This window comes from Sphingobacteriia bacterium (genome assembly GCA_017304685.1).
GTDB lineage: Bacteria > Pseudomonadota > Alphaproteobacteria > Rickettsiales > 33-17 > JAFKLR01.
Genome location: JAFKLR010000007.1, coordinates 1 through 54,506 on the forward strand (window position 1 = coordinate 1; position 54,506 = coordinate 54,506).

A 54,506-nucleotide genomic window follows, 5' to 3' on the forward strand; every position below is an offset into this window, starting at 1 on the left:
GGTTCTATATCAGAATATCAAAAGAACCTTAAAAATGTAGAGAAAGAAATATCCTCTAAAGATCTTAAAACCCAATTGAAGAATATTTTGTTTATAAGAGAAATGTTACCTCATGTTCTAGATGAGAAAAAGCTCGCTACTATTGATATTTATAAATATAAGAACCTCAAGAAGCTTGAAAGCTTGTCTTTATCTGAAGATATTAAACCTGATAAAGCTGTGTCATTTGAGGAATTAAAGGCTTTAATAATAAACTTTAAGAAAATAAAATCATCTTATAATGATATTCAGTATTTCAATAATGAGTTATCTAAAGCTAATGCTAATATTTCTAATATAAATGATAAATATGAAGAAAGTACTCAAATTAGAGATTCAATAATTAATGAATTTAAAGAAACTTTACCAGAACTATTTATAAAAGATCCCTACGCATTAGAGCTTTTAATAAAACATGATAAATACACTAAAACTATAGATAAAATTAAATCTAAGGCAAATAAAGTCTATAATCCTTTATTAAAACGTATATTTAAAATTGGTGATAAAACCGTAGATAGTAAATTAAAGGAATTAAATAAGAAATTTAATGAATTAGCTAGGGTTAACGATATTATTGCGATAACACCAAAAAGACTTGAAACGCAAAATAACGATAAATCTATAGCTGAAGATAAACTGAAAGAAGCTAATGTAATTTGCAGGAATATTGATATTTCTAAAGAAGAGAAAAGAGTAATTGCCGTAATTAATAAAGCTGATATTTCAGAAGATCAAAAGAAAGAACTTGATACTCTTTTTAAAGATATTACAGGAAGATCTGTTTCAAAAAAGTTTGAAAACCCAGAAGATACCGGTTATAAGCCTAACGGGTCTGGGTTTAAGTTTTAATTAACTATAGGAAAATTATGAAAATAAAAAAGATTATTCAAAGTATTATACTAACAATAATTATTTCTTTAAATGCAATTAGTATTACAAACGCATATACAAATGATTCAAAATTTGATGAATTAAACTTTATAAAACATTCTAAAAAACAACCTAATTTGTTAGATAGAATAAATAACTTTTTGGATAGTGCTCTTCTTATAAGTTTATTACTTATAATTTTACTCGTATGTATTTATGTTTTATATATTAGCTTACCTCGTAATCAATTTATATTCAGCACTATATTTCTAAGTATTGGATTTATAATTTATATTTTAACTTTTCTGTAATTTTATAGAATTTAAGCTTCTAGATTTTAACCATCTGAAATTTATAATTAAAAGTTAATATATTATAAAATAACCAATTATTTTATTGATTTGGTTTCTTTTAAGAGTTATATTAATAATTCCTTAAATTATATGATACTTTTAATGGTTATATTATATGCTTAAAATTTCATTTTTAATTCTTACACTTGTATTAGTTGGAAATTGTTCGGATAATTCTACAAAACGTATTAATGAAAAAATATTAGAAAAAACAGTAGATTTAGGTAAGATGACTAAGAAAGATATAGAAATGTTGTTTGGCAAACCTAATGAGATTAATCGAGATACTAAAGAAAACATAGAATATTGGAATTATCAAGTTCAAGATAATAACTCAAGCTTATTTGATTTTAACAAACAAGCTGAAAATTTTCATAAAATCATTCAATTCTCATTTAATAACGATAGCTTGGTAATGAATTATACTATTTTAAAAGCTATTAAAGACGAAAAGTGGAGTAAACCACCTTCAGGGTCTTTATTTAAATACAGATTCAAAAACTAACTGGTAATTTAAAAAATTGCATAATTTACATGTATAACTATATATTAAGCAAAATACATAGCTTTAATTAAAACAATTTGTATTTTATCAGTTATAAATAATGTCATCAGTTGATTTTGAATTAGAATACTGGAGATTAATTTATCTAATAAGCGCTTAATTTCAGGTGTTTCAAGCGATAGTTTTCCATAAGATAAATTATAGGATCTTTATTTTGATAATTTCTCTTTCACTTTTATTTAGCTTATTTATCCAATATCTATAAAATTATTGTTCCCCACGAAAGAACTTAATGATAATTTATTGATTAAAATCTTTTAGAAAGGTTTTTTTCTATTGAATAATTATGAAAGTATCGATTTCTATTAGGAAAGTCTTGGGCATTTATATTGATAGATTTTGATTTAACATTTTTATATCGATGAAAAAGATGTTCATCTTGAAGACTTATAAGTCGATCTAATTCTTCAAAACCTTTTAAATTATAACTACTTTTTGGAATTATTGAAATAGATATACAAAGAATTTTACAAATTATTTCATTAGGTAAAGTATATGAATTGAAATGCGATATTAAGCAGTTTAATCCTTTTTTTGATAATGATTTTATATAATAAGAATAATCCTTCAAAGGTTTAAGATATTTATCTTTAATAAAGCAATATTTTAATATCATTGACTTGATAAGGAAAGAATCAAAAATCTGGATGAAAACTGGGTTACTAGAGGACGTATCAAACTTTATCATCAAAAATTCAATAGGGCCATTATTCTCAATATATTCTTTAATTTCAAATACTTTCTCCATCAGTTTTCCAACCTTTTTGAGAGTGAAAGTTTTATCAAAATCCTTTGTAATATAGTTTTTAAACCAATCTTCGTATAAAGTTTCTGATTTAATATGAAGTCCATTATTTATTGTAAAAAATAATTTTAATAAAAAAGATTTAATAATAATTTTATTAATATTAAAATCATCATTTCGTAATATCGAAAATAAAAGAGGCTTAAAATCGGAAATTCTTATGTTATAAGATTTATATATCTCAAGTAATATATTTCCTAACTCATAATTGTGATTATCTATAATTATTTGTAAACTATAATGTCTGTTTTTATTAAATATTAGGTTAAGATTTATTCCTTGTCTGTTAGCTGTTTCTATAAAACCATAAAGTTGTTCGACTTTATTATCTTTAATAATATATATAAATTTTGATTCAAATAATTCATCTTCAGTTGCAAGAAATTTATTAATATATGAACCTGCAGCTTCTAATAACTTATTTATCATTTTTACCTTCATTTAAATACGGAGTACATATACAATAATTTATTACGGTAAAATATTATAATACAAATAATTATAGTGTACTTCTAATTATAATAATTTATAATTTTAACATTTGTTTAGCTTCTTCTATTTGTTGGAAATTATTAGTTAAAAGTTCTGAATTTTGCCCAGAATAAATAAAACATACTCCTTTAAAATTCATCCCTAAATATCGACAAATTTCTTGAAATATTGCTTCAAGGTTTTTTGGAGGAGATGTGCCAAAACAAGCTAGAACAAATAAATTTTTACCTCTTAATTTTTTACCTAAATCTTGTCTTATTTTTAAAAGGTCTGTGAAGCGATCAAGAAAAACTTTCATTTGACCACTCATAGTGTACCAATATATTGGGGTTGCTAGAATAAAAGTATCATAATTCATTATCTCTTCCATTAAAGTAAGGAAATCATCATGCTTATTCTTATGTTCGTAATCAAAGGGTAAAATATTATAATCATTTAAATCTATTAAACGAATTTTTTCTTCATATACCGTTTGTATTGCCTGCCATGTATTACCTCTGCTCCTTGAACTGCCTAATATTATGATAGGATTATTCATAATATAACCTCATTTAATATTGTTCTAATTAATTTATAATAGTAATTTTAAGTTTTTTAAATATAAATTTAATAATATATTAGTATTCTACGTAGTAGAAAGTATAAATTATATCTTTAACATAATTACTAATTGAAATTACTTTTAATTTAATTAAAATAATATTAGTATTTAATTGTTTATAAATTAAATACTAATATTATGTTAGAAAAAGTTTTAAAAAAATCAATTAAAGAAGGTAATATTGATTATATACGACATTATTATAAACTTTCTAAACTTAATTGTTTTAAATATAGAAACTATTATCCAAAAAAAGGATATACAACAGTACTTCACTTAGCAGCACGTTATAATCAAATTGAAGTTATCCGATTTTATTGCCAGGAAATGAATATTGATATTAATATTCTAGATTCAAACAAAGAAAATATGCTTGCTTCAGCAAAAAAGCTTTCACTAGTAAAAGAATTATATAATTTAGAAATTAACATTATAGCGCTAAATAAAGAGAATAAAGGAATAATTGAAACATCTTTATGTCAAAAAAATTATAGGAAAGCAATGTTTGTAACCACTATATTTTATTTAGTACATAATGTAAATTTACCTTACTTAAAAAATCTCTGGGATCAGCATTTTCGAAAGATAAATTTTGATGAACAAAAGAATCATACAATATTATTTTATCAAAAATTTTTCTTAAATTTAGAAATAGTGCATAGATTAAATTTTAATAAAACAACTAAAGAGCTTATTTCACTAAATTTTAATGAAATAATGAAAATTGCAGGTAAATGTTACAGAAATAATATTGAGAAGGCAGTTAAAATTTTTATAGCTAATAGATATTTAGGGAATTTAATGTTATTGTGTTCAAAAGATATTTATCTAAAATGTTTTTCAAAATCTATGGAGATTGAATTACCAAATGAAATTGTATGGACTATAGCTTCTTATTTAACTTCTTATTCAATTTCTTGGACAGAGTTGAATAGATCATATGTAGAAGCTCGTAAATCATCTAAAATTTTTAAAAATAATAATATAGGATTGAAATGAGTATTTGTGCGATTAAAGGTATAGGTATAGCTACATCATATGGCTTAGGTTTTGAAAAGCTTAAAGATGGATTATTAAATAATTACTCTACTATTAAATATTCAAATTTATATAATAAATTTGTAGCTGAAATTCCTATAAAAAATAATTTTAAAATAAGCACCTATTCATTATTAGAATATGTTATTAATGAAGCTCTAGATAATGCAAATTTAAGCAAAGAAAAATTAAAAGATAAGAATGTATTAGCTATAATATGTACAAGGTCAGGTAAAGTACCACAAAAACTTATTGACTTAACCGTAGAAAGTGAGTGGTTAAAAGATAAAGAATTCTTGATAAAGAAAATATTAAATTTAAAAAATATATATTTTGCTTCTATAAGCGCTGCTTGTGCCACAGTGAATTTTGCAATAAATCAGGCCATTAATTTATTAAAGGATCAGTCTTTATTTGATTATGCTATAATATTAGGTAGTGAATTATTAAATAAATATGAAATAGCTGGAATGGAAGCTACTAAAGCTTTAGGACAATTTCCTGCAAAACCATTCGACAAAGAACGCGCTGGTATTAACTTAGGTGAAGGTGGTGGTGCAATAATAATAGAAAATTACAAAGGGGAAGATAATGCAAAGGCAATTATAAAAGGAGTTTCTACAAGAGTATCTGTTAAAAGCCCTACTCAAACGGACATATTAGCGTTTTCAAATGTTATAAAGGATGTTTTAAAGAACTCGAAAACTAATAGAATAGATATGATCAATGCACATGCAACAGGAACAATAGAAGGTGATTCTGCAGAATGTAAGGCTTTAAATTTATGTGAATTATTAAATGGTGTGCCCGTGACTTCTATAAAGGGCGCCATTGGGCATTTACTTTACTCAGCTGGTTTTCCTTCAATTGTATCAAGTATTATTTTCATGCAAAATAATATAATACCTCCTACAATTGGGTTAGAGAATATCGATACTGAATGTAATATTTCAGCTGTTAATAAAAACCCTATTAATAAAAAAATAAAAAATATACTTATTAATAGCGCAGGATTTTATGGAAACTATTCTAGTATGATATTAAGTTCTCCTGTGTAGAGGAATAACACTGAGACGCTAAATTCTTCAGAGCTATTCTATCGATTTTACCATTCGAGTGATAGGGTAATGATTCAATTATAAAATAATACTTAGGAAATAATTCCTGGTGTAATTTCTCTAAACTCCATTTTTTAATATCTTCGATTATATTAGTATCCTTTGAATTAAGCTTTACAAGAGCAGTTAATTTCTTATGGCCAAGGTCATTCATATCAATATAAGTTACACCGACTTCTTCTATATTTTTATGATTAAGCAATGTTTGTTCAATAGTTTCTGGATTGATATTATATCCATTTACAATTATAATATTTTTTTTTCTTCCTATTATTTTAATATATCCTTCTTCATCTATATTAACAATATCACCAGTGTAAAGCGTTTTATCTGCTATGTTAAAAGTATAATCTCCATTTTCAAATACCCAATATCCTTCCATGATACTTGGGCTTTCAACAACTAATTCACCATCTTTTTCTACCCAAGTCTGTATATTTTTTAAACATTTACCTACACTACCAAACCGAAAATTTTCTAATGTATTAATGGAAATATTAGGGCCCGCCTCAACTTGACCATATCCATCTAATATTGGTTTACCGGTAAGGTTATACCAAAGTTTTGCTAGTTTAAGTGGTAAAATATCCCCTCCACATCCCCAAATTCTAATAGAAGAAATTTTAGAAACATAATTTGGATTTTTTACTAAAAAATTATATAAAAAAGAATAAAATACAGGTGTACTATCATATGCAGAAGATTTAGTTATATTAATAATTTCACATAAATGTTTAGGATTTAAAGTATCTGCTAAAATTAAATCCATTTTATATTTTTCCCACATATGTAAAATACTCAAACCATAAGCACACCATAAGGGTAAGGATATTAAAAGTTTATCATCTGTCAGGTAGTTTAAATGATTAAAAGTGGCTGTTGATTGAAAGTTTATGCCATTATGATTCCAAGCAATAAGTTTAGGCATACCAGTAGTACCAGAGGATCGACAGATAACAGCAACATTATTCAATTCTTTATTATTTAAAAATTTTTTGGATGAAATCTTTATATACTCTAGTTTATTTTCTGTTTCTTTAATAAGTAAAGAAGCTCCAAATTTTTTAGCTTCTTCTTTTGCTTCAAGAGTTTTGTATATTATTAAAGGTATTAGATTTAATTCTCTACACGCTAAATAAACCTTTAAAAATTCTAAATTAGATTTGAAATTAAGGCCTATAACTTCTTTATCATTTACACCTAATGATTTCAATTTATATATTTGATGTTGTACTTCTTGTTGGAAAAAGGGATATAATTGCTCATTCAAATAAACCTTCCCATATCTTTTAAAGCTCATGTCTCACCTCTTCTCCTAAATAATTTTCTTTAATACCTATTGGTATGTCTTGAACGTTTATTTGTAGCTCAATAATTGAAATATTATTATTAAGTGAATTAGTTAACGCTGATTCAATACATTTATTTAATGATTCTAAATCGCTAGGGGAAAAATAAAATGCATCGAGTTGTTTAGCTAATGACTCAAGATTATCTTCTTTTTCGAATTTACATCCTATGGAAATATTTTGGGATTTTTGCGTCAATGCTGGCCATCCGAAACCCTTATTATTGAGAATTATATAAATTATACCTAGTTTTTTTTCAGCTGCCGTAAATAAAGCTGCTCTTCCAAAAGAAAAGGATCCATCACCTGTAACTGAGATTACAATTCGTTCTTTATTACTAATTTTAACCCCTACTGCAACACCTATAGGTAAACCTAATCCTGTATGTTCCCCAGGTGAGAAAAATTTATCGTGTTCACCATTTATGTGAACTGGATAAAAATAAGGCCACATATCGTTTAATCCATTATCAGAAACTAAAGTAAAACCGTTTGGAATTTTTTCCTTTAATAATTTGAATAAAAACCTTACTTTATTGCTTTCAAAATTAATATTATCGGTCAAATAAAATTTTTGTTTATTTTTAACTTTTTGAATTTCCCTTAGCCAATCCTCATTATTGCTTTTATTTAATAATTTAAATTCCTGTATTAATAATTTTAGTGTTTCTTTAGCATCTCCTATAAGTTTATAATCTGCTTTTATGGATTTACCTATATCTTCGGGACAGATGTTAAGTTGTATTATTTTCTTTGATTCAAGTAATGATTTTATCCCTATTAAAACAGTTTCTTCAATCTGACTTCCAATAAAGAAAATTACATCCGAGGTATTTAATAATATTTTAGAAGGAAGAGAAGTATACAATCCAATTAAACCACAGCTTTGATTATGTGTTTCATTAATACTCCCTCGTCCAGAAGCGGTAGTAAAAGCTGCTGCAGAAAGAATTTCAGTGATTGAAGTAAATTCTTCCTTTGCAGAAGAAATCATACATCCTCCCCCTGCAATTAATAAAGGTTTTTGAGCGTCACTTAAGATCTTTGCTATAGTTTTAATATCTTGTATTATAGGAGAATATACATATTTCTTAGTATCTAGCGAAATATGTCCTTCATAATTTGTAAAAATTAAATCATCAGGTATTTCTATATAAACGGGCCCTGGTTTACCGTTTATAGCTATATTACATGCTTTTTGTAAAATGGGTTTTATCATATCGTAAGATTCAACTCGGTAAGCGAATTTTGTTATTGCTGACATGAATCCTACAGAGTTAAATTCTTGAAAAGCTCCAGTATTTTTAAGTGACCTAGACACTCCATTAGAAATAATAATCATAGGTATACATTGAGAATAGGCCTCCAAAATACCCATTGAAGCATTCGCTAAACCTGGCCCTGGATTACATGAAACAAAAACACATTTATTACTTTCTTGGGAAAATCCAATAGCGGCTGCTATAGCCACCCTTTGATCTCTAAATGTATAAGTTTTAAAACCTATTATTTTTGCAGTTGCTTCTAAAAGACCTATACCGTCTCCTACCATTCCAAATAAAGTATTTATACCTGATTCTTTTAATGAATTAGCATATAAATCCCATACATTATCATATGATCTCATTTCAATTTCTCCTTAAAATATTTTTATTACTTAAGATGGTTTAATAGACAAATTTTTTTTTCTTTAATTAAATAAACTCTATCATAATTAATTAATTTCGAATGTTTATGGGTAATTGTAATTACCGTAGAATTAGAAAAATGCTCTTTTATAATATTATCTAGAAGTTTGGAATTTATCATATCTAAAGATGAATCTGGTTCATCTAATAAAATTAATGGTTTAGGGTTTAATATTGCTCTGCAAAAACTCAACAACTGTTGCTCACCTTTACTTAAAACCTGTTTTTCATTAGAGATTTGTATCTCTAAAGGATTGTTATTTATACTTTTAAGTTTTTTTAGTAAATTAACTTGTTCTAATGCCTTGAGAATTATCTCTTCTTCATGTTGATTATAAGGATCAATATTGTTTCTTATATTTGTAGGATATATAATTGGTTTTTGAGGGATCCAGGTAATTAAAGATTCTAATTGAAGTTTATTATATTTCTTAAGTTCTAAATTATTTAGTTTAATTGAGCCCTTATATTCTTTTATAAAACCCATAAGTGTCATAAATAATGTAGTTTTACCTACACCGCTTCTTCCAATTACAGCTATTTTTTCTCCAGAATTAATTGAAATATTTATCTCTTCTAATAAAATTTCAGAATTAGGATACTTTAAACTTACATTATTAAAAGTGAGATTTAATTTAAAATTAGGATAAGTGATTACTCTATTTTCATAATTATTATAATTTATTTTTCCATCTATATTACTATTAAAATTATCTATTCTTTCAAAGCTTCCTATATCATATTTTAATCTAATTATTTCAAGAATGCTTAAAGATAGATGTTGAGTAATCATGAAGGAAGTTGATATTAAAAAACTTGATAAATTTTGTGAATTAGGTGTTTTAAAAAAGATTATAAATAAAATTAATAGACTAATAGTAATAATCCCAGCTAACTCGAGCATAAGCCAATAATAACTATAAGTTCCATTTTTAGTATAAGAAATATTAAGTATATTTATTAACTCATTTATAAATTTTTTATTAAAATAATTTGCAGCGGGTGTATTTCTTATTTGGGAGATATTAATTGAAGATTCATTAATATTTCCTAAAAGTGTGGAGATAGATTTTGCATTGTGATCAGATAAATAGGTAATTTTATATAAATATTTTTTTGCAGATTTATTAATAAACAAAAATGCTAATATATATATAATACTCATTTTAGGTTGATGCAAAATCACATAACCAACTGAACATACTAAAGAAGAAAATATATTCAAAGTAAAAGAATATTGAGAAGGTAGGTCGCAATCTAATTTATTTGTATCATAGGATAATCTATTTATTAAATCACCAGACTTTATTATGGTTTTACTATATAAATCACATTGTAAAAATTTATTTATAATAGAATTAAAAAAATAAGAAGATAGCTTAATAGAATTAAAATATATTTTTTTTCTGATTAAGATATAAATAGTAACTGCGGATATATTTAATACAAAATAAATCAATAAAGCTGGAGTATTACCATAAATGAATTTATTATCATAATAGTAAGACAGCCAATTATTTGAAAATAATTGTAAAATTGAAGGTAATAATATAAGACCTATTAATATTTTATTTGAAAAGATTTTATAAGTATACTGTATTAAAGAAGAAATAAGATTTGAAGAAGATTGGAAATCTTTAATATTCACTACTTCATCAATTTTTACATTCGTATCAGAAATATTTGCTGTTGAAATTGAATTTAAAGCTAGATTAGATTTAATAGAGGTAATAGGATATTTTTTACAAGCCTCAAGGGGGTCCTCGTAAACTTTAAATTCGTTAGAACTTAAAATTATTATTTTGGAAATTCCTTCAATATTATCAATTTGTGAAGTTATGATAATTCTAGTTTTATTCTTAAGGAATTCTTTCATTAACTTATTATATATAATAGAAACGCTATTAGGATCCTGAGAACAGAAAGGATCATCAAATATATAAATATCTGATTCTTTATAACATATTCTGGCAATATTTATTCTTTGTTTTTGTCCCTCAGAAAGATTAATACCATTTTCTTGAATTATTGTTAAATCCCTAAAAGGTAAAAAATCTATATCGTCAACTAAATTTGCTTTTTCTATAACTTCCCTATATCTTTTTTCATCAAATTGCTCAAAAAAAATTATATTATTCTTTATTGAATCATTTATAATTAAGGGTTCTTGACCACAAAGAGCAACTTTACCATTAATCAATACACAATTTGATGAATTATTTACTAATGTATTTATAAAAGTAGTTTTACCTATACCAGTTTCCCCCCAAACAAGTACACACTCTCCAGGATTGATAATTCCTGTCAAATCGTCAGGTAATTTGTAATTAGAATTTGTGGTATACAAGTTCAAGTTAAAATGTTTGACAGAAATACTACCTTTATCAAGATCATAATTTTGATTTTGGTGCTTAATTATTTCATTCGTCAGCCATTCTGAAATAAAAAGGGTTATTCTTTGTGTTGCTACTTTAGAAATATTAAATTCAATAAAACTTCTAGCAAAAAAGTATAAATGATAACGTATTAAAGTTAAAATAGTAATACTAGTAAAAATTTTTGAAATTTGAGCTTCTTTTACTTGTAATAAATATAAAGATACGACAATACATGGAATAATTATAGAAATTGAATTTTGAAGAAAATCCAAAAGAAGTAAAAGTTTAGAACTTTTTTTTATAACATTTTCTTCATTTTCCCTAATGCTTTTAAAATACCTATATGTAAAATGTTCAAATGAACAAATTTTTATTTCTTTAAAAAAATTTTTTAACCAGGTAAGGCAGTTAATTTTACTATCAAGAATGTCTTGAACTTCATTTTGTATTTTTTCAAATTTTTTTTCAGTATTTAAGTTTAAAAATATAAAAATTATTATTATTATTAATGCTACTAATGAAATCCAGTCTACCAAATAATATAATAGCAAGGTGAAAAAGGATATAAAGATAGGACTTATGAACATAATCCCTTTAGACCATTTACCCCCAATATTTTCGCAATCCTTTGCTATAATATTTATTATAGAAATTGAAGCTGGTAATTTAGAAATCTTAAGAGAAATATCATAAATCAATCCTCTAGTAAGTGCAGTTGTTCTACACTGTAATAAAGTAAAATGAAATTTATAATGTACGTATAAAATAATAGTTAAGAGTGGAATTAACGTTAAATTTAATAAAATGACGACTTTATTATATAATGTGCCATAATAAATTAAGTTGATATTTTTTAGACTTATGAATAAGCTTAACGCCCCGCAAAATTCAAATAAACTATATAAAATGAATAAGAAAAGTACTTTTTTATAATCTCTTTTAAAAAAAGAGTTAATAGTATTTAAAAAACCATTTTCTTTAATATTTAATAAAGCTTTTTTTATAGACTCTTCTAAATAAAGAGAAAAAGGGTCCTCATTTAAATGAAAGTTATTTTTAGTATGAAAAATACTATTTTTAGCCCAAAAAAAGAAAAAGTTATATTTTACTTGCATATTATAATAAATGTTTAATTATATATTATGTATTAAACTAATATTTATAAATATTATAATCTAATGAGTAAAGTTTTTTTAATAATATTATTCACTTTTCTAAATTTGTTATATTGTAGGGCTGAAATTATATATCTTCAGCAAATAAAAGATTTGCCATTGCCAAAACCATTAAGTAAAACTCTAGTAGTATTTGACATTGATGAAACTATTATTGTTAATACCTCTATGATTTCTAATGGAACATATAGTGCAAAAGTGTGGATGCAAAGCAAACTAAAACTTTCCAATGACAATTTTACTAAACTGTATTCACATCTTATTACTTCAAATATCTTACCTGAAGAAAAATTAAATATTTATACTCAAATTTGTGATATTGGCGATAAAAATAAAAAACTTGTTGAAAAACATACTCCTTTTATAATTAATAAATTACAGTCTATGGGTATACCTGTAATCGCATTAACATCACGAGTAAATGATGATCCTAATTTATGGTATACGCTAAATAAAATTCAAATAGACTTTTCAAAACCTAAATTATTAAATAATAATGATTTTTTGAAAAAGCTTAAGAAACCTGAAATATTAAAAGCTTCACCCTTTAAACCAAGTTATGAAAAAGGAATAATATTTACTGATCTTGCAAATAAAGCTGAAACTTTAACTCTATTTTTAGAAGCTCTCGATTTTAAGCCCGATTCTATAATATTTGTAGATAATTCCTTAGACCATTGTTTAAATATTGAAGAAACATTAAGTAATAAGTTCAAAACTCAAGTTTATTTTTATACAGCTTCTGAATTACAATTTGATGAAAAAATTGCTTTGATTCAATTTGAAACTTTTAAAAAAAATGGGGTTTTGTTAACTGATGAAACAGCTTATACACTATTATTAAAAAAATAAATTTTTTGGAGGAAACTATGCTTTTTAAAACTATCGCCTCTTCATTTTATAAAAAATATCTTTATAATTATAGTCGAGATTTTAGTGCACATTATTTTAGAGGTAAAAAACTTATGTCAACATTCTCATTAGGAAAATTGAATGAGGTCCCTTCTGATCAACCAGATATAAATCATATAATTGAAAACTTACCCTTCTTTAAAGATTCTTTATCAAATATAAAGGATATAAAGAAGCTTGATGGTTGGTCTAATCATAATTATTTAGTCTCTTTATCAAAAAATAATATTATAAAAAAATATGTTTTAAGAGTTCCTGGTAAGGATTCTGAAAAACACATTAATCGAAATCATGAAGAGCACAATACTAATGTGGTAAGTTCAAACTTAGGCATTTGCCCTAAAAATTTGTATTTTGAAGCTAAAAGTGGCATTCTTGTCAGAGATTTTTTAGAAGGAAATCCTCCTTTGGATGAAGAGGAAAACATTTCTAATGAAAATATAAAGAAAATGGCAGTTACATTAAATAGATTACATAATTTAAAATCACCATTTGCTAATAATATCAATAATCTTTTGATTATAAAACATTATGAAAATATAATTTATAACTTAAATGGACAATTGTCTAATAGATATAAGGATTTATTACAAGAGTTAAAACAATTACAAGAGATATTAAGTCATTACACTCTTCCACTTTCTCCAAGCCATAATGATCCAAATCCAAGGAATTTTCTAGAAACTAAAGATAAATTTATGTTATTAGATTGGGAATATTCTGGAAATACTGATCCTTGTTGGGATATAGCTTATTTATCTACGCACTCAGAGTTTGACGAAAACCAAAATATATTACTTTTAAATGAATATTTTGGAACTTCTGTAGATTTATTTTCTTTTTATAGATTTAATGCATATAAACCAGCTACTGAGTTTATCTTGAGCATATGGATTCGTATGCAAATTCTGGGGAACCATTATCCTGTACCGCTTGAAGAATTAGAAGAATGGGAAGTATTAGGATTAGATAAAACTGAAGAACATATTTCTAATCCTTTATATCAGGAGTCTATAAAGTTCTTAAAGGAAAATATATATAAACAAAAATCAAGTATAAGAGAAAAAATTTCAATCAACGAGATGGAAAAACTTTATACACCTGAAAGAGGAAGTAATTAAACTACAAAAGTAACTAGGAAAAGGCCTAAAATATAATTTAAATACATTCGGATTTTTATAATACTTTGCTAGTTTTTTAAAAGTTGAAGGGTTATCGTAAGGTAAATTAGGAATTCCTTTTCCTAAGGCTTTTAATAAAGCCTCATATTCTGTCCATTTTTGAAAAAAATACCTTTTATCAAATGGATTAAAAAATTGATTTATATCTTCTATAATATTTGGATCTTCTTTTTCTATATCTATTCCTAAAAATTTATTGTAAGAAAATGATATAGCTAAAATATTACCGGATTTACTTAAAGAAAAGTTTAATGTAGAAGCTTGTCCATTTATTTTGATTTCTTCTTTACCATTTTTATTGGAATTTATTTGAATTTCCATTAAATCTTTTTTTTCATATTTAGAAATAAGCAATTTTAAAAATTTCCTTCTATTTATAAAAAGTAATTTATTACACATTGAATTTAATTTCTTTATTCTATCCTCTTCTAGTGAATTGGGGAAATAATTAATTATACTAAACTCTTTACTGTTTAAATTTACAAACCATAAGTGAATTTCTTCTTTCTTAAGTTCAAGATTATGAATATTATGTATAAGATGTTTAAGGTTCATAAATTTAGGAAAGAAAAATATTATTGAGATCAGATAAATATTTAAGGCCCGACATAATTTTTTTATCTTCTAGGCCGAAATCAATTAAGCAAGCTATTTCATCAATACCGATTTTCTTTAACTGATTAACGTAAAATTTACAATTTTCAACAGTACCAAATAAGCCATTCTCAAAATATTTTTCAAAAGCAAAATCTAAAAGAATCTCTTCATCATCATTATCTATTAATTCATCTATTCCTTTTGCTCTTTTTTCTAATTCCATCGAATTCTTCAAATATTTTATTAAGGGTTTATAAGCTAAATCGCGTATTACATCACTATTTTCCCCTAAATAAGTATGAAGCATTAACGTTACATGACCTTTAAAATTATTTTCTTTACAAACCTTATGATATAATTCAATTTTGTCTTTTAATTGGTTTATATCATGATTTAATAAATGTGTAAGAATATTACACCCAATTCTACCCGCTTTCTCAAAATTTTCTATACTACCTGCTGCTGTTAACCATAAAGGGAGTTTTTTTTGAATGGGTTTAGGAAATATACTAAATTGAATAAGTTTATTATTACCATTATAAGCATCTACCTTCTGATCTTCCCAAAGCTTTTGAATTAATTCAATATTTTGATAAAGAATTTCATATCTTTTAGGGTAATTTTCAGGGTTTAGTATAAAATCATCGGGGTGCCAACCAGCGGCAGCAGATAATCCGATTCGACCATTTGTCAGGTTATCTAAACAAGCCCATTGTTCGGCAATTAAAATAGGGTTATTTAAAGGGAGTACAACACTTCCCGCTCTAATTTGTATTTCAGTCGTTAATGTCGATAATGCAGCACCAATTAATGCTGGATTAGGGAATAATCCGCCGAAATCATTAAAATGTCTCTCAGGAAGCCATACAGCCTTAAAATTATTTTTATCAGCAAATTTAGTAGCTTCTATTACTAAATTATATTTCTGACTTTCATTATATGAAAATAAGCTAGAAAAAAAGAATAAACTAAATTGCATACCGATTCTCTTCATTATAAATTATATCCTTTATTTTTATAAAAGGATTATCTGATACGTTTTTTACTAATAGTTTAAAATCATCAATAAAAGATTCAATAAACTCTTTGCTATAAAGCTCAGTAGAAAATTCTATTGCTCCTTCAATAGAATTTTGGGTGGTCCAAATATCCATAATAAAATAAAGGATTGAGGTTTTTGGATGTCTTTGCATTTTAAATGATTGGATTTCATTACCTAAATTAATATCGCTTGTAAGATTGTTTCGAAAGTTTAATTGAACCATCCCCAAATGTTTATATTTCATTAAATATTCTTTTTCTAACTCCTCTAATATATATTCGAATGGTATGTTTTGATTGTTTAAACTATCAATAACATTATTTTTTACTTGTTCTAGATGTTCCGTAAACCCTAATTCATTATTGATTTCTATCGGTATTAGTAAAGTATTCATTAACAACCCTACCGTAGTTTCGAACTCTTCTGTTACTCTATTAGCAACATTAGTGCTTATTATTATATTTTGATTATCCGTATTTCGTTTATATATTACCATAACAAAGATAGCGGTAAAAAAGGTAAAGATTGTAAGATTATAAGATTTACAAATATTATTAATATTTTCTATTATAATGGAATTTTCTAATTTGAAATATTTTATATCTCCTCTATAATCCTTTCTTTCATCAATATCTTCTTTAAGTATAAGAATATCATTATTTGATAGTATCTCTTTCCAATATTTTAACTGGGCTCTACCTTCATCAGAATGTATAAATTTATTTTCCCATTGAACAAATTCTTTGAATTGTACTACTTCCTTACTATTTTTATGAGTTTGATTTTTATAAAAATTACATACTTCATCCAAGATGATAGATTTTGACCAACCATCTACAATAATATGATGAAAATTTATCAAGAGTATATGCTCTAGTGGGGAGCTTTTAATTATGGAGACGTTAAATAAAGGCGGCTTAGTAAGGTCAATTATCAAATTTTCATTTTCAATAATATAATTTTCTATTTCTTTATATTTTAAAGAATCATTCAACTGAGAGATATCATGTATTATAATATCAAATTCAACATTACTATGGATGGACTGTTTAAGCTCGTTTTGTAAATGAATAAAACTAGATCTTAATGAATCATGTCTATTAATTACATATTTAAAAGCTTTTTTAAGTAATTCTATATCGAGTAATCCTTTAATATTCCAACTAGAAGGTAGTTTTAACGCTAACCCACCTCCTTCACTTACTTCTTTAAAATTAGTTAACTGAGCAAAAGTCACTGGAATGAGATTTTCAGAAAAAGTAGATAAATTACTTATTTGATAGGAAATTCCAATTTTCTTTTTTATTATTTTATTTAAATTGCCAAAAGTAATATTTTCAAGTATTTCTCTCATTGTTAATGAACAAGCAATTTCTTTTCTTATTTTCGACAGTAATCTTGCAGCCATTAATGAATGTCCCCCTAAATGAAAGAAGTTACTTGAATCATCTATCTGCTTAACTTTTAAAAGATCTTCCCAAATTGTTTTTAATTTGTTCGTAATATTGTCCTGATTTTCTACAATAGAATTCCGATCTTTTTCTGAAAGCGTTAATGATTTATTCTCTAACATTTCTTTTATATTTTTTCTGTCGATCTTACCATTTAAAGAAATTGGAATAGAAGAACAAAAATGATAATAGGTTGGACACATATAACTTGGTAGATACATTGAAATATGCTCCTTTATCTCGCTCTCATTTAAGGTACTTTCTTTTTTTATTATTACTGCATGTAAATGATCTTCTTCATTTAGTTTTAGAGGTAATACTATCGACACTTCAACTTTATCATGAAGATTAATAATTTTTTCAATTTCTCCTATCTCGATCCTGTAGCCTCTTAATTTAATTAGCGAGTCATTCCGCCCTACATAAATTAACCCTTTATCAACTCTTCTTACTATATCCCCAGTTTTATATAATCTTCCATATAAAGGGTGATTTATAAAACTTTTAGTCGTCAGGTTTTCATTTTTCCAATATGAATCTGCAACACTTGAACCTCCTATAAACAACTCTCCTTCAATTGTAGTATGCAAATTCTCATTTAAAATAAAATAAAAATAATTTTCTAAAGGATCTCCTAGATAGATTTCTTTTTCTCCTTTACCTACTAATGAACATGATGACCAAATAGTTGCTTCTGTTGGTCCATACATATTCCATAATTCGCAATTATCATTTATAATACTAAATATTTGGTTTGCTAAACTTGCGTCCCAATACTCACCACCACAAAGGACCTTCTTTAAATTATAAAATGTTTCATTTGAATTAATTAACATCCTTAAAGTAGAAGGAGTTGACTGAAAAATGGTAATTTGATTTGATGATAATTGTTGGGAAATATAGTCTATATCAGTCCTTAAATGGTTAGGACATATTATTACTTGAGCTTGGGAAATAAGGGTTAAATAAAATTCTAACCCAAATATATCAAAGGATACGGGTGTTAGAGAGAATAAAATATCGTTTTGATTAACTTTTATCTTTTTAGAAATAGAATATAAAAAATTAGTTAAATGTTTCCTTTTTATTACTACACCTTTAGGATGACCAGTTGAACCTGATGTATAAATTACATAAGCAATGTTATCAGGATTGTACGAAGTTTTATATGGCTCTTCATTAATATAAGTTAATAATTCTTTAATAGAAAATGGAATATTTGTTATTTTGAACTCTACGTCTAAATTTTTAAGAATATCTTCTTTTTGTGATATTAAAAGCTTACATTCTGCATCTTTTAAAATATATTTAGCACGTTCAATAGGATAATTTACATCTATAGGCACATAACCTGCTCCACATTTTAATATGCCTAATATTACTATACTTAATTCACAAGATGAAAATAATCTAACTCCAATTAAATCGTTATCTTTTACACCAAGCCTCCTTAATTTAATGCAGAATAAATCGCTTAGTTCATCTAATTCTTTATAAGATAAAGACCTTTTTTCATCCTTAATTGCAATTTTATCACTTTTGTATGTAATTAATTCCAATACATCTTTAGTAATCATGCCTTGCTCATTCTAAAGTTAATTAGTTATTTATTATATCAAATTTTAATAGTTGACAAATAGTTTATTATAAATAATTAATTAATAGTTGCGTTAATTAGTGTAAAAAAATATTAAATATTAAACCGTATTGAGGGAAGGTATAACATGGTAATTTCTGAATATAAAATTTTTGATCAATATGCAGAATTCATTGATCAAAATCGAAACGTTATATTTGAAATATTGACTGAAATTGCTACTTATAAAAGTATTGAAGATGAAATTGAAAGATCTATAAGAGTTTTAAAAAATGCAGCTAGTGAATTAATAAAGGAAAATCCACCTCAAATCAATAATATTGCAATTTATCATTCTTCTAATGCAATTTTATATACATTTGTGCTATACTGTCTTATTGCATCGGCCTATACTAAAAATATATATATAAGACCTTCGCATCAAGTTTCCTCACCTACTTCAAAAATAGTAGAATTATTTACTAACCATTTTAAAACTCCAATTAAACTATGTAATTTTGGACAAAGAACCTTTGCATATAATGTTGGTTTTTCTGATGTAATAATTTTTACAGGTAGATATGAAAATAGTTTGGAAGTAATATCAAGACATAAGCATCACTTATTTCTATTTTTCGGGTCTGGGACTAATGCAATGATCTTAGGAAATAATTTTGATTTAGAAGAATTTACTAATAAAAGCATAAGTTCCAGAATATTTAATTCTGGCCAAGATTGTATGTGTCCAAACATTATTTTTGTTCCCAATTCAATTGTTGATGATTATGCTACACTTTTGATAAAAAAGCTCGAGCTTTTAAAATATGGTCCAAGAAATAATCCTTCAGTAGACTACTCTGATATTTTTTATGAAGGGGTTGTGGAAGATGTTCAAAAATATCTTACTGAAAACCATAAATGGGTTATTTACAATAAAAATCGTGAAGAAGTAGAGAATAATAATTTACTGCATCCAATTGTATTGAAATCTTCTATAAAAAATATGGCAGGAATTATGGAATATTTTTCTCCTGTTTTCAATATTGTTGCTTATGATAATTTTGAAGAATTAAGTCAGTTTTTATCAAATGATCACTCTTTGGAACATGCAATGTTTCTTTCTGTTTTTGGAGAAGAAACCTTATCAGAATCATTACATAATTATTACTGTATATCTAAAAACCAGACTATATTTGAATTTGAAAATGGAAATTACCCTTTTGGAGGTTATGGTATAAAAGCAAATTTTGTAAAAAGTGAAAACATCTCTGTTGGTAAACCTATATTAATTTCAAAAGAAATAGCCAATCATTTTAATAAAATTAAAAATAATGAGTCTACTAATGATAATCAAGAATCGATTAAGTTGTCTGTATGAAAGTATGTATATTGCTCTCAAAATAATAAATTTCGATTATTATTTTGAAGCAATTACAAGTCCTTTAGGGTTTGCTATTGAAGCAAACATAAAATCAAGAGGTTGGATTTTATGTGGACAAAGCGATTTAGATTATTTTGAACCTAAATTTAATATGGGAATTAAAAGCGAATGGGAAATTATAAAATCTATTGATTTGAAAAAAATATTGAGAACTGAATTAAAATTAAAGCCTGTAATTATAGATACCGAACCATTATTTATCGATTATTATCATCATATCGGTGTGGGCATAGGTATGCCTCATACTATTACAATTTTAGATTATAATGAAACCCAAAATAGTGTCCTTATATATGATAAACTTTCTCCAAATACAATGGATAAAAATAAAGAGGGGTTTTTTTGGATTTCTTTAGAGGTTTTTAATAAAGCTTTTGAAAATAGATTATATTTTCTAAAATATCAGTTATCTTCAACAGATCTTAACTGGGAAAAGGAATTTTTCGAATTAATAAAACAGAGTTATATTAATATGCGAAAAACAGTTAGTCGTGAATTTATTAATATGCAAGCATTAGGTATCGAAGGAATTAAGACTTTTAGCGAAACAATTCGATATTTTGACCCAAATTACTATGATGATTCTTTAACTATTTGGTTATTTACTAATAGAATACCTATTTATATTGCTCAATCTGTACTAGGAAATAGATATATATTTACAAAAGCCTTTGAAAAAACATTTCACAATAGACAATTTAATTTTATAGATGAGACCATTCTTGCATTAAAAGAAGTAATGCAAAAATGGGTAAATTTAAGGAAAACATTTATTAAAACTGGTAACGGAGAATTAAATTTTGAAAATTTAGCGGATGAACTTTTAGAAATTGCGTATACCGAAGAAAAACTCAGTTTTACATTAGAAAATTTCTATATGAGTAATTGTAAATGAAACTAATGCATTTTCAAATGATACAATTTAATAAAAAAGTATTTTCTGATTATAGTCATTCAGAATTGAACAATAAAATCAACTTACTATACACTGAGAATTTAACACCTCAATTAATACAAACTATTGTCTTTCCTTTAATAAATGATTTTTATAACAAATATCCAGGATTAGATTGCAAAACTAACCTTATCATAAATTGTGAAAACATTATCAGTGCATATTTAGAAAATTTTACTACCCAAGTTAATAATAATGAACGGATTCGCCCTTCCTCTTCTTTAAATATTGAAGTAAGTGCTTTAGCTAATACGGTTGCCACTTTTCTTAATATTAATGGTCAAATCGAAACAATTTTGCTTGATTATAATTCTATTATTCCTTTAATAAGAACTTTAACCCCTTTAGAAGGGGAAATACATACATTCAATATATTGGTAAATATTAAGCTTGATCCAGACTCTTTTAAAATTGAAAAGATTTCCCTATTTACAGTATTGTTATCGCATGAGAATTATAATACAGAATTAAATTTTGAGTTAGTTAACTCCTTAAATAAAAACTCTGAATTAATAGAATCATTTGATAAATTAGTAATAAATTTATTTAATTCAAAAGATAATAACACATTTTACTACGGATTTAACAACAACTACATTAAATTTACCAAATTAACTTAAAGAGGTATAATAAATTTATGCTTACTAAAGATAACCAAGATCTTAAACATGATATTATTTTAACAGCACATGGTCTTTATAAATCAAGGTTATATAATGAAGCACTAACTATTTATGAACAAATTCTTAAAATAAAGCCTACTTTGTCAGAGGCTTGGAATGGAAAAGGAAATTGTTTATATTATTTAAAGAGATATGAGGAAGCTGAATCGTGTTTTGATAAAGTTCTTGAGAATGGAACAAATTCTATTAATGCTTTAAGCGGTAAGGGCATTATTTGTTTAAAAAAAAAAGAATATTCTAAATCTATTGAGTATTTTAATGAGGTTTTAAAACTAAACCCAAACAATGGAAAAATATGGTCTATAAGAGCTAAAATATTTATATTATACATTTATAGAGAGTTTACCAATACTCTAAATGAACAAGAAATATCTCATTTAAAAAAAATTAAACTAGCTTTTACACAAAATAATACTTATGCCTTAATTGAAAATTATTCCAAAGTACTTAACGAAAAAAATTATTTAGGAAGATTAATATGTTTTGAATATTTATCAGTGCTTTCTCCTACATCTGAAAAATATTCAAATGAATATTTAAAAAATTTGATTATTGTTGATCCTATATTAGCTAAACAAGTATGTCTAAAGTTTTTATCTAGTGATTCTTATATGTATAATGAAATTGCAGTATCTTATTTAAAAAAGTTTCTTTTAGAATCAAAAGGTAAACATGAAGTAAAATCTTTATTTCTAAGCTCGTTAACTTATATTTTGAATCATCATCATGCTTTAAATAATTTATTTCCAAATAAAATGACATTGTATGAAAAAGCCTTAATAGAAGGTGTATTTAATGGATTAATTATAAAAGAATTGTGTAACACGATAAATTTTCCCCAAAAAGATAGTATTAATATTAGAGCACAGAATTTAAAAGAATCAGGATATGGGCATAGGTGGTCCAATAATAGAATTTTATAATTAATAATATGCCACTTATTATATTTTCTAAGATTTTCTCTATTTTCTTTATATTTTTTAATTTCATTTTCAATAGTTTCGTCCATATAGATCTCCTAGTTTATGTAATCAAATTCTAAGTTATTTTCTTGATGAAAATATACACCTTCATCTAGTTTTGTAATATGAAAGTTTTGATATGTATAATCCGATTGACGATCAATTACCTCTGAATAAGTTTTGTTATATTTTTATTTCTAAATACATTGTTTTCTTTTTTGAAGTGGTTAAATAACTTGCCAGGATTAGGATTGTTAAAGGTAGACTCTATGATTTCATGCTGTTTATAAGAATTTTCATCGTTACTATATGTAACATGGGTGAACTTCCCTTTTATTTCTTCATTGATATACTTTAATGTATCTGAAGGGCCTGTTTTTTCAGGATAAGAATACTCTATAACAGTCGAAAATTACTATTATTTTCATCTGTAAAGGTTATATTTATATACTTTGGAACATATAAAGCCGTATCATAAAAACTTACAGTTTTAAGAGCCTGATGAATATTTACTTTGTAATGTTGTATCATAATCATTTCTCCGATTTAATTAAAAATATATTCATTTTCGTTTTCATAATTTTCTCCCTGAGCAACTTCTTCTTTGATAAAATGATAACTTTCTACGCTAATATTTTTCATATTAAATTCTTTATTTATCTCATACATTTTCGCTCCATTTTCCTTCAAAATTTCTTCAAATTTATTTTTATTTAAATAAGTAGCTCTAAATAGAGGAGTTTCTCCATCTATATCAGGCATATTCACATCAGCTCCTTTTTGTAATAAGAAACTTAAAATATTAGTATTACTAGGATGAGAATTTGAAATAAAATAATTTAAAGGAGTTTCACCTTGGTCATTTTGGATATTAATGTAGGAATCATTTTCAAAAAATCTATCTATCGCATGAAAATTATAACTATTAACAATATAGTGGTGTGGGGTATTACCATATTTATCTTTAATAGTTAAATCACCACCTAAATCTAAAAGTAAATCTATAACACTTGCAGGCATATCCCTACAAAAATGTAAAACTGTTTTTCCCTCCACATTTTGAATGTTCAGATTTATATCATAGTCAACCATAACTGCCATTGCACCTTTTTTATCGTGATAAAGTGCATATGAAAATGGGGTAAAGCCACAATTATTTTGTATATTTAAATTAAAGTTTTTCTTACAGAGTATCTCTATAAATTCTTTACCTTGATAATTTTTATCAATAGCTAAATGTATAGGTGCAGCACTATCACTGTTAGAAATATAAGGATTAGCTCCTCTATCTAATAAAAATTTCATTATTCCAGGATTGTTTTCATAGACAGCTATGTGTAGTGCAGTGTTACCGCTATCGTCTTGAATATTAATATCCGCACCTTTATCTAATAATAGCTTTATCACTTTCAAGTTGCCTTTTCTAATTGCAGTAAACAAAGGAATTTTCAATTGATAATCTATTTTAAAGGATTTTAATTCAACATTTTGACTAATTAATTCTTTTATTTTTCCTATATCATTCTTTTCAATAGAAATAATAAATTCTTTATTTAAATCACTCATATAATCCTCCAATTTAATTAAATGTATGAAAGTCTCTTAAAAACTTTCCTAAATAAACTTGTCCTAGCCTTTCTTCTTTAGAATGAAATGCGGCTACGGCTTTTTTCCAGTCTTTGAATTCTTTATAATTTGTACTCAAAAACTTAGCAGCATAAGTTACATTAATCTCAGGTTCAAACATTTCTTCTAAATTTGTAAAGTTTTTACCATGATATTTGAAATTTACTTGCATGCAGCCTATATCTATATTTTTATATCCTGCTTTAATTAGCTTATTAACATAATCAACCGCATATTCCTTAGTTTTGAAATAATATCCTTTACCTTTTACATTTATTGTCCATGGATGTTTTCTGGCTTCAATATGAGAGACAGTTTGAAGTACTCCATTTGGTATACCAAAATCACTTGAAGCTCTTTTAAAGTATGGTTTACAACTCTCTGCAAGCGTTATACTAGGGAAGAATAAGAATGTTAATAAAATTAATCTAACCATGAAACTAACCTTTGATTTGAATGCCAGTAAGGTACATTTGCTAAAATAGGACGGTTATAAGAGCCTTCTAAAAGAATTAAACATTTTTTATCTGAAAGGTTTAAAATCTCTTGCGCAGAGATTAAAGCTTTGTCTTGTTTAGAAGATGAAATAGATAATCTATTACCTTTACTTATAGTTTTTTTCTCAATAACTTTAGTACCAATCATATCACTTATAAGCTTTGAAGTTTCCAAATCATTTTGACCTAATACTATTTTATAAGCACAGTTGTTTAATAACACCCTAGTGGAGAGTTTACCATAAGTTTCTTCTATCTGTCCTATATCTTGGGCTACATACAAAGCATTAACTTTATAATGTCTTGATATTGTTGGTAATTTAACTAGTTTATTTAATTTACCCAGTAAGGGAAATTCATCGATCAAAAGTGTAACACTGTGATCAAGATCAGAAGGCATCTCAGCAATAAGATTATTTGCAAGACTATTGAATACTAGTGCTACAAGTTTACTTAACTTATCTTGGCTTGCAGGAGGAACAATTATATATACAGTAAGAGGTCTTTCAAGTTTTCGTAAGTTAGAAGGTATTATATCACTTTTACCATCAGTAGCATTTATTACATTAGGGCTTCTAAATACTTCAAGAGAGTTTGATAAAACCCCGGTAACTCCACTCCATTGTTCATGGCTATAAGTATCATTTAGGATATCATTACAATCTCTTTTAAGCCAATCTGGTGTACTTTCATCATTAAGGATAGCTTTAAAAATTACATCAGCCCTATCAGAGGTATATAACTCTCTTACTTTAGGTAATGAAGTTTCACCTTTTTTTATTATTTGATAACAAGTAAGTACATATAATGCGATCTTTGCTCTACTGTTGAAAAATTCAGTGTTTCCATATTCATTAGGCTTCCTTTCAATTAAAATCTCTATAGCTTGCGTTACATAATCTATTAACTTGCTTGTATCTTTGGGTAATAATTCTTTTGAAAAAACATTAAATACGCATGATTTTTCATCTTCAGGGCTAAAAACTAAAATATCTGAGAAGTTAGATCTTTGCTCCTGTGTTTTTTCAAATATTTCTCCTTTTGGATCATGACAAACAATTGAGTTTTTACATGTAAACATAATAGGTATAATAAAACCTGATGTTTTACCTTTTCCTGCAGGAGCAATTAACAAGCCTGATTTAGGGCTATCATTAAATAGAAATTTACTACCCCTCTTACCTAAAATAATGCCCTTATTGTAATCAATCTTTTTCTTGTATTTAAAATATAAAATGTCAAACCATGTAGCAAAGCGAGACTCTTTTTCAGGGTTTTCTAACCGAGCATTCAAATTATAGCCATAAGCTATAAATAACATACCAGCTATTATTGAGCAAACATATGGCATAGGTAAAAACAAACCATATTTTTTTAAAACATCTGCTAAAATGTATAAGGATAAACGATGGTGGCTATCTCCTAACCAAGTATTAGGTATTGCAGCAATAAAACTAGCATATAAAGAAAAACTAAGGATTATAAACCCTTTATGCAGCAAATTCATGAGCAAATTCCTTAGTTAAATGAAATCGTCTATTTACTTTACCGTCCCCACTATTTTCTAAATGAACAACCCCATAAATATTATCAATAAGAAGATCTTTTATATCTTGAGCACCATAATCACTCACGTCACCGTTATCTTTTAAATATCTAATAATTCTATCAATTGCAGCCATTGGGCTATTAGCATGAATAGTTGCAAGTGTTCCATTATGTCCATTATCTAAAGCTGATACAAAAGCACAGGCATTTTCCAATCTTATTTCGCCAATTATAACTCGATCCGGACGCATTCTTAGAGTTGTATTTAATAGTTCTTTTAATATATTTTTTTCTTTTAATCCGTATTTTTCAGGATAAAGTATCGAACACCAGTTAGGATGAGGTAAAATAAGTTCTTTAGTACCCTCTAAAGTTATAATTCTTTCATTTAGATTTATTTTTCTAGCTAAAGCATTTAAAAGGGTAGTTTTGCGAGTACCAGTAGCACCTGCTATTAAAATTGTTCTTTTAGATTCAACTGCCTTACTCAAAATATCTGAAAATGTAGAATCTTTTTCAAATTCAAGTAAGTTATTATATTCGCGAATAGAGTATGACGAATCATATATGTCATTAAAATTTAATTCGTTTTCTTCAAAAATTTTACCCCTATTAAGCCTTATAGCTGCTGCAAATCTATTCTTCGTATATTCGCCTGAAATCACCTGGATTCTGTTACCACTAAACTCAAGTGAGGTTACAGGGGTTTCATATGGATCATAAAAAATATCTTGAGCTGCTGCTAAGTGAAATATAAATCTATCTAAATTGTATAAACTTAAATTCTCATCTTCATGTCTTTCCCAATCTTTACTGATAGTCTCTAAAAACACTTCTCCTGGTTTATTAATAATAATTTCAGTCACATCTTCTCTTTCAAAGTATTTCTGTAAGTATTTATAAAAATCTCTTAAATAAATAGATTTATTAAGTAATTCCATTCTACTTACCTATTTCTTTTAAATATTTTTGCACCTCTGGGGTATTTAATTCATCTAATAAAGTTCCTGTACCACAGACCTTCTCCTTACCAATTAATTCCTGTTTATTTATGAATAATGAACCATCACCTCTTTTATAGGTTTTATATTTATTAAAAGTTACTAAATCACATTTAGGTTCTGTACAATCAAGCTTAAATATTGGTTGATTTTTTCTATCTTTAGTTCTACCAGTATTATATAATGAAACTTTCCAATACGGTAATTGATCACTTAGAATATCATTAACAACTGTTCCATTAGCTATCCAAGGTTTACTATTTCTAGGATTATCCATTAAACAATATTCATAAACATCAGTTATGTAAGGACTATAACCATGATCTCCGTTTGATAAACCATATGAGGCTTTCAATTCGCCAAAATTATATTTTTTTGCATGGTATTTAAATTTTGGATCTACTCTACTTATTAAGGTTCCGTAACCTTCATTTGTTTGAGGGAAATAATTTAAAATATCTCCAGCATAAATTAATGGATTATTCGTAGCTGCGTTAAAAATATTTTCATTTCTTAAATGAATTCTAGCCCCAGACTGGGTTTCTTCTTTTACATATGCAGCATTTGATAATAATGAATAAGGTATATCTAAGATAGTCTTACAACCTTCAACTAATATTTCCTTTTCTTGATCTTTAATATAGGTTGAAACTTTGAATTTTGATATTTTATCTAGGTCATTGTTATCATAACCACAATCTTTGTAAAAATGTTCTAAAGCATCGCCAGAAGGAGTACATCTTTCTCCTACATAAATTTTTTGACCATTTTCAATGTAAAAAGTGCTTTTATTTATTTTAGAATAACCACCATTTTCATTAGTTTTAATAAAATGTGTATAGCGGTCTTCACAATCTTCTGTATGGAAATTAGTATTATCTTCTGCATAACACCCAGGGGCTAATTCTTTCATTCTACCATTTAAAACGTAGTATCTTCTTTTATATACTAATGGACCCACATCAGTTTCAGTGACTTTACAGCCATCAGTTGTCTCTTCAATGCTTATAATTTGATCTAAATCATCTTTACACCCTTCTACAGGAATTACAGATCCGTTAGAATTATTAGTGTAATTTAACTTATATTGATTATATACCCTTCCCTCATCTATCTTAATGTTTACACCACATGAGTCATAATCCTTTACGATTGGAAAGATGGTGGTTGATTCTTTACAGTCATTTTGAGGTACACCATCAATTAATGTTTGCTCTTGAACAATCGCTTTCATAGAAGCTAAGTCTACTTTAATTTCACAGCCGTCAGTAGTTTTAAGTACTACAGGTTTTTGCTTTGCAGTAAAAATATCCTTAATTTCAGGAAGTGTCTTTTCTTTCTGTGCGTTACCATAACCCCCAACAAATGAGGGGTTAGTTGAATTATAATTAGGTTGTTTGATATTTTCTTTTTTGTCCTCTCTTATCTGTTGTTTTTTTAATGCTTCATATGCTTCAACGAGAACTTGAGGGTCGCCTATAGCATTTATTTTATCACCTACTTCTAAACCTTTTTCTTTTTTTACCGTAATATCACTTTCAAAAGTTTTAGAAAGAGGAATTGTTTTATCATTTAAAGTGGCACTATGCCATTGTATCTTATTCTTTTGATTGGTTCCGTTATCTTTAACATCACTTATATTACCTATAAGTTTCATATTATTAATACCATACTCAACGCCTTTATCTTTTACTTCACTAATCTTAGCAACTTGCTTTTCTTTAATATTTTCAACTGAAAGCCTTACAATTTTCTTATTTGGTTTATCCACTTCTGCACTAGCACTCCAAATAGCAAATGATATTAAAAACACGCTTAATATTAATCTTAGCATTATTTTCTCCCTTCAATTATTTGTCCCATTACGACCGCTTCATCAGGTTCAGGAAATATAATATTATCCTCAATAATTAACTGAGCGAGAGTAGCTTTAGGTACTCTTATAGTTGGATTAATATCTAAGTTTTTCTCTAAAGACTTAGCATTAACCTGATTAAATTCTCTCTGTATAGAATTTGCTACGGCTCTTCCTCGTTCATCATAAATTGGAATTGCTAACTGCGAACTTGCTGCAATTGTTGCAACAAGCAGCGCCATTCCATATTTTTCTTTTAATTTGTTATCTAATTCTCCTGCTAACCCTGATTTTCCTTCTTGATCTGAAAGCAAAGTTTCATTTGTAAATTTTATAAATCTGCCATCAGGAGTGATTATCTTTGTGATAATCATATTTAATCTATCATCCCCTACTTTGGATAAAGGCTTATAAGAGCCCATAATGCTTGACCCTCTTGGAATTAATATTTTATTACCATGAGAGGCATATATATTTTCTGATACCTGACCTAATATTTTACCCGATAAGGTAGATAGGGTTTCATTATAAAGCGTTACATCTATTATACTTCCTGCCACTAACGTTCTTTTTAAATTTATAGGAGCAGTAGTTGTTGCTATTGGTTCTTCAATATCACGAAGAAGTAAGTTAGATTGTTGGTTTTCTCTTAATATGAACTTATTATCATCTTTTGAATCAAGAAGAATATGTTGCCTAGCTCTTTCAGCATGTTTCAGTTTTATTAATTCTTCACGTTGCTTTCTAATTTTTATAGAATCATCATCTATTTCATTATATTTGAACAAATGCTCAGGCTTTGGCGCTTCTACTATTTCTTCTTTGACTTCTTCATTATGTTCTGGAAAAAAATCTTCAGGTAAATTACCTTCCTTCTGATTAGATTTATGAATAATAATATTTTTTGCATTATTATTATGTGAATCTACATTTCTTAAGTAAAGAAGGAGAGTTCCTAGACCAAATAATACAAAAACTATACTTGCGATAATCAGAGCTTTAGTCTTATCCATCATTTTCTCCTTTTAACGCAAACTACTTTATCACCATGTCGGATAGTAAAGTTTTCAAGAGAAATAGTTTTAACAATTACAAACCCGTCAGCATGTTCTCTATTAACGAGATTGTCATAACCATCACGTACAACATATATAACGGGATAGCGACCAGTAAAGAACGGTTTGCGGTAATCGAAATAAGTAAATTCACCATTATCATATACTGCGATAGGTGCAATATCTTCAGAGCCTGGAGAGGCTAAAATATCATATTTGGTATTTATTTTATCTGGGTCCACGCCAGTTTCTAAGAAATCATATCTTTTTTGAGCAATTTCAAATTTTTTTGAAAGATTTGGTTCTTCTAAATTACTACTATATAATTGAAAAATACCTAAAGGATCAATTACTCTATTATTTACATAAACAAGAAAATGAGGTTTTTCAGTTGAATTGGTATTTATACTTTTGATGTAAAAAACATATCTAGTTCCTGATTCACCATAAACTTTTATGTCAGTATCAACCCCTGAGGTTAAGGCTTTTAATACTAAATCAGTCTTATTATCAGGTACGATTTCTCCCCAAAACCCTACCCTATCACCTAAAATAAAGCTTTTAATTCTTTCTGGTAGAACTATTGTGGTAGTAGAGAATAACCTCAAAGTTAAGGGAATAGTTTTCTTACGATCGAAGTCTACTTCAATTATAGTTTCAGGATTTTTAGATTTAGCAAGTACATGCTGAATTGCGTCCATTTCTATAGATGTATTTAATAAATCTTTACTTTCTTCTTTTAATTTATCTTCTACAGCAGAAATTTCATCGCTCACCACTTCAGCTAAAGTGATATTTAATGATAATAATTGGAATGTTATAAGGAATGTACTTAATCCTAAATACTTAATCACTTTCTTTTTCATCATTTTTTGCCTCAATTGTGTAAGAAGTAATTAAAAGACCTATAGGATTACTATCTGCTCTTTCATGGGTAACAATTCTTTCACCCTGAAGTTCAAAACCTATTTCAGCTTTCCAAGATTTAGAAATCCTTTTCTCATTTGGTGAAACATCAATCGTATCAAAATCAATTACCGCAGTATTATTAGAAAGTAAGGTAGCAGATTTTATAACCACTTTCCTTTTGTAGTTACTTAGCTTATTGATGTAATCATTGTATTCTTTTGCCGCTGATTTAAGTAATTCTGGGTCAGAATAAGTTTTTAAAAACGCTACTCTTTGTATATCTTTATTAAAGCCTTCAATCCCGTGTCTATTTTGTACATATTTTCTTAGGAAATATTTTATAGTTAGATTTCTCTCATTATCTCCTTGTTCTTCAATACTAGGCATTACTTTAAAGGCTACGCTATCCGTATCCGACAGAATAACAAATAATGGTTTTGGTTTATAAGCAGCAATAACTAGCCCTAAAACTAATATGACTAAAAAAGCAAAACCTAAAAGCACAGTTAAGAGTTTATTATTTTTAGAAAGAATTTCATTTAAGCGCGCTTCTTTTATATAAGTTTGAAAAAGCGTGATTGAATTTTCTTTAGTATCATCAATTATCTGCATGATTTTTAAGCCTCTTCATGTTTTTACAGTCACCAGCGCAAGGACTTCTGTAATCGTAACTAGTATTTTTTTTAGGTCCCAATACGGAATTCGCTGATGAACTACACCCGCCTAGAATTAATAAACAAACAATCAAAAACTTTTTCATATCAGCTCTCTTACTTTTTAATTATAAAACTATGGTTGTTACCAAATTCCTTAGCCATCTCGGTACTAATATTTGAGATAGTACCTTTACTTTTTTGAGCAAGACCACCAAGAATCTTACCAGCTGAAGTACCTAAAAAACTACCTGTAGCGGTAGCAAGCATTGTGGCTGCACCTTGAAAACCTTGTGAAGTGCTTCCTGAAAGAATAGCATCGGATAATTCATAAGAACGCTTTATTAAAAATAAGGTTATTAAAGAATATCCTAATATTGAAAAAAGTAATTCCACCAGGTTATGTGGAGGTTCGTTTGAATTGAGTAAAGCATCTACTTCACTACCTATTTTTAATTTTATGACATTAATTGTAATTGCCACTATTAAGGTTGCAAATATTGGAGGTAAATTGTAATGAAAATACCCTTTAATCATTGCTTTAAAATATTTACGGCTTTCAGGAAATACTGCTAAAGGAATTGTTATAGGAGCCGTACAGAATAATACTATTCCAGCAATATTTCCTAATATAAATAAATACGCTATATAAAGAGATAAAATAAAGAATATAAATTCAATAATCCAAGCTAAAATAGTGATCTTCCAGCTCGTTAGTTTAAAACCTATTATTGAGGTTTCTGTATCGGCCGTAATTTTATCTGATAAATTATTAATTTTAACTGTCATGTTGTGAAATTCATCAAAGACATTACTTCCTTCATTAGAAATCAATGACAATATGAACTGAGGCATTTTAGTTATAAAATGATCTAAAGGCTTATAAATGGTATTGATAAAAAATGTGCTATTTGTTGCAATTGATAATGCGAAAGGAATACCTATTGTTATCATACAAAGATTAGTTAGGTCTAATTTTGAAGACCCAGCTCTTAATTGCATAAAATAATAAATATAAAAAACAGCTATTATTGCACCGTAAAATGACGCAAAGGATTGTCCTATACCATCATATAATACAGCTAATGTAATAGGTAAACCTTTAGTAAAATTTGCGGCAAATACAGCAATATTTATCATTTACAATACCCCATAGCTTTTAAAGCAGAAGTACATTCATCAAATTCAAGTTTTTTCTTTGGATTATTTAGATTTTTTCTCGAATTTTCTAAGATTTGCTCAGTGGTCGGTATTATACCTTTCCTTTTCTTAGTATTCTCACTTACTTCAGATTCTACACCAACATATTTAGAGGTTGCTTCAGCTACTGCTAATTTATCAAGAGTTCTTGATATTTTAAGTATAGCTACTAAAATTTCAGCTAAATATCTATTTTCTAAATCAGCTTTTTCAGCTAAATCTTTAGTTGTGTTGATTTCTTGAGCAAGCCTTTCAGCATTTTTTAAGGATCTTTCAGATTCACTTAAATTACTTTGAGAATTTATAATCAGATCTTTTAAAGCTCTTTGTCTCACTTCATTTCTTTGGTTTTCAAATAGGTAAGACATTTCTTTAGAAGAAGGAACAAAAGTATCATCTAATGCTTTACTTATTACTTCGTAATTACTGATATCTGAATTACTACTGTTTGCTATCAACTTATGAAATACAGGTATTTGATTTTTTATATTATTTCTAATTTTACTTATATCTTGGTCTAAACCTATACCTTTGTTGTAATTACCTTCTAAACCCGAGCGCATTTGCTTTATTTCACTAGTGTTTTGCTTCAAGTTAGTAATCATTTTATTTAAAGCTTCTAAATTAGCTTCAAATTTTCCATATGCCCCTGGGTCATTAACTACGTACGCACCTCCAGGTATTGGACCTAAGGCTTGAGTTGATTGATTTAATAGACAGGTACTTAAAACGGTTGTTATCATAAGGTTTTTAATCATTTTATTCATTTATTCCCCCAAATATTTTTCTATCCAATTATCTGGATATTGTTGTTTATATGATTTCATAGCTTCTACATTGTCTTTTTGAGAACTAAGTAATTTTAGGTTTTTACCTAAATGTGATAGGTTTACATCTAGTATTACTGATTTTCCACTTTCTTTCTTTTTAACAAGAACTTGATAAGGTTCAGTACAATTAACAATCCAGTTAAACTCACTTTCGTTTAAACCTAATGATTCTATGTAATATTTTTTTTGATCTTTAGCGCTACTATTAGGAAAGAAAATAGCTGTCGCCATATTATTTATAAATGATTGACCTGCTGGTGTTTCAATAACGGTTTTAACATCTTGAATAACACCTATAATAGCGCCAGTAACTTTACGCCATTCTCTTACTGCAATGTCTATAAATCTAGCAAATAAAGGGTGTGTTATAAATTTATGCAATTCATCGATAACGCACACAAATGGTACATTTTCTCTTTGCGTATAGTCCATAAAGGCATGAAAAATATATGTCGCAAGTGGTTCTATTATTTTTTCATCCTTTAATGCTTCGTCCATATCAAAGCATACTATTCTTTTCTGAAACGCAAGGTCATCTTCTTTATTATCAAAAAGGCTCGCAAAGACATTCGAGTCATTATGGGCCGTATATTCTTTTGTCCATTTACTTAATTTAGACTTTAAAGATGAAGAATCTTTCTCATTACTTATAAAAGAAACAAGAGCCTTTGAAAGAGTTATAACGTCAGAATGTTTAGCATTATAAAAATCGCTTACATTTTTCCTTATTACGTTTGCTTGCTGATCAGTAACATTTCCCGCTAAACTAACTAAGAAATTTTCTAAAAATGCTCTATTTTTCATCGAATCAGGTAACGAAAAGGGATTAAGCTTTATTTTATCATTTATCGGATCAGAATAAGCTCCATCAAATGCTTCAGTGAATATTTTCATACCACTTTTACTATCAAAACCAAGAATCCGTAAGTCTTTGTATTTAAGGCAATTCAATAAAAGATAAGTGATAAGAGTAGTTTTTCCACGTCCTGAAGAACCAAATATTAAGGTATGCCCTTTAACTTTTTCTTCATCACTATCATGAAATATAAACCCGTAATAACTATTACCTGGAGTTCTAAAATAAGCTACAGGTTCATTACCAAAATCACATTTAGTAAAACCATGATCAGACGCAATAAAATTTATAGACGAAGCAACATTCATTGAGGTTACTTCTCTTCCCCTGGCTTTTACAAGTGATTCATAAAAATCTGGATACACACCAAAGAAAGCTGCTTTAATATTTAAAGTTTCAAAAGTTATATCAATACCAAATTGATTGAATAACGCTCTTACTTGACTGTATGAATTATCAAGATCCTCTTGGCTTGAAGCTTTTATTCTTAAAGTGAAGGTTTGCTTAGGAATATTTAACTCATCAAAACTTACTTTTTCTCCTATTTCTTCAAGCTCCATTACACTTGTTTGAGCAAACCTCTTGATCATAGCAAGTTTACCTTGCCTACTTTCAATCTCTTTAAGGGTTTTTTCTTTATTAAGGCCTTTTACAATTTGATATAAATTATACTCAATTGGCATTTCATTTAGTTTTGTAAACATCCAAGAATAAATTTCTTTAGAAAGCTCCTTAATTACTACATATTTACAATATCTTTTTTCATTTTTATCTTTGTCTTCGTAAGTTATAACTCCAGTAAATGGGTCCATCTCTACATTTGTTAGACCTAATTTATAACCCAAATCTACTAAATTATTCTCCCTTTTAAGTGGATTTAGATAGTCACTTGAGCCATTAACGTAATCTTTCCAAAAGTTTAAAAGTTCATTATTTACGTTAAGTATTTTTGGCGCTATATAATTAAAATAATTTATAACTTCTGTTACCTTTTCATTTAAGGAAATAGTCGAGCGTTCTATATCAAGCAAGTTTATAGATTTACCTTTTCTAGCTAGAACACTAATAACTATATAATCCTGTTGAATATATACTTCACCTACCCTTTTTAATGATAAGTCCACTATTTCTTTTAAATAAGGATTTTCACTGTTGTTAGTAAGAGTAAGCTTTCCAGCCTTTTTTCTAATTGAATGAAAACAGTAACTAAAATTAGAATCTATTTTCTTAAGGAAGTTATGTCTCAAATTATAATGATTTATATTGTCTTCTTCTGTCAGGCAAGTATAGTCAATGCCACTTAATTTAATTACTTGTAGTAAATGCCCTTCTTTTGTGACAATAGTTTTTCCATCCTTTAAAACTTCTAATAAAGGAATTTCATCAGCATAAAAATAATAATCTGTTTTTTGCTTGGTTTCAGTAAAAGGCAGAATTTTAGCTAACATATTTTACCTTTTTATTTAATGATTTTAACAAAAATGGATTACTAATATTTGCAATTACTATTTTTACAAAAAATGGATCTTTTTTTTGTTGTTTACGGCAATAAATAACTAAAAAAGAAGATAAAAAAGCACCTACTAATATGCATAAGTTTATATCTATATCAAAAACCATAGGAAGGAAAAAAGCAGCAGCGGCAACTGCGCCTAAGCAAACATACCAAACTTCTATGCTTACTCCTAAAAATCTTATAGGTTCTGATAATGATTTATAAACTACAGACATTATTTGATCTAAAATGAAACTCCAAAAATACTTAGAAAACGCTTAAGATTTGCTATTATCAATGAAGCAATCGCTAAACTTACGGTAATTAAAGTTTCGGGTTTACCATTTTTAATCCAATTTAGTACGTATCCGCCCCATATAATTAGAAGCATTCCAGGTAAGACAAAACGCTGAAATGATTCATAGAGTTCATTTGAAACCCTATGAGCTTCTCCCCATGCATCTTTATTTCCTGCCGCTAAAGCTAAATCACTTTGTAATATAACTACCGTAATAGTTAGAAGTGTTGCTTTTATTATTTCTTTTTTGGTAAATTTAAAACTTGAAACCATTAATTTCTCCTCAGCTTTATTTATTAAATCAGCAATAGTTACATTTATATCTTTAACCAATTGAATTTGCTCATGTGTTAAGTCAAGATTTGTTTTAATTAATAACCCTAACCGATTTATTAATTCTGCTAATTTCGTTTCCATGTTTTTACCCTTAATTTCGCTCTTTCAAGCTGTGACCTTTCATTAATCTCATTTTCAAGAATGATTTTGAGATCATTTAGATCACAGCCATATTTTTTAAGCATAAAATTAATATCTTCTATCATTTTATTTATTTCTTTCTTAGAAAATTGAGTAATCTCTCTTAAACCATTTAATATTAGCTTAAACTGCAAAAAATCAGTTGGCTCTAATTTAAATGACATTTTTCCCTCTTCCTTCTCAACTATCTAAATTTTAAAATTTGATATAAAATATTAATTTTATAATTTTTATAAATACGAATATCTCGTATTATGTCGTAAGCCTTCAGTTTCTTCCTAAACCTATTCTTATATTAATAATAATTTGGTAGGTTGCAAGTAAAAAATACGAATGTTTCGTATTTTTTATATTTTTCTTTTTAACATATGAATTTACATAAGGAGTTATTGGAGATAAAAAGAAAGTATTAATTTTGTATGAAATATTATAATGAATGATAGAGAACGTATAAGGTTTCTAAGGCAAATGATAGGCATATCCAGAGAAACTATTGAAAAAAAATATGATTTAAGTTCCAGCACTCTTTTTTCATGGGAAAACGGTAGATTACCTCTCACCGATAAGGGTATTAAGCGTTGTTTAGAGATATTTAGGAAAGAGGGTATATCTGTTACTGAGGAATGGATAAGACATGGCACTGGCTATGAACCAATATTCACTAAAGAAAGTTCTTCTTTTTTAGTAATGCCTACTACTAAATCACTCCCTGCAAATTCGAAAATTGATACTTTAAAAGAAATAGAGATTATAAAGACTCTTTATTCAGACATCATAATTTATTTTATTGATACTCAAGAAATGAGCCCAAAGTTTAATGTTGGGGATTACGTTGCTGGCAAAGTTTGCCATAATGAAATATATGAACTACATAATATGAACTGTATTGTGCATTTAGAAACAGGTGAATATATTTTTCGCAGGATTATTGTTAATAATGATAATTCTTACACTTTGATATGTGATAACCCTTTATCAAGTCCAAATCCTGTAATATATAATCCACCAATAAAGAAAATAGCACCTGTTATGTTTCATAGAATTTCAAATATTGATAAGAATCTCAAATACTAATTTATTTCTGGAAATATTAATTTAAACTCTGTATACCTTCCCTCTTCAGATGCACAAATAATCTCTCCTCCAATCTTTCTCATTACAAGTTGACTAAAAGAAAGTCCTATGCCTGCCCCATATTCTGTTTTAGTAAAAAAACGCTCAAATATATAAGGTAAAATATCAGCAGCGATCCCTTTACCAGTATCTCTAAATACTAGAATATTCTTATTAACTTCTTTTTTACATTTTATCTCTATAAAACTTTTTTCAGTTGAAAAATGGAGAGCATTTTTTATTAAATTAAATAAAACATGTTTGATTAAAATTTCATCACCTTTAAATTCAAAATTATAATCCTGAATCCATTTAATTTTATGCTTTTCTGACCTACTAAAATGGTAATCTTTTAATGCATTTGATATACAATCCTGAATTTTAACTTTATTAAATTTTTTTTCTTCAAGTGTATCATTAAGTTTTACCCTAAATATCTCATTTATATTATTTATTTTCTTCAAAGTATTATTAACATTATTTATAGTTTTTATTAGGCTTTTATATTTTGTATCGCTAATTCTTTTAACGGGTATTCCCATTTCTTTTGCTTTTTCATAGGCATCTAAAAAAACAGGTAGATTTTCATCAATTGCATTATTTAATGCTTTTAATGAAGCTATAGGAGTATTTAATTCATGTGATAATATACTGCTAACAAATTTAAAGTGATTTATTTTCTCTTGTTCAATTAAATAACGGTTTCTTGAAAAGAAGGTCACTATTACAAAAGAGATTATATAACTATAAATAATAACAAAACATTGTTCAGTATATATCAAATCATGCACATTAATATTAAAGCCAATCTTGTTTAGATAAATTAATAAAGCTATAGAAAAACCCAGTACTAATAATATTATATAACTAAGCCAATCCGTTAAAATTGCTAACATAAACAAAGATAATGCATTCCCAATTATAGTATCAAGCTTAGCATTATAATTATATATTAAGTAAGTGGATAAAAATGGTAGACAATACAGAAGTGCAAAATACCAATATACGCAATGATATTTTTCTAATTTTTGAGGCCAAAGCTCTTCTTTAAAATACATCAAAAAATAAATAGTAAGCCCTAATAATGTGTATATATCACAACAATATTCAGCGCCTGTTATACATGCAAATACGTAACTTATTAAACCATAAACAGAGAATCCGTGAAATTGAGGCTTAATAACTTGTGTTTTAATATAACAAAAATTATATATATTTTTAAATATCTTATTCATTTTAATTATTACAAAGTTTTTTATTTCTATATGACTCAAAGAATGTGTGGTTTTGTAAGTCGATTCGCTTAATATTGTTTATAAAAGCATAGTAATATTTATTTTCTTCATCAAAACAATATATTGGATATAAGTTTTTAGTTAATTCTTTTCTATCATATTCAAGAAAGTCATAGCAAAATAACATTTTACGATAAAGTTTAAGTTCATTTACTATATTTTCAGGATATTCCTCTTCTTCCATAAATTTAATATCATGCTTAATTTCACTTTCATTCGTAATTAGTAAAGCACTACCATTACCTTTTGCATCAAATAATAATAGGCTTCCTTTATTATCAATAAGATAATATTCTACTATTTGTTCCTTATTTAATATTTCATCAGCAAGTTTTTTGTAGCAAGAATTGTAAAATATCTCTGCTAATGGAGTTTCATCCTGCCCAGGTAATTCTAAATTATAGTAAGATGAATTATATTGATCTATTAACTGAATTAACTTTTTAAGACCGTCCGTATCTTGTTTTTTAATGTAATTATCAATGAGACCTTCATTAAAAGCTTTATTTGCTATTACCTCATCAGCTACACCTGTTAATAAAACCTTCTTTAAATTTTTATTTTTGATTTTTTTTAGTAGCTCAAGACCATTCAAGGTTTTCATTTGATAGTCGATAACCAACATTGATATATTTGAGAATCTATCTGGATTAGATAATCTTTCAAAAACCTCTTCTTGATCTAAATACACAGCTTTTTCATCATTATATTTATTCAAGTATCCTTTAATATCTAATAACGAAATTTCTTTATTATTTATAAGATAATCAATTGCCTTTAAAGGATCACTAAATACGGTATAGTGATTTCTATTATCTGGTAACGCACTTAATAATGCTTCCAAAAACTCTTCATCATCATCTACTATTACTATATTAGTAGGGATGGAAAAATGTGTAGGTGAAAAATTATTCATAAAACTATTAAATTCAATCTATTAATATTTAAAACTAATTAATGAAGTGTATCTTACCATTTAATGGTTAACAATCCATTAATATTTGTTTAACTAATTTAAAATTTAATATTTTTCATATATATTCAGATACTTATTAAAAAAGTTTAGGAGTTAAAATAAAACTAGCAAAATCAAATAATATCATGGCTCCAAGTTTAAGCATCCAATTATTTATCCTACTTTCTTTATAACGCCTCAAGTTACGTTAAGAAAGTTAACATTGAGAGAGTTCAGAAAACAGACCCTCATATACATGTAATATTAATATAAAGAAATAAATAGGTAATACAGTATTAAGAAATTACGCAAATATAAGTTTTATACTTTAAAAAAATTACGACCATTTAAATACAGAATTACCAAGACGCTTAATAAGACTAAAGAAAATGAACTTTTAAAGAGTACAAATACTGACCTCTTATTTACATGTAATAAAGTAAATATAAATATTAATAACTACATAAAATTAAACTTTTAAACTCATTAAAAATGATAAAAAATACGGTTTTAATTTTTAAAAATTAATAATTGAGTAAAAAAAAGTATTGAGAAAGCCTTCTTGTTTTTAAATTATACGCAAGAAAGATTTAATTTTAATAATTGTTAAAAAGTTATTGACACCCTTAAATCAGTACAGTAGAGTAATGTATATTATTGTAAACTAATGTTTTTTATTGTAATTTACATAAAGTACATTATTTACATAAAAAATAAAAAGGCTTATTGATAGATAGGTAGTTAAAATGGCAAAAAAACGTAAACAAGAATTTGTAACTATAGATGATGAATCTTTAGAGTTTCTTGAAATATTAGCTCGTGATACTGGCTTTTCTAAATCACATCTTATAAGACATGCCGTATTTAGTTACGTTAAAAAAGCAAAAAGTATGTATGAATCATTAGGAGAAGAGAAGCAGTTAATATTATTTAAGATATAAAAAAAGCCCTCTTGGCGGAGGGCTGTTTTTTTAAGATTTGAACACTTTTAGTAAAATGCTAAAATGCTAAATCAATTTCCTAAACCTGATAATAGCATTCCTAAAAGGTCAAGTCAACACCTTAATATAAAAATTTTATGGGAATGTTATGACTAGCAACATTTGTCAGTACATTAACTTACGTTTCAATAACGTAACTGGTGATATATTGACACTCGAAGAAAGGGAGATCTTAAAAAAGATCAACTTTTATATAAATCATGCTAAAAAGTACAATAAAACCGAATGTTTTCATGATGGAAAATATTGGGCAGAATTATCTGCAAAAAAGTTTTTAGAACAAACAAAGCTTTTTAGTAGAACCACATTTTTTAAATATATAAAATCTCTTAGAGAGAAAGGAATACTTGAAACTAAAAGATTAAGAAGTAAAAGAGAAGACCAAACAAATTTCTTCATGCTTGCTTATGATAAGTTAATAAGATTAGGCGTTACGGTCATAAATTATAATCCAAGTAACAATTCAACCTATACTTTAAAGTTACAAGATTTAGTTTCAATTGATGAAACCCCTTCTTCTCAAGAAGTTAAAATTTCTAGAGATTATAGATATAGTCTACTAAAAGAAATATCTTTAACTTTTAAAATAGAAATCAAAAGGCTTGAAGAATTAACTGCTAATAGGCCTAATGAAATCTTATCAAAAAATATTCAATATATTAAATACAGATTAGCTAAAGGTAACATTACTAATCCTCGTGGATTCGTTGAAAAAGCTTTATCAGATAATTATCTATCTCAAGTGGATAAACTAGCTTTTGATTCGCAGAAGCAACTCAATGAAGTTATTCATGCTGTAGAAAATAATAATACTGATGATAAAACTATCAATGATATTGTAATCAATATACTAAATGATAAAGCAGAAGAATTGAATGAAACGTTAGAAATAAATCTAAAAGGCGTAACTATTAAAAATAATAAGATTCATGTTTTGTTTTATAATCAGGCTGAAAATATTAAACCTTTATATGAAAACCTAAAATATAAAATTCATGAGAAAACTAACTTAGAGGTGCATATTTCGTTTGTAACGCCCTCACCTCTTGAAATTTATAAATTATCAAAATACGTTCCTAATAAAGCTAAACTTGCTTCTTTAAATCATTTAATAAATTTAGTTAACCATAATCTTGGCAGTTTTGAAGAAATACTAAACAAAGTTAAGTGTATTCCTCTTGGTTATAATAATCATTATTATTTCGTAAATGATATAACCACCGCAAATGTACTTCATAACCTTAATATTAAAAATATCATATTAAGCAAATTTTCTTCGGAAGACTTAAAAGTATATTATAAAGATATAACTTTAGATTGTTATAATAATATAATTGCCGATAACAAAGCTATAAAAGATCAGAGAGCTTTCTATAATCATCTGGAAGTGTATTCAAATAGAATTGTCAACATACCTTACAATGATTTACAAAGTTACATAAGTTTGTTGCTAAAGGAATTTGGTTTTGAAAATAAAGTTAATGCAATATTATCTATACATCTGATAAATGGAATAGAATCTAATTCGTTTATTTTAAATACAAATGATTTAGAAATATTTACTTTCTTCAATAATCCTCTTTTTAGCCAGCTTATAACTTTTAAAGTTTCTAAGAGTTATATGATTAATACTGATATAAATGTTTATTATTCTGAACTATGTAATGAGGAAGTATAAACTTTAAAAACTTAAAAATGTAAAAAGTGAAAAACTGCAGTTTTGTAATTCTGATAAATTGCAGTTTTAACTTAAGATCTTGTTTTTCTTTGAAATCTATAATAATATCTAAAAATGAAGTTTTTAAAAACTTAAATATTGAATATTTGAAAAAGTGAAAAACTGCAGTTTTTAAAGTTTATAATTAGGAGTAAAAATGTTACCACATGTAATTACGTTAGCCACTTCAAAAGGTGGTACAGGAAAATCATCCTTAGCTAGAAGTATAGCTGGTTATTATTTTCAAAGAGGTTTTAAGGTAGCTGTCGTTGATGCAGATCCACAGGGAAGTATTATAAATAGACATTCAGAAGATGGTCCTCTTAAAGATTTATGTGTAGTGGCTGAACCTGAAGAGATAGTTGATTTAAAAATAGAAGAGCTTAAGGAAAACTACAATCCTATTATAGTAGATACGCCAGGTTTTAGTAATAAAACTACAGTAAAGGCATTAGTAGCAAGCGATTTAGTTATTGTTCCATTAAAACCATCAGCAGATGATTTGGTTGCAGCTATTGAAACAATTGATCTGATTAATGAGATTAATGAAACTAAAGAGAGAAAAGGTAACCCTATTATTTATAGACTTGTAATAACAATGTCTCAACAAGGTACAATTATTGCAAAACATGTTCGTAAAGAATTAGAAGTAAATGGTTATGGTGACTTTTTACTTCAAGCAGAAATGTATTTAAGAGTTGCCTACCCTGAGACTGGAATTAATGGATTGTCTCCTTGTGTAACAGATCCTAATGGTGCAGCTTCAAGAGATATAGCAGCAATAATGAAAGAAATTACAAAACTGAAAAAGTGACAAATTGAAAAACTGCAATTTTTCAATTCTGATAAAATGAAATTTTATATTGAGTAATTATATGTCAAAATCATTAAATAGCATATTAAGTAAGAGACCTTCCGCAACGCCAAATGTTTCTTACTCTGAACCTAAAAATGAAAGTGTATCAAATAATAATGAAAGTAAATTAAAAAAGGCTGATTCAGCTAATGATACAGATAAAAAAAATCTTCAAAAGGAAAATCAACAAGTTTCTAAATCATACGAAGGTAAAAAAGGTAGAATCGTTGCTGACGTTCCCTTTGATGTAAAAATTCAAATCAAAAGGTATTTAATAGATCATCCTGAAGATACTGAAAAAACTGTTATTTTAAAAGCATTAAAAGCCTTAGGCTTTATAATTAATGAAAATGATTTATTAGATCAAAGAGGAAAAACTAAATAATTTAAAAACTGAAAAAGTGAATAATTACAAAACTGCAGTTTTTCACTTTTTCAAAACTTAAACTTTGTAAATTAATCTTTTGAAATATCAGATAGTACTCTTTTTCTTAAATCATTGTTTTCAGTTGTAAATCTGAATATCTGGTTCATGGCGTATCTTTTAAGATAGTTATAAGAATATTGACTATCATTAAGTTTTTCCAAATCCGAATATGATTTGATGTTATCACCTTTATATGTTTGTGAGCCTAGTGGTAGAATACAAGTTGTAACTCTGTCTCTTTTTTCAATAGAGTTTGAAGACACAGCTAATGTATTTAGATTATCCAGTTCTTTTTCATAATTTTCCTTATCGAAATCAATCTTAGTTTCATCTATATAAGATTCTTTTATAAGTAAGTTTAAAACCTTTAAAATACACTTCACTGAAAATGCGCGTACATTAGTAAAGAAGAAATTAGAGGTTTTACTACCTACTTTTTTAAGTTCATTTACGAATAAAAAAGCAAAATCTTGGTTGTTTAAAAGATTACTAAACTTATTATTTCTAATATCTTCTCTTTTTTGTATTTCTAATTTAAGAATAGTATTTGCAAAAGGTGGTATAAGAGAAGAGAGAGAAGTTAAAACTTTGTTTTTCATTGAAAGTAAAAATATGTGAAAATCAAATTCATTGAAATGTTTTTTAATAATGAAATTCCTTATCATTGAATTTTCAACAAAGGTCTTTTTTAAATCTTTTAATGAAATGATTGTGTTTTCTAATGTATGTGTATTTTGAATATTACCATTATTACGTATGCATAAATAATTACGGGTAGGGGAGGGTGTATTAGTAGTTATACCTTCAAATTCTAAGAATATTTCATTACGAATATTACTTTCTAAAGTGTTACTTAAAAAAGATATTCCTGTAAGGATTTGTTTTACATTTTTAAAGTTGATTATACTAATCTCATATAATTCTAACTCTTTATTATACATAAGCTGAATTATACTTTTATCAATTAATTGTTGAATATAACTATAGTTTTTCTTTATTTCAGCTTTAGGAATATGAATCGTTTTAGAAGTAGAATTACTTTGTTCTAACTTCAGTAATTTTAATATTGTACCTTTAGTTAATAATACTAAATTTTCAATCTTTTCTAATTCTATGCGTTTTTCATATGAATTAGCGTAATTAATAGTACCTACCGTTTGTATTACTTGTATAATCAATTTATTTGATAATTCTTGTCCAACGTTCCTTATTTGTAAATTTTCATCTATTTTAAATTCTTCCTTTTCAGAATACTTAAAGTTATTACAAAGAACTTCTTTTGATAAATAAAGGCTTGTTAGATTTAAAATTAATTTATTTAAATCATTTATTTTAATTTTGAATTGAGTTTTAAATGAGCCTATTAAATACTTTTGTTCTATTATGCATAAGTTATTTATTGAAGAAATGACTTTCTGTAATGGAATACTGCATTTTTGAGGAACTTGAATACAAATTTCCTCTACATGTAAAATAGCAAATTCAGCATTAAAATTTCTTCTTAGGAATTTACTTAATTTAATTTCATTTGCCCAATTTGGGTCTGTTAAGATCTCTAAATTAATATTATCATTTAATAAATCTAATACATCATTAAGATTTCCATGTAAAAATTCCGTTGCAGGTTTTAAAGTTTTTGAAGCTAAAAACCCTAATCCTAGTTGTACAGGGATTACTTTATCTAAAAATACTTTATACGCTATATTAGGAGTCGCTAGCACAGCTGTACCTATAAAAGATACGGTTAAACTTCCTATTATGAATGTTTTATAATCTTCTTTATTGTCATGAAATTGAATTAAAGAATTCTTATCTTTTATTCTTACTAATTCTTGCTTTTCAGTGATAAATAAATTCTTTTTATTTGATAATTCATATCTATGAACAAAAGTATTAGTTGTAAATGGGCTTAAAACCTCATTATATTCAGGATTATTTCTTAGAAAGATAGAAAGTTTTTTAGTATTTAAGGGTAACACTAGGCTTACTTCTGAACTATGGAGGTGTGGAGCTGCGTCTACATAATTTTCTAAATAATTAGAATATCCACCCATATTTTTCAAAAAAGGGGCGTATTTTATAATTTTACTAAAGTTATTATATTTCTTTGTAGATACTTCATGGTCAATCCACGTAAAGATAGGAGGTAAGATATCTTCAATTTCTATATCGCTATAAATTACTTCTAAAATGATTCTTGATTGATTTAAAAAATCTTCGTTTATACTTTGTTCTTTGGAATATAAACTTCTACGAGCTTCTAAGGTATTATTATAATGAGTATCAAGATTGGCTATATAATTATCTATAAGATTCTGTCTTAACTCTTTTTCATATTGTTCAATTGTTATAAAGCTAAGTGGTAAAATCTCTATTATATTATCAGAAATTTTAAAGGTATTATCGGTTATTTCTTCAAAAAAGTTATTTATGCTAAGTCTTTGTAATAATCCTAAAGCTAATATATTTTTTTTGTTTATTTTAAATGTATATTCAAACAAATCTTTGTCTTTAACTCTTAGCTCTATGTTATTTTCTAATAAATAAAGCTCAAAGGATTTGATTGTAGTTTCTTTCATAACACTCTCTCAATTTGATTGCTTTGTTCTTTCTCTACTAATGCTCTCTGTTCTTTTTGATCATTAGCATCAAATGAAAATGCTGAATAAAGGGTAGTTGAAGGAGAAGGATCAGGTACATTAATTATATCTTTACCGCAAATTTTTTCTTTGATTTGAAAGTACTCTTTTTTAAGAGTTAATAATTCTTCTTTGAATTTTACTAGGACATACTTTATTTGATCGCTTAAGTATGAAGATAGGTCATATATAAATTTTAATGATGTACTTGTTATAATTCCTATTAAAACTGATTGAAGAGCACTGTAATAGGTTAAACTTAGACAAATAGAGGAGATTGCTAAAACTAAGAAAGCTAATTTTTTATATTCTTTAGAGGAATTATTATGTTTTGTATTATCTAATGGTAAAATTTGTTCATTATTTTCAGTATTAGATGTAATTAATTTATTAGGATTTGCAGATAATTGATATTCTTTTGGTATTGTTAGTTCTAAATCATATTCATTTTTAACTTGTGAAAGAAAATTCTCCATAATTTCTAAGTGAAAAGATTCTTCCTTAAAAGTTGTATCAAAATCAAAATTATAATTTGCGCTTATCTTCTTAAGGTTTTTTGATCTATTACTAATAAATGTATTTTTGAAAGCTTCTGATGACACATCTTGGAAATTGCAGTTAATAAAAATAGCACCCCTAAAATCAGTATTATAAAAGGTACAGTTTTTACCAAATTTTACATTAATAAATATTGTATTTTGAAATTTGCAGAAATCGAAATTGCTTTGAGAAAAAACTGTATCAAATATCAATACATTAGATAAGTCAGTGGCTAAGAAATTAGCTGTATAAACATTATTATAGTCCAACCCTTCAAAATCATATTCATTATGACCATGAAAGCATACGTAGTAAGGGTAATTATCCACCTCAAGTGCGGCATTATCAATGGCAATATTTCTATGAAAGTAATATTCTCTTAAGCTAGCATTTTGTTTATATGTACCTAAGACTATTTCTCTTAAAAAAGAAGGTTTTTCTTGATTCAATACTACATCATTGGCCTTAACAGTAATAAGGTCAACATCAGTATGGTAAAGATTATAGCGTACTCTAGACATACGAACTCCCGAAATAATGATTTCATTTCGAGAGATTATTTAAGAAGAGGGAGATCTTATATTTATTACAATCTTATTAATACTATGTCAATAGTTAACAAGAATTTAATTGTGTATTTATAACTGGCTTTGAATCATCATCAAAAATGTAAGCAATTTCTATATATCTTTTTTTATCAACAGGGATATCAATGGACCCATAGATTCTCCCACCTAATTTCTCATAAAAATTACAAGCCATTTTATTATTTTTTAAAGTCCAAAGTATAAAGGGATATAGATTCGTTTGTTCTAAAAATTTCGATGCTTGTCCAAAAAGTTTTTTCCCAATCCCCTGACGTTGAAATTTTTCAAGAATATACATCATATAAATTTCACCTGGTTTCGAGTAAATTTGCCTTTGATTAGAAATTTCAATATTTTCATGAACTCTAAATTTCCCTAAATCACAAAACCCAATTACTTTCTTTTCGTACACTGCAATAAATGTACATGCGTGTTTAAGAGATAAAAGTCTTCTTCTTCTGTTTATAATATCTTCCTTTTTAACGCTATTGACTAAATTTTCATCGAATAAATCTTTATAAGTTGTTATCCAAGAATTTAGGTAAACATCAGCTATTTCATGTTCTAAATCAAAATTCTGTATTTCAAATATTTCAATTTTCATTTTTATTATAAGGTAAAATAAATTTTATAATAGAACCCTCTGGATAATTATGTTCTGCCCAAATTTTTCCACCATGAGCTTCTATAATATTTTTGCTTATACTCAAAGATAAACCTCTACCCCCAGCATTTGATTTAGTACGAGAGCTTTCATAAAATGGTTCAAATATAACCTCTAATTCTTCTTTAGGAATACCAATACCTGTATCAGTAATTGCAAATAAAATATTGTTATCAATTAAATTTAATTCAATTTTAATTGAGCCATTTTCTTTATTAAATTTAATTGCATTATGAATTAAACTTAATATTATTTTTTCGATTTTTTCCTTATCTATTTTTAAGTTAATTTCTTCATAAAATACAGTTTCTATAGATAGGTTTTTATTTCTTGCGCTTTCTTTGATATTTAATAAAGTTTGTTCAACCAAATTATTCAAATTTTCATGTGTAATGAATAAATCAACCTTTCCTACAATGTATTTAGCCTTATCTAAAATATTTGAATGGTAACTTTCTAAGCGTGCTGCATCAGCCTTTAATGTACTTAATATTTTACTCTTGGCTTCTTGTGTAAGTTTTTCCCAATCATTATTAAGAAATTCTATAGCTGTTAAAATCCCCTGTACAGGTGTTTTAGTTTCATGGCTAAGATTATTTAAGAAACGAGTAGGAATAGAAAGGGCAGAAATAACTGCTTCATCTATACTTTCTCTTTTTCCTATTTCATACTTAATAGATTGTTCAAAAGGCTTTTCTTTATATCTTGTAAAGATTAACCCCATTAATATAGCGAATATTGAGATATAACTGATATTGAATATTTGCTCATTTGAAAGATGTATAGCTGCGTTATTATGTAGAGCTTTATACATTATAAAACCAAAATACGTACCAAATGATTGTAAAATTATAAAGCTAAGCCAATCTACTAAAATTGATAAAGCAAATAATGATAGAGCGAGATTTAGAATCCAAAAATTTGTGCAGTAATTTAAGAAAAAATATGTGGTAGAAACTGGAAAGCAGAACATTAAAGTTAAATGCCAATATGTTGGAAAAAACTTTTTAAGCTTTTCAGGCCAATAATCTTTCAATAATAAATTTATACATAATAAAGCTGATATAGTCCTTATTATTAAATCATAGGACTTATTAATATTTATAGCTTGAGGTGACCACATAAAGAATGGTATTGCGTAATTATAAACTGCGAATGCTCCAAATGAGATATAGTTTGCCCCATATATTTTCACTCTTTCATTAGAAAAATTAATAATGGATTTGATCGGTGAAAATATAAAACTAAGTACTGGATTGAATAATTTGATTAGTTTGTTTTGAAATTTTGACTGATTATTTTGTTTTTCATATTCAACAAACCCTAAATGCCTATCTATAAGAGTTAATATGGTGTAACTTATCATATTAGCAAATAATGCTGGTAAAACACTACCAATTGCATAATTACTTTCTAACTCTAAAACATTCCAGCTTATTGCGGTAAAACCTCCAATTATACCAGAGATAATAAAAGTACGTAATGTACCTTTAAAACCCCATACACCGCACATAAGAGGGAATGTAATGACTGGTAGCCAAAAGTTTTGAATTAATATGATTATTTCAAATAAACTTTTAGTAAAACTTGCTATATAAACTACCCCAAAACCAAGGAAAACTGTCGCTAATTTAATCCAAAGTAGTTCGGTCTTTGGGTTTAAGTCATTTTTACTTAATGGTTTTATTACATCGTGTACTACATTTAGTGCTATTACGTTTAAAGCCGAATCTGCGGTAGACATTAGAACAGCAAACAATCCTGCAAGTAAAATTCCTTTAGCTGCATTTGGTAAAACATCAGTTATTACATAAGGCATTGCAAGTTTCGGCTCTAATTCAGGATTTAATACAAATGCAATCAGCCCAATGGTTGCAACCACAAAATAAAATGGAACAAATACAGCAGCAGTTAAACGAAATGAATTTATTGCATGACTAGAATCTTTAGCCATCAATATTCTTTGTATTAATTGAGGAAATAGAGAAGGTATAGCCCATATTATAAGAAGGTATATGACTTTCCATTTAGGTAAATAGCTTGGAAATATTTTTAAATGTTCAGTAGGTAGTTGCTGTATCAATCCTTGGTATCCACCAACTTTTTCTAAGCCTAAATAACATGCTAAAGGAATTCCAATAGCTAAAGCATAAAATTGTATAATATCAGTGTAAGTTACTGATTTAATACCACCGAATGCTGAGTATATAACTACAATTCCACTACCAATTAAAGCACCTGTAAAAGGGGTTATATTAAAAAAGGAGTGAAATAAATAACCGATTGCAATTATTTGTAAACCTAACCATCCTGCCGCTATAAATGTACTAGATATACCAGTAATTACTCTGGCTGGCTTACCAAAAAAGCTTTCCATTATTTCACCAGCCGATATTAAGCCTTTGAATTTATATATTTTCGATACAAATATTTCAGAAATTATAAGAACTGAAATTACGTCACCTAGAAAAATAACAAAATAGCTAATTCCATATTTATAAACGCTTTCTACACTTCCAAATGTCGACCCGCCACCTATCCAGGTTGCTGCAATTGTTGCAAGTAGCACTGGGGCTATAAATTTACCATCACCAACAGCAAATTCTTTTACAGTTTTTACGTTTCTGCCCTTATATATACCATAAAATAGAGTTGCCGCTAAATAAACACCTACTATTAGTAAATCAATAAACGTTAAGCCTTTTGGAATTACATTAGAAAACATAATTATAGTCCTTTATATGGTTTTTTAATAAATTACTTTATAAAAGTATAAAGGTAAATGTTAAATATTTATGTTTTGTTAATTTTACATTTAAATCATAGTGTTATGATAAAATTGTATTAATAAAATCATTTGAAACTAATTTATCTTTATATTCTGTATTGCTTCAGTGATTATTTTAGGAAAGTAAGGTTTTGTGATGCAGGCTTTAGCACCAAGTGCCATGCATTGATTTGTTGCATTAGGGTTTGCAATGCCTGTCTGGATAATTACTGGTATATTTGCTGTACTATTATTATTTTTAAGTCTTTTTAGTACTTCGATACCATCAATCTCAGGCATCATTAAATCAAGTAATATAATATCAATATTCTCTGAATTTGCGAAAATATATTGTAAACCCTCTTTAGGGCTTAAAAAAGCCATTAAATTATACCCATTTACTAATGAACATAAGCTTAGGGTAGAATGATAAGTTATTTCATCATCGATAAGAACTATATTCATATATTAATTTGCTAAAATATTACAATAATATTAGTTATAGCGATAAATAGTTAAATAATTATTAATTTTTATAGTGATATTGACTAAAATTTTCTGTAATTTCAAAAAAGTTATATTTTTCAGCTAGTTCTCGAGGGCTACAATTAAGTTTATTCTTTAGGGTAGGGTTAGCCCCATATTTTAGAAGTATTTTAACAATATTTATATTCTTAAATAGAACTGCTTCAAACAAAGGAGTATATTGTAAAGAGTCAAAGCTATTTGGATTAGCTCCATGCTTTAATAGCTCTTCTACTACTTCTAAAGCTTCATTTTTTATAGCTAAATGTAAAAGAGTAGTTCCTGTAGTTGTATCAAGCTTATTAAGAAAATAATTTCTCATATTTTCTGGGACTAAGCTTATTTCATTTCTTAATAATTCTAAGTCGTTAGTGTTACAAGCTTTCTTTAAGTTAATATAATTATTCATTTTATCTCTCAAGAATGTGTAATTTTAATTAAATTATATATAAATAATTAAGAAAATGTCAATACAAAAAATTGAATTAATAGCAATTTATACAACTTTTATTATTTCATTCCATTTAGTTGTATATCTTGGCGATCTATTTGAAGCTTTCATTTGCCACTCATGCTTAACACCTTGAGCAGCAAAAAATATTGTAGCTTTACCAAAATCATTATTAAGTTTGTCCATTACTTTCATTAACTTTTCATTTGGAATATGAGAAGGGAGGAGGGTAGTCTGAACTTTTTCTTTAGGTAATAAATCTAAAAAAACTACTCCAGCTTTTTTATATTCAAGATTAGGAATATAAATTTCTTCAAGTAATTGTTTAGCTGTTCTAATCATAAAACCTGTATCATCAGTAGGTTCAGTAAAGGTATGTATCATTGAATTTTGATAATAATCTTCTTTAAACCTATTAGTTCTAACAAAAACATACATTGCTTTTGCGTATGAATTTTGATTTCTGATTTTCTCAGCGCCTCTTGCTACGTAATTTGCAACAGCTTCGGATAGTTGATCTAATTCTTTAATTGGCTTTCCAAATGAGCGAGTTGAGGCTATCGATTTTTTATTATTTGGTACATCTTCTAATTCAAAACATGAAGTGCCATTTAATTCTAAGATTAACCTTTCAAGCATTACGTTGTACACTTTTCGCATTTGTTTAGGATCAATATTTGCAAGTTCTAAAGCTGTATTGATTCCTAATGCTTTTAGTTTAATTGATAATTGTCTACCAACTCCCCATATATCTTCAATAGGAAAGTTTCTTAAACATTCTATGCGGTTATTTTCATCGATAATAAATACGCCAGTAGTTGTATGTTTTTTTGCATAATGATTAGCAAGTTTAGCAAGGGTTTTAGTTTTTGCTATTCCAATACAAGTAGGAACTCCAATTTCTTTTAAAACTTTCTGTCTTAGAGTTAAAGCAAAGCTTCCAATATTCCATACATTCGTAAGATCAAGAAAAGCTTCGTCAATTGAATATATTTCTATTCTAGGAGCATTATTAGCAAGGGTTGTCATTACTCTTGCTGAGATATCACCATATAATTCATAATTAGACGAGAATATTTGAATGTCGTGTTTTTTTACTAAATCTTTTATTTTAAATAAAGGGCAAGCCATAGGTATACCTAAAGCTTTAGCTTCATTTGATCTAGCAATCACACATCCATCATTATTTGAAAGAACTACAACTGGGCTTAGCCTTAAGCTTCGGATTGAATATTCTTTCACAAGAAGCATAGTCGAGTAGGCGGTAAGAGTTACCAATTACCACCCCTCTAAGAACCGTACTTGCGAGTTTCCCCGCATACGGCTCAAGCTTTGATAACATCTTTTATGAATTTAGAAGATGCAGCGGTTAAAAAATGTTTAGTTGATCTATTTG

Annotated in this window: 46 protein-coding genes and 1 pseudogene; 16 read left to right on the forward strand and 31 right to left on the reverse strand. The window is 26.9% G+C overall.

What is annotated here, in order from left to right:
* From J0H68_09520 to J0H68_09530, 3 genes are all read left to right on the forward strand, one after another.
* Positions 1-891: hypothetical protein (locus J0H68_09520; GenBank protein ID MBN8828931.1), on the forward strand; the 891-nt coding region annotated here is incomplete at its 5' end.
* Between the two features lie 17 nt (positions 892-908).
* Complete coding sequence (locus J0H68_09525; protein MBN8828932.1) at positions 909-1,223, forward strand: hypothetical protein; 315 nt, start codon at positions 909-911, stop codon at positions 1,221-1,223.
* Between the two features lie 157 nt (positions 1,224-1,380).
* Positions 1,381-1,770, forward strand: coding sequence for a hypothetical protein (locus J0H68_09530; protein MBN8828933.1), 390 nt, complete (start codon positions 1,381-1,383; stop codon positions 1,768-1,770).
* Between the two features lie 307 nt (positions 1,771-2,077).
* On the opposite strand, the gene J0H68_09535 is transcribed toward J0H68_09530, so the two are convergent.
* The gene (locus J0H68_09535) at positions 2,078-3,064 is read right to left on the reverse strand and encodes a hypothetical protein (GenBank protein MBN8828934.1); all 987 of its coding nucleotides are present in this window, start codon (positions 3,062-3,064) and stop codon (positions 2,078-2,080) included.
* 97 nt (positions 3,065-3,161) lie between these two features.
* On the reverse strand, positions 3,162-3,665 hold the full coding sequence (locus tag J0H68_09540; GenBank protein MBN8828935.1) for an NAD(P)H-dependent oxidoreductase: 504 nt from the start codon (positions 3,663-3,665) through the stop codon (positions 3,162-3,164).
* Between the two features lie 201 nt (positions 3,666-3,866).
* On the opposite strand from J0H68_09540, the gene J0H68_09545 reads away from it, so the two are divergent.
* Both J0H68_09545 and J0H68_09550 read left to right on the forward strand, forming a co-directional pair.
* Positions 3,867-4,727 (forward strand): hypothetical protein, encoded by an 861-nt coding sequence (locus tag J0H68_09545; GenBank protein ID MBN8828936.1) that lies wholly within the window; start codon positions 3,867-3,869, stop codon positions 4,725-4,727.
* A complete protein-coding gene (locus J0H68_09550; GenBank protein MBN8828937.1) occupies positions 4,724-5,824 on the forward strand; it encodes a hypothetical protein in 1,101 nt (366 codons plus the stop codon). The genes J0H68_09545 and J0H68_09550 overlap by 4 nt, the downstream gene beginning before the upstream one ends.
* Here J0H68_09550 and J0H68_09555 read toward each other — a convergent pair.
* The 3 genes from J0H68_09555 to J0H68_09565 are packed head-to-tail and all read right to left on the reverse strand — an operon-like array spanning position 5,796 to position 12,413.
* On the reverse strand, positions 5,796-7,184 hold the full coding sequence (locus J0H68_09555) for an acyl--CoA ligase (GenBank protein MBN8828938.1): 1,389 nt from the start codon (positions 7,182-7,184) through the stop codon (positions 5,796-5,798). The genes J0H68_09550 and J0H68_09555 overlap by 29 nt on opposite strands.
* A complete protein-coding gene (locus J0H68_09560; GenBank protein MBN8828939.1) occupies positions 7,174-8,859 on the reverse strand; it encodes a thiamine pyrophosphate-binding protein in 1,686 nt (561 codons plus the stop codon). Before J0H68_09560 ends, J0H68_09555 begins: the two co-directional genes overlap by 11 nt.
* 26 nt (positions 8,860-8,885) lie before the next feature.
* Positions 8,886-12,413 (reverse strand): ATP-binding cassette domain-containing protein, encoded by a 3,528-nt coding sequence (locus J0H68_09565; GenBank protein ID MBN8828940.1) that lies wholly within the window; start codon positions 12,411-12,413, stop codon positions 8,886-8,888.
* Positions 12,414-12,476: 63 nt separating this feature from the next.
* Between J0H68_09565 and J0H68_09570 the strand changes: the two genes are divergently transcribed.
* Together J0H68_09570 and J0H68_09575 are read left to right on the forward strand one after the other, a co-directional pair.
* A complete protein-coding gene (locus J0H68_09570) occupies positions 12,477-13,325 on the forward strand; it encodes a DUF2608 domain-containing protein (protein ID MBN8828941.1) in 849 nt (282 codons plus the stop codon).
* Between the two features lie 17 nt (positions 13,326-13,342).
* Entirely contained in the window at positions 13,343-14,506 is a 1,164-nt protein-coding gene (locus J0H68_09575; GenBank protein ID MBN8828942.1) for a phosphotransferase family protein, read from the forward strand.
* Here J0H68_09575 and J0H68_09580 read toward each other — a convergent pair.
* Genes J0H68_09580 through J0H68_09590 form a run of 3 tightly spaced genes read right to left on the reverse strand, consistent with a single transcriptional unit; the run spans position 14,456 to position 19,233 of the window.
* Positions 14,456-15,121, reverse strand: coding sequence for a hypothetical protein (locus J0H68_09580; protein MBN8828943.1), 666 nt, complete (start codon positions 15,119-15,121; stop codon positions 14,456-14,458). The two genes, J0H68_09575 and J0H68_09580, sit on opposite strands and share 51 nt — an antisense overlap.
* A gap of 4 nt (positions 15,122-15,125) precedes the next feature.
* The gene (locus J0H68_09585; protein ID MBN8828944.1) at positions 15,126-16,142 is read right to left on the reverse strand and encodes an LLM class flavin-dependent oxidoreductase; all 1,017 of its coding nucleotides are present in this window, start codon (positions 16,140-16,142) and stop codon (positions 15,126-15,128) included.
* Positions 16,132-19,233, reverse strand: a complete 3,102-nt coding sequence (locus J0H68_09590; GenBank protein ID MBN8828945.1) for an amino acid adenylation domain-containing protein — start codon at positions 19,231-19,233, stop codon at positions 16,132-16,134. Before J0H68_09590 ends, J0H68_09585 begins: the two co-directional genes overlap by 11 nt.
* Before the next feature lie 147 nt (positions 19,234-19,380).
* On the opposite strand from J0H68_09590, the gene J0H68_09595 reads away from it, so the two are divergent.
* Genes J0H68_09595 through J0H68_09610 form a run of 4 tightly spaced genes read left to right on the forward strand, consistent with a single transcriptional unit; the run spans position 19,381 to position 23,234 of the window.
* On the forward strand, positions 19,381-20,610 hold the full coding sequence (locus J0H68_09595) for an aldehyde dehydrogenase family protein (GenBank protein ID MBN8828946.1): 1,230 nt from the start codon (positions 19,381-19,383) through the stop codon (positions 20,608-20,610).
* A gap of 4 nt (positions 20,611-20,614) precedes the next feature.
* A complete protein-coding gene (locus tag J0H68_09600) occupies positions 20,615-21,568 on the forward strand; it encodes a hypothetical protein (GenBank protein ID MBN8828947.1) in 954 nt (317 codons plus the stop codon).
* Positions 21,565-22,248, forward strand: a complete 684-nt coding sequence (locus J0H68_09605) for a hypothetical protein (protein MBN8828948.1) — start codon at positions 21,565-21,567, stop codon at positions 22,246-22,248. Before J0H68_09600 ends, J0H68_09605 begins: the two co-directional genes overlap by 4 nt.
* Positions 22,249-22,265: 17 nt before the next feature.
* Positions 22,266-23,234 (forward strand): tetratricopeptide repeat protein, encoded by a 969-nt coding sequence (locus tag J0H68_09610; GenBank protein ID MBN8828949.1) that lies wholly within the window; start codon positions 22,266-22,268, stop codon positions 23,232-23,234.
* A 585-nt stretch (positions 23,235-23,819) separates the two neighbouring features.
* On the opposite strand, the gene J0H68_09615 is transcribed toward J0H68_09610, so the two are convergent.
* The 14 genes from J0H68_09615 to J0H68_09680 all read right to left on the reverse strand — a co-directional run bounded on the left by J0H68_09615 (position 23,820) and on the right by J0H68_09680 (position 37,737).
* Positions 23,820-24,839, reverse strand: a complete 1,020-nt coding sequence (locus tag J0H68_09615) for an ankyrin repeat domain-containing protein (GenBank protein MBN8828950.1) — start codon at positions 24,837-24,839, stop codon at positions 23,820-23,822.
* 13 nt (positions 24,840-24,852) lie between these two features.
* Positions 24,853-25,335, reverse strand: a complete 483-nt coding sequence (locus J0H68_09620; GenBank protein MBN8828951.1) for a transglycosylase SLT domain-containing protein — start codon at positions 25,333-25,335, stop codon at positions 24,853-24,855.
* Entirely contained in the window at positions 25,323-26,903 is a 1,581-nt protein-coding gene (locus tag J0H68_09625) for a type IV secretory system conjugative DNA transfer family protein (protein ID MBN8828952.1), read from the reverse strand. The genes J0H68_09620 and J0H68_09625 overlap by 13 nt, the downstream gene beginning before the upstream one ends.
* Complete coding sequence (tadA, locus tag J0H68_09630) at positions 26,887-27,885, reverse strand: Flp pilus assembly complex ATPase component TadA (GenBank protein MBN8828953.1); 999 nt, start codon at positions 27,883-27,885, stop codon at positions 26,887-26,889. Before tadA ends, J0H68_09625 begins: the two co-directional genes overlap by 17 nt.
* A gap of 1 nt (position 27,886) precedes the next feature.
* Complete coding sequence (locus tag J0H68_09635) at positions 27,887-29,779, reverse strand: hypothetical protein (GenBank protein MBN8828954.1); 1,893 nt, start codon at positions 29,777-29,779, stop codon at positions 27,887-27,889.
* Positions 29,779-30,813, reverse strand: a complete 1,035-nt coding sequence (locus tag J0H68_09640; GenBank protein ID MBN8828955.1) for a TrbI/VirB10 family protein — start codon at positions 30,811-30,813, stop codon at positions 29,779-29,781. The genes J0H68_09635 and J0H68_09640 overlap by 1 nt, the downstream gene beginning before the upstream one ends.
* Complete coding sequence (locus J0H68_09645) at positions 30,813-31,724, reverse strand: TrbG/VirB9 family P-type conjugative transfer protein (protein ID MBN8828956.1); 912 nt, start codon at positions 31,722-31,724, stop codon at positions 30,813-30,815. Before J0H68_09645 ends, J0H68_09640 begins: the two co-directional genes overlap by 1 nt.
* Positions 31,702-32,376, reverse strand: coding sequence for a hypothetical protein (locus J0H68_09650; protein MBN8828957.1), 675 nt, complete (start codon positions 32,374-32,376; stop codon positions 31,702-31,704). Before J0H68_09650 ends, J0H68_09645 begins: the two co-directional genes overlap by 23 nt.
* 158 nt (positions 32,377-32,534) lie before the next feature.
* Positions 32,535-33,557 carry a type IV secretion system protein gene (locus tag J0H68_09655; protein ID MBN8828958.1) on the reverse strand — a complete coding sequence of 341 codons (1,023 nt, stop codon included), beginning with the start codon at positions 33,555-33,557 and terminating at the stop codon, positions 32,535-32,537.
* Complete coding sequence (locus J0H68_09660) at positions 33,554-34,384, reverse strand: hypothetical protein (GenBank protein ID MBN8828959.1); 831 nt, start codon at positions 34,382-34,384, stop codon at positions 33,554-33,556. Before J0H68_09660 ends, J0H68_09655 begins: the two co-directional genes overlap by 4 nt.
* A complete protein-coding gene (locus tag J0H68_09665; protein ID MBN8828960.1) occupies positions 34,385-36,751 on the reverse strand; it encodes a hypothetical protein in 2,367 nt (788 codons plus the stop codon). It abuts the gene before it with no gap.
* Positions 36,741-37,034 (reverse strand): hypothetical protein, encoded by a 294-nt coding sequence (locus J0H68_09670; protein ID MBN8828961.1) that lies wholly within the window; start codon positions 37,032-37,034, stop codon positions 36,741-36,743. Before J0H68_09670 ends, J0H68_09665 begins: the two co-directional genes overlap by 11 nt.
* An 8-nt stretch (positions 37,035-37,042) precedes the next feature.
* Positions 37,043-37,513, reverse strand: a complete 471-nt coding sequence (locus tag J0H68_09675; protein ID MBN8828962.1) for a hypothetical protein — start codon at positions 37,511-37,513, stop codon at positions 37,043-37,045.
* Positions 37,498-37,737, reverse strand: coding sequence for a hypothetical protein (locus J0H68_09680; protein ID MBN8828963.1), 240 nt, complete (start codon positions 37,735-37,737; stop codon positions 37,498-37,500). Before J0H68_09680 ends, J0H68_09675 begins: the two co-directional genes overlap by 16 nt.
* 268 nt (positions 37,738-38,005) lie before the next feature.
* Between J0H68_09680 and J0H68_09685 the strand changes: the two genes are divergently transcribed.
* Complete coding sequence (locus tag J0H68_09685; protein ID MBN8828964.1) at positions 38,006-38,647, forward strand: hypothetical protein; 642 nt, start codon at positions 38,006-38,008, stop codon at positions 38,645-38,647.
* Here J0H68_09685 and J0H68_09690 read toward each other — a convergent pair.
* Complete coding sequence (locus J0H68_09690) at positions 38,644-39,921, reverse strand: HAMP domain-containing histidine kinase (protein MBN8828965.1); 1,278 nt, start codon at positions 39,919-39,921, stop codon at positions 38,644-38,646. The two genes, J0H68_09685 and J0H68_09690, sit on opposite strands and share 4 nt — an antisense overlap.
* Position 39,922: 1 nt before the next feature.
* Positions 39,923-40,897: a response regulator gene (locus tag J0H68_09695; GenBank protein ID MBN8828966.1), complete on the reverse strand. Its 975-nt coding sequence runs from the start codon at positions 40,895-40,897 to the stop codon at positions 39,923-39,925.
* 785 nt (positions 40,898-41,682) lie between these two features.
* Here J0H68_09695 and J0H68_09700 point away from each other — a divergent pair.
* The 4 genes from J0H68_09700 (at position 41,683) to J0H68_09715 (ending at position 44,895) form a co-directional block, all read left to right on the forward strand.
* Positions 41,683-41,877, forward strand: a complete 195-nt coding sequence (locus tag J0H68_09700; GenBank protein MBN8828967.1) for a ribbon-helix-helix protein, CopG family — start codon at positions 41,683-41,685, stop codon at positions 41,875-41,877.
* A gap of 148 nt (positions 41,878-42,025) precedes the next feature.
* Positions 42,026-43,615 carry a hypothetical protein gene (locus tag J0H68_09705; GenBank protein ID MBN8828968.1) on the forward strand — a complete coding sequence of 530 codons (1,590 nt, stop codon included), beginning with the start codon at positions 42,026-42,028 and terminating at the stop codon, positions 43,613-43,615.
* A gap of 196 nt (positions 43,616-43,811) precedes the next feature.
* Positions 43,812-44,468 carry a ParA family protein gene (locus J0H68_09710; GenBank protein MBN8828969.1) on the forward strand — a complete coding sequence of 219 codons (657 nt, stop codon included), beginning with the start codon at positions 43,812-43,814 and terminating at the stop codon, positions 44,466-44,468.
* 61 nt (positions 44,469-44,529) lie between these two features.
* The gene (locus J0H68_09715) at positions 44,530-44,895 is read left to right on the forward strand and encodes a hypothetical protein (GenBank protein MBN8828970.1); all 366 of its coding nucleotides are present in this window, start codon (positions 44,530-44,532) and stop codon (positions 44,893-44,895) included.
* 71 nt (positions 44,896-44,966) lie between these two features.
* Here the strand turns inward: J0H68_09715 and J0H68_09720 are convergent, their stop codons facing one another.
* From J0H68_09720 to J0H68_09750, 7 genes and pseudogenes are all read right to left on the reverse strand, one after another.
* Positions 44,967-47,516 (reverse strand): hypothetical protein, encoded by a 2,550-nt coding sequence (locus tag J0H68_09720; GenBank protein MBN8828971.1) that lies wholly within the window; start codon positions 47,514-47,516, stop codon positions 44,967-44,969.
* Positions 47,513-48,637: a pentapeptide repeat-containing protein gene (locus tag J0H68_09725; GenBank protein MBN8828972.1), complete on the reverse strand. Its 1,125-nt coding sequence runs from the start codon at positions 48,635-48,637 to the stop codon at positions 47,513-47,515. Before J0H68_09725 ends, J0H68_09720 begins: the two co-directional genes overlap by 4 nt.
* A 94-nt stretch (positions 48,638-48,731) precedes the next feature.
* Positions 48,732-49,307, reverse strand: a complete 576-nt coding sequence (locus J0H68_09730) for a GNAT family N-acetyltransferase (protein MBN8828973.1) — start codon at positions 49,305-49,307, stop codon at positions 48,732-48,734.
* Positions 49,297-52,092 carry a hypothetical protein gene (locus J0H68_09735; protein ID MBN8828974.1) on the reverse strand — a complete coding sequence of 932 codons (2,796 nt, stop codon included), beginning with the start codon at positions 52,090-52,092 and terminating at the stop codon, positions 49,297-49,299. The genes J0H68_09730 and J0H68_09735 overlap by 11 nt, the downstream gene beginning before the upstream one ends.
* A 138-nt stretch (positions 52,093-52,230) precedes the next feature.
* Complete coding sequence (locus tag J0H68_09740) at positions 52,231-52,599, reverse strand: response regulator (GenBank protein MBN8828975.1); 369 nt, start codon at positions 52,597-52,599, stop codon at positions 52,231-52,233.
* Positions 52,600-52,660: 61 nt separating this feature from the next.
* Positions 52,661-53,068 (reverse strand): ankyrin repeat domain-containing protein, encoded by a 408-nt coding sequence (locus J0H68_09745; protein MBN8828976.1) that lies wholly within the window; start codon positions 53,066-53,068, stop codon positions 52,661-52,663.
* Between the two features lie 87 nt (positions 53,069-53,155).
* A pseudogene (locus J0H68_09750) lies at positions 53,156-54,452 on the reverse strand (Y-family DNA polymerase).
* Positions 54,453-54,506: the final 54 nt, after the last annotated feature.

What these genes read in the sequence shown, in the direction of transcription:
- J0H68_09705 (MBN8828968.1), top strand. Translation starts at nt 42,026, where the DNA reads ATGACTAGCAACATTTGTCAGTACATTAACTTACGTTTCAATAACGTA.
- J0H68_09530 (MBN8828933.1), top strand. Translation starts at nt 1,381, where the DNA reads ATGCTTAAAATTTCATTTTTAATTCTTACACTTGTATTAGTTGGAAAT.
- tadA (MBN8828953.1), bottom strand. Translation starts at nt 27,885, where the DNA reads ATGGAATTACTTAATAAATCTATTTATTTAAGAGATTTTTATAAATAC.
- J0H68_09550 (MBN8828937.1), top strand. Translation starts at nt 4,724, where the DNA reads ATGAGTATTTGTGCGATTAAAGGTATAGGTATAGCTACATCATATGGC.
- J0H68_09675 (MBN8828962.1), bottom strand. Translation starts at nt 37,513, where the DNA reads ATGGAAACGAAATTAGCAGAATTAATAAATCGGTTAGGGTTATTAATT.
- J0H68_09555 (MBN8828938.1), bottom strand. Translation starts at nt 7,184, where the DNA reads ATGAGCTTTAAAAGATATGGGAAGGTTTATTTGAATGAGCAATTATAT.
- J0H68_09540 (MBN8828935.1), bottom strand. Translation starts at nt 3,665, where the DNA reads ATGAATAATCCTATCATAATATTAGGCAGTTCAAGGAGCAGAGGTAAT.
- J0H68_09710 (MBN8828969.1), top strand. Translation starts at nt 43,812, where the DNA reads ATGTTACCACATGTAATTACGTTAGCCACTTCAAAAGGTGGTACAGGA.
- J0H68_09665 (MBN8828960.1), bottom strand. Translation starts at nt 36,751, where the DNA reads ATGTTAGCTAAAATTCTGCCTTTTACTGAAACCAAGCAAAAAACAGAT.
- J0H68_09535 (MBN8828934.1), bottom strand. Translation starts at nt 3,064, where the DNA reads ATGATAAATAAGTTATTAGAAGCTGCAGGTTCATATATTAATAAATTT.
- J0H68_09585 (MBN8828944.1), bottom strand. Translation starts at nt 16,142, where the DNA reads ATGCAATTTAGTTTATTCTTTTTTTCTAGCTTATTTTCATATAATGAA.
- J0H68_09575 (MBN8828942.1), top strand. Translation starts at nt 13,343, where the DNA reads ATGCTTTTTAAAACTATCGCCTCTTCATTTTATAAAAAATATCTTTAT.
- J0H68_09640 (MBN8828955.1), bottom strand. Translation starts at nt 30,813, where the DNA reads ATGGATAAGACTAAAGCTCTGATTATCGCAAGTATAGTTTTTGTATTA.
- J0H68_09680 (MBN8828963.1), bottom strand. Translation starts at nt 37,737, where the DNA reads ATGTCATTTAAATTAGAGCCAACTGATTTTTTGCAGTTTAAGCTAATA.
- J0H68_09595 (MBN8828946.1), top strand. Translation starts at nt 19,381, where the DNA reads ATGGTAATTTCTGAATATAAAATTTTTGATCAATATGCAGAATTCATT.
- J0H68_09700 (MBN8828967.1), top strand. Translation starts at nt 41,683, where the DNA reads ATGGCAAAAAAACGTAAACAAGAATTTGTAACTATAGATGATGAATCT.
- J0H68_09565 (MBN8828940.1), bottom strand. Translation starts at nt 12,413, where the DNA reads ATGCAAGTAAAATATAACTTTTTCTTTTTTTGGGCTAAAAATAGTATT.
- J0H68_09610 (MBN8828949.1), top strand. Translation starts at nt 22,266, where the DNA reads ATGCTTACTAAAGATAACCAAGATCTTAAACATGATATTATTTTAACA.
- J0H68_09605 (MBN8828948.1), top strand. Translation starts at nt 21,565, where the DNA reads ATGAAACTAATGCATTTTCAAATGATACAATTTAATAAAAAAGTATTT.
- J0H68_09685 (MBN8828964.1), top strand. Translation starts at nt 38,006, where the DNA reads ATGAATGATAGAGAACGTATAAGGTTTCTAAGGCAAATGATAGGCATA.
- J0H68_09655 (MBN8828958.1), bottom strand. Translation starts at nt 33,557, where the DNA reads ATGATAAATATTGCTGTATTTGCCGCAAATTTTACTAAAGGTTTACCT.
- J0H68_09560 (MBN8828939.1), bottom strand. Translation starts at nt 8,859, where the DNA reads ATGAGATCATATGATAATGTATGGGATTTATATGCTAATTCATTAAAA.
- J0H68_09660 (MBN8828959.1), bottom strand. Translation starts at nt 34,384, where the DNA reads ATGAATAAAATGATTAAAAACCTTATGATAACAACCGTTTTAAGTACC.
- J0H68_09600 (MBN8828947.1), top strand. Translation starts at nt 20,615, where the DNA reads ATGTATATTGCTCTCAAAATAATAAATTTCGATTATTATTTTGAAGCA.
- J0H68_09720 (MBN8828971.1), bottom strand. Translation starts at nt 47,516, where the DNA reads ATGAAAGAAACTACAATCAAATCCTTTGAGCTTTATTTATTAGAAAAT.
- J0H68_09735 (MBN8828974.1), bottom strand. Translation starts at nt 52,092, where the DNA reads ATGTTTTCTAATGTAATTCCAAAAGGCTTAACGTTTATTGATTTACTA.
- J0H68_09690 (MBN8828965.1), bottom strand. Translation starts at nt 39,921, where the DNA reads ATGAATAAGATATTTAAAAATATATATAATTTTTGTTATATTAAAACA.
- J0H68_09635 (MBN8828954.1), bottom strand. Translation starts at nt 29,779, where the DNA reads ATGCTAAGATTAATATTAAGCGTGTTTTTAATATCATTTGCTATTTGG.
- J0H68_09745 (MBN8828976.1), bottom strand. Translation starts at nt 53,068, where the DNA reads ATGAATAATTATATTAACTTAAAGAAAGCTTGTAACACTAACGACTTA.
- J0H68_09650 (MBN8828957.1), bottom strand. Translation starts at nt 32,376, where the DNA reads ATGCAGATAATTGATGATACTAAAGAAAATTCAATCACGCTTTTTCAA.
- J0H68_09545 (MBN8828936.1), top strand. Translation starts at nt 3,867, where the DNA reads ATGTTAGAAAAAGTTTTAAAAAAATCAATTAAAGAAGGTAATATTGAT.
- J0H68_09570 (MBN8828941.1), top strand. Translation starts at nt 12,477, where the DNA reads ATGAGTAAAGTTTTTTTAATAATATTATTCACTTTTCTAAATTTGTTA.
- J0H68_09625 (MBN8828952.1), bottom strand. Translation starts at nt 26,903, where the DNA reads ATGAATTTGCTGCATAAAGGGTTTATAATCCTTAGTTTTTCTTTATAT.
- J0H68_09670 (MBN8828961.1), bottom strand. Translation starts at nt 37,034, where the DNA reads ATGTCTGTAGTTTATAAATCATTATCAGAACCTATAAGATTTTTAGGA.
- J0H68_09715 (MBN8828970.1), top strand. Translation starts at nt 44,530, where the DNA reads ATGTCAAAATCATTAAATAGCATATTAAGTAAGAGACCTTCCGCAACG.
- J0H68_09525 (MBN8828932.1), top strand. Translation starts at nt 909, where the DNA reads ATGAAAATAAAAAAGATTATTCAAAGTATTATACTAACAATAATTATT.
- J0H68_09580 (MBN8828943.1), bottom strand. Translation starts at nt 15,121, where the DNA reads ATGAACCTTAAACATCTTATACATAATATTCATAATCTTGAACTTAAG.
- J0H68_09615 (MBN8828950.1), bottom strand. Translation starts at nt 24,839, where the DNA reads ATGAGTGATTTAAATAAAGAATTTATTATTTCTATTGAAAAGAATGAT.
- J0H68_09620 (MBN8828951.1), bottom strand. Translation starts at nt 25,335, where the DNA reads ATGGTTAGATTAATTTTATTAACATTCTTATTCTTCCCTAGTATAACG.
- J0H68_09590 (MBN8828945.1), bottom strand. Translation starts at nt 19,233, where the DNA reads ATGATTACTAAAGATGTATTGGAATTAATTACATACAAAAGTGATAAA.
- J0H68_09645 (MBN8828956.1), bottom strand. Translation starts at nt 31,724, where the DNA reads ATGATGAAAAAGAAAGTGATTAAGTATTTAGGATTAAGTACATTCCTT.
- J0H68_09725 (MBN8828972.1), bottom strand. Translation starts at nt 48,637, where the DNA reads ATGTCTAGAGTACGCTATAATCTTTACCATACTGATGTTGACCTTATT.
- J0H68_09695 (MBN8828966.1), bottom strand. Translation starts at nt 40,897, where the DNA reads ATGAATAATTTTTCACCTACACATTTTTCCATCCCTACTAATATAGTA.
- J0H68_09730 (MBN8828973.1), bottom strand. Translation starts at nt 49,307, where the DNA reads ATGAAAATTGAAATATTTGAAATACAGAATTTTGATTTAGAACATGAA.
- J0H68_09740 (MBN8828975.1), bottom strand. Translation starts at nt 52,599, where the DNA reads ATGAATATAGTTCTTATCGATGATGAAATAACTTATCATTCTACCCTA.